General features: G+C 39.8%; 50 protein-coding genes (2 of these 50 only partly in view). 11 read left to right on the top strand and 39 right to left on the bottom strand.

Features of this window, described 5'->3' with window-relative positions; genetic code table 11:
- Both AB1Z56_RS21810 and AB1Z56_RS21805 read right to left on the bottom strand, forming a co-directional pair.
- On the bottom strand, positions 1-2,752 hold the 5' portion of the coding sequence (locus tag AB1Z56_RS21810) for a histidine kinase (protein ID WP_426790149.1). 179 nt of this gene lie to the left of the window's left edge; the window shows 2,752 of its 2,931 coding nt (coding positions 1-2,752); the start codon lies at positions 2,750-2,752; its stop codon lies off the left edge, out of view.
- Positions 2,753-2,978: 226 nt separating this feature from the next.
- Positions 2,979-3,767, bottom strand: a complete 789-nt coding sequence (locus tag AB1Z56_RS21805) for an HAEPLYID family protein (RefSeq protein WP_426790148.1) — start codon at positions 3,765-3,767, stop codon at positions 2,979-2,981.
- On the opposite strand from AB1Z56_RS21805, the gene AB1Z56_RS21800 reads away from it, so the two are divergent.
- Positions 3,750-4,595 (top strand): helix-turn-helix domain-containing protein, encoded by an 846-nt coding sequence (locus AB1Z56_RS21800; RefSeq protein ID WP_426790147.1) that lies wholly within the window; start codon positions 3,750-3,752, stop codon positions 4,593-4,595. The genes AB1Z56_RS21805 and AB1Z56_RS21800 overlap by 18 nt on opposite strands.
- Before the next feature lie 14 nt (positions 4,596-4,609).
- On the opposite strand, the gene AB1Z56_RS21795 is transcribed toward AB1Z56_RS21800, so the two are convergent.
- Positions 4,610-5,446 carry a helix-turn-helix domain-containing protein gene (locus tag AB1Z56_RS21795; protein ID WP_426790146.1) on the bottom strand — a complete coding sequence of 279 codons (837 nt, stop codon included), beginning with the start codon at positions 5,444-5,446 and terminating at the stop codon, positions 4,610-4,612.
- Positions 5,422-5,868 carry a response regulator gene (locus AB1Z56_RS21790; protein WP_309367426.1) on the bottom strand — a complete coding sequence of 149 codons (447 nt, stop codon included), beginning with the start codon at positions 5,866-5,868 and terminating at the stop codon, positions 5,422-5,424. Before AB1Z56_RS21790 ends, AB1Z56_RS21795 begins: the two co-directional genes overlap by 25 nt.
- 474 nt (positions 5,869-6,342) lie before the next feature.
- Between AB1Z56_RS21790 and AB1Z56_RS21785 the strand changes: the two genes are divergently transcribed.
- Positions 6,343-7,599 carry a tyrosine-type recombinase/integrase gene (locus AB1Z56_RS21785; RefSeq protein ID WP_309367425.1) on the top strand — a complete coding sequence of 419 codons (1,257 nt, stop codon included), beginning with the start codon at positions 6,343-6,345 and terminating at the stop codon, positions 7,597-7,599.
- A gap of 2 nt (positions 7,600-7,601) precedes the next feature.
- Here AB1Z56_RS21785 and AB1Z56_RS21780 read toward each other — a convergent pair whose 3' ends face one another.
- The 4 genes from AB1Z56_RS21780 to AB1Z56_RS21765 form a co-directional block, all read right to left on the bottom strand.
- Positions 7,602-8,768 carry a C1 family peptidase gene (locus AB1Z56_RS21780; protein WP_426790145.1) on the bottom strand — a complete coding sequence of 389 codons (1,167 nt, stop codon included), beginning with the start codon at positions 8,766-8,768 and terminating at the stop codon, positions 7,602-7,604.
- A complete protein-coding gene (locus AB1Z56_RS21775) occupies positions 8,765-9,895 on the bottom strand; it encodes an acyltransferase family protein (protein ID WP_426790144.1) in 1,131 nt (376 codons plus the stop codon). The genes AB1Z56_RS21780 and AB1Z56_RS21775 overlap by 4 nt, the downstream gene beginning before the upstream one ends.
- 105 nt (positions 9,896-10,000) lie before the next feature.
- On the bottom strand, positions 10,001-11,083 hold the full coding sequence (locus AB1Z56_RS21770) for an endonuclease/exonuclease/phosphatase family protein (protein ID WP_426790143.1): 1,083 nt from the start codon (positions 11,081-11,083) through the stop codon (positions 10,001-10,003).
- A gap of 85 nt (positions 11,084-11,168) precedes the next feature.
- Positions 11,169-12,254 carry a mechanosensitive ion channel family protein gene (locus tag AB1Z56_RS21765; RefSeq protein WP_426790142.1) on the bottom strand — a complete coding sequence of 362 codons (1,086 nt, stop codon included), beginning with the start codon at positions 12,252-12,254 and terminating at the stop codon, positions 11,169-11,171.
- 801 nt (positions 12,255-13,055) lie between these two features.
- Here AB1Z56_RS21765 and gldL point away from each other — a divergent pair.
- Together gldL and gldM are read left to right on the top strand one after the other, a co-directional pair.
- A complete protein-coding gene (gldL, locus tag AB1Z56_RS21760; protein ID WP_426790141.1) occupies positions 13,056-13,868 on the top strand; it encodes a gliding motility protein GldL in 813 nt (270 codons plus the stop codon).
- A 30-nt stretch (positions 13,869-13,898) separates the two neighbouring features.
- Positions 13,899-15,434, top strand: coding sequence for a gliding motility protein GldM (gene gldM / locus AB1Z56_RS21755; RefSeq protein WP_309367419.1), 1,536 nt, complete (start codon positions 13,899-13,901; stop codon positions 15,432-15,434).
- A 65-nt stretch (positions 15,435-15,499) separates the two neighbouring features.
- On the opposite strand, the gene AB1Z56_RS21750 is transcribed toward gldM, so the two are convergent.
- The 10 genes from AB1Z56_RS21750 to AB1Z56_RS21705 form a co-directional block, all read right to left on the bottom strand.
- Complete coding sequence (locus AB1Z56_RS21750; RefSeq protein WP_426790140.1) at positions 15,500-15,997, bottom strand: hypothetical protein; 498 nt, start codon at positions 15,995-15,997, stop codon at positions 15,500-15,502.
- On the bottom strand, positions 15,972-16,526 hold the full coding sequence (locus tag AB1Z56_RS21745) for a CHAP domain-containing protein (RefSeq protein ID WP_426790139.1): 555 nt from the start codon (positions 16,524-16,526) through the stop codon (positions 15,972-15,974). Before AB1Z56_RS21745 ends, AB1Z56_RS21750 begins: the two co-directional genes overlap by 26 nt.
- On the bottom strand, positions 16,445-16,831 hold the full coding sequence (locus tag AB1Z56_RS21740; RefSeq protein ID WP_313264604.1) for a hypothetical protein: 387 nt from the start codon (positions 16,829-16,831) through the stop codon (positions 16,445-16,447). The genes AB1Z56_RS21745 and AB1Z56_RS21740 overlap by 82 nt, the downstream gene beginning before the upstream one ends.
- Before the next feature lie 28 nt (positions 16,832-16,859).
- The gene (locus AB1Z56_RS21735; protein ID WP_426790138.1) at positions 16,860-17,477 is read right to left on the bottom strand and encodes a DUF6266 family protein; all 618 of its coding nucleotides are present in this window, start codon (positions 17,475-17,477) and stop codon (positions 16,860-16,862) included.
- A 10-nt stretch (positions 17,478-17,487) separates the two neighbouring features.
- A complete protein-coding gene (locus AB1Z56_RS21730; RefSeq protein ID WP_309367414.1) occupies positions 17,488-18,132 on the bottom strand; it encodes a DUF6266 family protein in 645 nt (214 codons plus the stop codon).
- A 420-nt stretch (positions 18,133-18,552) separates the two neighbouring features.
- Complete coding sequence (locus tag AB1Z56_RS21725; RefSeq protein ID WP_313264608.1) at positions 18,553-18,858, bottom strand: MerR family transcriptional regulator; 306 nt, start codon at positions 18,856-18,858, stop codon at positions 18,553-18,555.
- 30 nt (positions 18,859-18,888) lie between these two features.
- On the bottom strand, positions 18,889-19,641 hold the full coding sequence (locus AB1Z56_RS21720; protein WP_426790137.1) for a LytR/AlgR family response regulator transcription factor: 753 nt from the start codon (positions 19,639-19,641) through the stop codon (positions 18,889-18,891).
- 27 nt (positions 19,642-19,668) lie between these two features.
- Entirely contained in the window at positions 19,669-20,727 is a 1,059-nt protein-coding gene (locus AB1Z56_RS21715; RefSeq protein WP_426790136.1) for a histidine kinase, read from the bottom strand.
- 75 nt (positions 20,728-20,802) lie between these two features.
- Complete coding sequence (locus AB1Z56_RS21710) at positions 20,803-21,720, bottom strand: hypothetical protein (protein WP_426790135.1); 918 nt, start codon at positions 21,718-21,720, stop codon at positions 20,803-20,805.
- Between the two features lie 80 nt (positions 21,721-21,800).
- Positions 21,801-21,926: a hypothetical protein gene (locus AB1Z56_RS21705; RefSeq protein ID WP_426790134.1), complete on the bottom strand. Its 126-nt coding sequence runs from the start codon at positions 21,924-21,926 to the stop codon at positions 21,801-21,803.
- Between the two features lie 305 nt (positions 21,927-22,231).
- Between AB1Z56_RS21705 and AB1Z56_RS21700 the strand changes: the two genes are divergently transcribed.
- A complete protein-coding gene (locus AB1Z56_RS21700; RefSeq protein ID WP_426790133.1) occupies positions 22,232-22,858 on the top strand; it encodes a hypothetical protein in 627 nt (208 codons plus the stop codon).
- A gap of 109 nt (positions 22,859-22,967) precedes the next feature.
- Positions 22,968-23,357 carry a hypothetical protein gene (locus tag AB1Z56_RS21695; RefSeq protein WP_426790132.1) on the top strand — a complete coding sequence of 130 codons (390 nt, stop codon included), beginning with the start codon at positions 22,968-22,970 and terminating at the stop codon, positions 23,355-23,357.
- A 55-nt stretch (positions 23,358-23,412) separates the two neighbouring features.
- Here the strand turns inward: AB1Z56_RS21695 and AB1Z56_RS21690 are convergent, their stop codons facing one another.
- The 4 genes from AB1Z56_RS21690 to AB1Z56_RS21675 are packed head-to-tail and all read right to left on the bottom strand — an operon-like array spanning position 23,413 to position 28,928.
- The gene (locus AB1Z56_RS21690) at positions 23,413-24,765 is read right to left on the bottom strand and encodes a RagB/SusD family nutrient uptake outer membrane protein (RefSeq protein ID WP_426790131.1); all 1,353 of its coding nucleotides are present in this window, start codon (positions 24,763-24,765) and stop codon (positions 23,413-23,415) included.
- Positions 24,766-24,768: 3 nt separating this feature from the next.
- Positions 24,769-27,960, bottom strand: a complete 3,192-nt coding sequence (locus tag AB1Z56_RS21685) for a SusC/RagA family TonB-linked outer membrane protein (RefSeq protein WP_426790130.1) — start codon at positions 27,958-27,960, stop codon at positions 24,769-24,771.
- Positions 27,944-28,549 carry a TlpA family protein disulfide reductase gene (locus tag AB1Z56_RS21680; protein WP_426790129.1) on the bottom strand — a complete coding sequence of 202 codons (606 nt, stop codon included), beginning with the start codon at positions 28,547-28,549 and terminating at the stop codon, positions 27,944-27,946. Before AB1Z56_RS21680 ends, AB1Z56_RS21685 begins: the two co-directional genes overlap by 17 nt.
- A 1-nt stretch (position 28,550) precedes the next feature.
- Positions 28,551-28,928, bottom strand: a complete 378-nt coding sequence (locus AB1Z56_RS21675) for a hypothetical protein (RefSeq protein WP_426790128.1) — start codon at positions 28,926-28,928, stop codon at positions 28,551-28,553.
- A gap of 617 nt (positions 28,929-29,545) precedes the next feature.
- Here AB1Z56_RS21675 and AB1Z56_RS21670 point away from each other — a divergent pair.
- Complete coding sequence (locus tag AB1Z56_RS21670) at positions 29,546-29,818, top strand: hypothetical protein (RefSeq protein WP_426790127.1); 273 nt, start codon at positions 29,546-29,548, stop codon at positions 29,816-29,818.
- A gap of 147 nt (positions 29,819-29,965) precedes the next feature.
- On the opposite strand, the gene AB1Z56_RS21665 is transcribed toward AB1Z56_RS21670, so the two are convergent.
- Positions 29,966-30,874: an Rpn family recombination-promoting nuclease/putative transposase gene (locus AB1Z56_RS21665; RefSeq protein ID WP_426790126.1), complete on the bottom strand. Its 909-nt coding sequence runs from the start codon at positions 30,872-30,874 to the stop codon at positions 29,966-29,968.
- A gap of 267 nt (positions 30,875-31,141) precedes the next feature.
- Between AB1Z56_RS21665 and AB1Z56_RS21660 the strand changes: the two genes are divergently transcribed.
- Positions 31,142-31,897, top strand: a complete 756-nt coding sequence (locus AB1Z56_RS21660) for a hypothetical protein (protein WP_426790125.1) — start codon at positions 31,142-31,144, stop codon at positions 31,895-31,897.
- 11 nt (positions 31,898-31,908) lie between these two features.
- Here the strand turns inward: AB1Z56_RS21660 and AB1Z56_RS21655 are convergent, their stop codons facing one another.
- On the bottom strand, positions 31,909-32,997 hold the full coding sequence (locus AB1Z56_RS21655; protein WP_426790124.1) for an ATP-binding protein: 1,089 nt from the start codon (positions 32,995-32,997) through the stop codon (positions 31,909-31,911).
- A 430-nt stretch (positions 32,998-33,427) separates the two neighbouring features.
- Complete coding sequence (locus AB1Z56_RS21650) at positions 33,428-34,336, bottom strand: DUF4625 domain-containing protein (RefSeq protein ID WP_426790123.1); 909 nt, start codon at positions 34,334-34,336, stop codon at positions 33,428-33,430.
- A gap of 362 nt (positions 34,337-34,698) precedes the next feature.
- Here AB1Z56_RS21650 and AB1Z56_RS21645 point away from each other — a divergent pair, with 362 nt between their 5' ends.
- Positions 34,699-37,677, top strand: coding sequence for a SusC/RagA family TonB-linked outer membrane protein (locus tag AB1Z56_RS21645; protein WP_426790122.1), 2,979 nt, complete (start codon positions 34,699-34,701; stop codon positions 37,675-37,677).
- An 11-nt stretch (positions 37,678-37,688) separates the two neighbouring features.
- Positions 37,689-39,371 (top strand): RagB/SusD family nutrient uptake outer membrane protein, encoded by a 1,683-nt coding sequence (locus AB1Z56_RS21640; RefSeq protein ID WP_426790121.1) that lies wholly within the window; start codon positions 37,689-37,691, stop codon positions 39,369-39,371.
- A gap of 65 nt (positions 39,372-39,436) precedes the next feature.
- Here the strand turns inward: AB1Z56_RS21640 and AB1Z56_RS21635 are convergent, their stop codons facing one another.
- The gene (locus tag AB1Z56_RS21635) at positions 39,437-41,350 is read right to left on the bottom strand and encodes a polysaccharide biosynthesis protein (RefSeq protein WP_426790120.1); all 1,914 of its coding nucleotides are present in this window, start codon (positions 41,348-41,350) and stop codon (positions 39,437-39,439) included.
- 203 nt (positions 41,351-41,553) lie between these two features.
- On the opposite strand from AB1Z56_RS21635, the gene AB1Z56_RS21630 reads away from it, so the two are divergent.
- On the top strand, positions 41,554-42,654 hold the full coding sequence (locus tag AB1Z56_RS21630; RefSeq protein WP_426790119.1) for a nucleotidyltransferase family protein: 1,101 nt from the start codon (positions 41,554-41,556) through the stop codon (positions 42,652-42,654).
- Positions 42,655-42,704: 50 nt separating this feature from the next.
- Here the strand turns inward: AB1Z56_RS21630 and AB1Z56_RS21625 are convergent, their stop codons facing one another.
- From AB1Z56_RS21625 to AB1Z56_RS21565, 13 genes are all read right to left on the bottom strand, one after another.
- On the bottom strand, positions 42,705-43,658 hold the full coding sequence (locus tag AB1Z56_RS21625) for a nucleotidyltransferase family protein (RefSeq protein ID WP_426790118.1): 954 nt from the start codon (positions 43,656-43,658) through the stop codon (positions 42,705-42,707).
- Between the two features lie 162 nt (positions 43,659-43,820).
- Positions 43,821-44,840, bottom strand: a complete 1,020-nt coding sequence (gene gldN / locus AB1Z56_RS21620; RefSeq protein WP_426790117.1) for a gliding motility protein GldN — start codon at positions 44,838-44,840, stop codon at positions 43,821-43,823.
- A gap of 32 nt (positions 44,841-44,872) precedes the next feature.
- Positions 44,873-46,171: an SUMF1/EgtB/PvdO family nonheme iron enzyme gene (locus AB1Z56_RS21615; protein WP_426790116.1), complete on the bottom strand. Its 1,299-nt coding sequence runs from the start codon at positions 46,169-46,171 to the stop codon at positions 44,873-44,875.
- 32 nt (positions 46,172-46,203) lie between these two features.
- Positions 46,204-46,896 carry a hypothetical protein gene (locus tag AB1Z56_RS21610; protein ID WP_426790115.1) on the bottom strand — a complete coding sequence of 231 codons (693 nt, stop codon included), beginning with the start codon at positions 46,894-46,896 and terminating at the stop codon, positions 46,204-46,206.
- A gap of 208 nt (positions 46,897-47,104) precedes the next feature.
- Positions 47,105-49,513: a GumC family protein gene (locus tag AB1Z56_RS21605; protein WP_426790114.1), complete on the bottom strand. Its 2,409-nt coding sequence runs from the start codon at positions 49,511-49,513 to the stop codon at positions 47,105-47,107.
- On the bottom strand, positions 49,513-50,295 hold the full coding sequence (locus tag AB1Z56_RS21600) for a polysaccharide biosynthesis/export family protein (protein WP_426790113.1): 783 nt from the start codon (positions 50,293-50,295) through the stop codon (positions 49,513-49,515). The genes AB1Z56_RS21605 and AB1Z56_RS21600 overlap by 1 nt, the downstream gene beginning before the upstream one ends.
- Before the next feature lie 135 nt (positions 50,296-50,430).
- Entirely contained in the window at positions 50,431-50,865 is a 435-nt protein-coding gene (locus tag AB1Z56_RS21595) for a WxcM-like domain-containing protein (RefSeq protein WP_426790112.1), read from the bottom strand.
- Between the two features lie 2 nt (positions 50,866-50,867).
- Positions 50,868-51,827, bottom strand: coding sequence for an MraY family glycosyltransferase (locus tag AB1Z56_RS21590; protein ID WP_426790111.1), 960 nt, complete (start codon positions 51,825-51,827; stop codon positions 50,868-50,870).
- A 36-nt stretch (positions 51,828-51,863) separates the two neighbouring features.
- Positions 51,864-52,760, bottom strand: coding sequence for an NAD-dependent epimerase/dehydratase family protein (locus AB1Z56_RS21585; protein ID WP_426790110.1), 897 nt, complete (start codon positions 52,758-52,760; stop codon positions 51,864-51,866).
- The gene (locus AB1Z56_RS21580; protein WP_426790109.1) at positions 52,757-53,926 is read right to left on the bottom strand and encodes a glycosyltransferase family 4 protein; all 1,170 of its coding nucleotides are present in this window, start codon (positions 53,924-53,926) and stop codon (positions 52,757-52,759) included. Before AB1Z56_RS21580 ends, AB1Z56_RS21585 begins: the two co-directional genes overlap by 4 nt.
- Positions 53,923-55,512: a heparinase II/III domain-containing protein gene (locus AB1Z56_RS21575; RefSeq protein ID WP_426790108.1), complete on the bottom strand. Its 1,590-nt coding sequence runs from the start codon at positions 55,510-55,512 to the stop codon at positions 53,923-53,925. The genes AB1Z56_RS21580 and AB1Z56_RS21575 overlap by 4 nt, the downstream gene beginning before the upstream one ends.
- Before the next feature lie 21 nt (positions 55,513-55,533).
- Positions 55,534-56,604, bottom strand: a complete 1,071-nt coding sequence (locus AB1Z56_RS21570; protein ID WP_426790107.1) for a glycosyltransferase — start codon at positions 56,602-56,604, stop codon at positions 55,534-55,536.
- Positions 56,589-57,671, bottom strand: partial view of a chondroitinase-B domain-containing protein gene (locus AB1Z56_RS21565; RefSeq protein WP_426790106.1) — the 3' portion only. 105 nt of this gene lie beyond the right edge of the window; only the last 1,083 of its 1,188 coding nucleotides appear in the window; its start codon lies off the right edge, out of view; it ends in the stop codon at positions 56,589-56,591. The genes AB1Z56_RS21570 and AB1Z56_RS21565 overlap by 16 nt, the downstream gene beginning before the upstream one ends.

Raw genomic sequence — 57,671 nt, 5'->3', positions numbered from 1 at the left:
CAATTTGCTTTAAGGAATTTGACAGCTTTAAAATAAGCTGATGATGATCTATTTTTAAAAATATATCAACTTTCGCATTGGGGCTGTGTTTACAGACATTATGCAATGCTTCTTTAAAGATAAGGTATACATTCTGACGTACATATTGAGGCAGCTGGCCAGCGCTCTGCAGATTTATATCAAATTTGACATCGACATCCTGCATCGGCAGAATCTGTGAAACCAAAAACCTCATCCGGTCTTCTAAACTTCCCTGGCTATTATTGCGCGAGTCTATTGCCCAGATGACATCATCCATCGTTTGTACCGCTTCCCGGCTATAGGCTGCAATTTTTTCTAGCGACCGATGCCGCCCCGCAGACTGCTGACCTATAGCCATAAGATCAGACTGCATGGCAATTCCCGTAAGCAGGCCACCAACTTCGTCATGCAGATCGCGTGCGAGTTCAAGCCGGAGCTTTTTATCCCGCTTGAGCTGTGAAGATCGCATAATAGCGATGATATAAAGAACAATACCCAGCCCCAGCGTAACCAGCACATAAAAAAGCTGTGTCTCATAAAATTTCGGCTTTTTATAAAACAGCCATCGCTTGGTTTTCACACTTAGACCATTGTCGCTTACCGTCTTCACTTCAAGTTCGTACTCTCCTGTTTTCAGATCGGAAAGGCTAATTTCTCCCGATGCAGGCACTTCCTGAAATGATTTTATCAGGGGCCGGAGGCGAAAGTAGATTTTGTAATTTTGCTTATAGGCATCTATTTTTGCTATTCTAAGATTTGCAAATTCGATTTTTTTGTCGAAAATCAGCGTATCTTGGCCATCTTTTGGTGTGAAGGAAGTTATGATATTCCCGGAGCCGGTACCCATAGAAATTGTTGCCAATACCGGCGGCGGCACTGTTTCCTGCTTCAGATTATACAAAAACTGCTCCGGCTGAATAGCAATACAGCCGAGTACACCACCGATCAGCAATTGCCCTTGAAGCTTATCTTTGAGTATAGAAGCCTGATTAAATTCTTCAAATGGCAGCCCATGCATCGCATAAGCATTATAAAAATTTTTACCATCCCAAATCGACAGTCCCCGGAAGGTCCCCAAAAACAGCAGATTATCCACCCAAGCCATGTTAAAAACCACATTATGCGCTAGCCCGCAATTTGTGTTATAGGTATCAACATGTCCTGTGCTGGCGTCGATGGCTATCAGCCCCTTTCCTTTTGTTGCCAGGAAAACCTTATTATGCCGAAATGAATGGCTGTACACCTGGAGTTTTTCGCTTTGTTGCGGATAAATTTTCCGTAGCTGGCCCGCCAAGTATTCAAAATAACCATTTTCGGTGGTGTAGGAGATGACCTGTTGTCGTACTTGAATAGAATTGACTCGCTCGCCCATTCCAACAAGTTTTCCCATTCTATCCCTTAACGGACTAACTAATCCCGTATCGCGATTGTAGAGCCATAGTCCACAGGACGTGCCAACTAGATAGGTATTTTTCCAATAATGACAGAGGCTGTACACCATAGTGGACAAATCCTCGAGGGTGCCCTTAGCCTTTTTATAAGATAAAGATCTAAATTTTCCATTGACCAATAAACCCAAAAAATTACCCTCCAACCCGACAAGCGCAGTATCTTTGTCGATTGGCAGAAAAGCATAATAATTATTGAGTGGGGCCGATTCTTTTATGGCAAGGTTATTTGACGTAAAATATTTTAACGGAGCATAGCCCCCCACATAATACTTATCCTGCTGTTTTACGATTGCCCTGGCCGTACCCGTGTTCCAGTAATTCAGCTCAAAGGCTCTTCTGGCGAGACTATACAAGCCATTCTCTGTTGCACAGAGACCTTCGTGCCCATTAAAATCAAGCTGGTTGAGCCTTGATTTGAACAAACTTCTACGGATATCGTGTTTATTCTGACGTAAGAGCGTCATTTCAAGGTTATTTCTAAATTCAAAATAGCGGCCATCACCGAAAAGGAAAATGATCTTTCCCTTTTCCGCAAAGGACCAATGGGCCCAATCGCGCATATCACCTGTATTGAGCCCCTTCAGATGTAATTGGTGAAATTCCCTTCCGTCAAAGGTTATATAACCCAAGCCGTAATTTCGCAGCAGAAGACCATTTTCCACTAAAAATAGATCATCTAGCTCCTGATAAACCCTTTTTGGCATCTGCACTTGTTGCGTTTTCCCCGATTTTAAATCTATAAAAAAGAGTAAGCTGTTGTAAGCAAACCAAAGTCTGCTTTCATCCGCAATGAGACTTTTACCTACCGGCCGCCGCATTTCGGATAAAGCGGGCTGAAAATCCATCAGCCTTTTCTTCCGAAAACCAGTGATCTGCCAGAGAATACCCGATCGGGTTGCCACAAAAAGATTTTTCCCTTGATTAAATAGTGCAATGACATCCTCGCCCACGAGCCCCTTTGAAAACCTATCTTTTTCAATAAATCGCCATAGCTGTGTATCAAAAATGAACAGCCCATTTCTTGTCTCCAACCATAGCCGTCCCAAATCATCGGCGGTCAGTTTATTCACTTCCGTAAAACCCAAAGGTTCTGTATAAAGCTCATTAAATGCTTTTATTGCAATGCCATCATAACGGTAAAGAAGGCTTCCAGCAACAAACCAGATAAAACCTTGTTTATCGCGGGCCGCGGATTCTATATTACGGTGAAAGGGATCGATTCCCGAAAGAATTTCGATTTCATAATAGCCTGAAGCCACTACTCTGTTAAAAACAGGCATAGCAAAACAAGTGCTTAATAGCAATAGAATTTTTAGCGCTTTTTCAAACACAATCGACTAAGTTCAATAATATGGACAGATCAAATATAGTTATTTGAAAATAATTATATATTAATAATCGATATAAAATTTTCCTCCGAAGAGATTTTAAAACCTGGAGAAATAACTGCTTTAAGTTAAATAGGTGGCAGCTGGCAATATTTTACTGTCGGAAAATCCAGTTCCGCTAAAGCTGATAAATAATGCGCAAAAAGGAACTTAGCCTACTTTCCGCCCCTCCTATTGGTAGTCCGAGGGCCATACCGATGGCCAATTTTTTGCTAAGGCCGAGTTTGATTTGGGGATGCAAAACAGTTTGTATGCCTTCGGATGAAATCTCCTGATTGATCTCAACGCCGAAAAAATGATCGGTATTCGGCATAGTATAATGAAATGACGTGTTGATCTGCCAATTCATAGCCATTTTGGATGTGCCGTATTGATAAGCAATCTCCGGCCCGGTATAAATTAACGTATGCCAATGACGCTGCCAGTTTTTGGCGGCTATAAAAAAAGGATTAAAGGCGGTACCACCGTTGACAAAATTAAAAATCTGTGTATACCCGACAGCCAAGGTTGTCGCTTTCTTTTTTGAGACATAGAATGAATATTGCGACGACAATCGCAATCTTTCCAATTGATTTGTTGAAGGTACATTGGCAATACGGCTTTTAGCATAGGCAAAATCCGTTTCTACCTCGAGTCCTAAGCGATCAATTGGTGCAAATTCATACTCCATGAGATATCCAAAATCATCCTTCAGACTTGTTCGTTTGATATCCGCCCCCAGATTAAATTCTTTTTCCCCTTTTCTTGCTCCAAGATCGCGTACAAGGTCATTATAAAGGGGCTCAGCATGGTGCACCTTGTCCGGTAAATTTCTATTCTCCTGAGCAAGGAGAGCACAGGAAAAGAACAGACCGCAGGACAAAAATATAGATTTCCACAGCTTGGTATTTTGAAAATTTCTTGTCATATCACAAACCTCTCGTTGAACTTTGGAAAGAAATGGGAATTTGCACATGATAATCCCTATTTCTTACACGGTACAGTTCATTTTATTCGTCTATATTTGACGATCAGTTTCTTAAAACAAGCAACGGTAGACCCTCATGTACCTAGTGGAACTTATGGATTAAAAAGTGTTGCAAGACGCTCGCATGATAAAATTGCAGAGAAGAAAAGATTAAGTATGGGAAAAATATCAGATCAGCAAATAGCAGAATTAATTTCAAGAAGAATACTGGAAATCATCGATTTAACAGGATTAACCTTAGAGAGCCTGGCCAGTTTTGTAGGAGTATCCACATCCACTATTCGGAGCGCTTACCGTAAAACCGGTTCATTATCTGTGGATAGCCTTTCAAAAATCTGTCGGCCATTTGCCATTCGACTAGCAGATTTCTTTGATTCGGCCTTAGCTTTAAAGATCGACGAGGAACATCTAACCGATTTAAAGGACTTTAAGAAGAGCTACTTTGCGGATCAAGAATTAACGAGTCAGGTATCTTCATTTGATGAAAGTAGCAGCCAAAGCGAGCACCATCGCCAACAACGCGAGCTCATCGCTTATATAATCTACCGATCCGACTATTTCAACAGTCCAAAGACACTCGAAGCGATGGTCGCCGACTTTAGGAAAGATTATCAGGCGGCATTCACGTCGGAAAGATTATATGCCTTGCTGTTAAAATACTTAGGCAGTGGAATCCTCGACAAAAAAGCCTTGCCGAGAACTGCCCGCCGGATGCCGGCCAATAAGCGTCCCTATCTATACTTCAAAAAAGAATCTAAAAAAGCATAAACGAGCTCTCAAAGTTAAATTTGACGATAGAAAAGCGGATTGCTACCTGTCTGCCTTTTAAAAAAATTGCGAAAATTAGATTCATCCGAGAAGCCCATCTCATAGGAAATCTGGGATATTGAAAGGTCAGTGTGCTTTATATAGCGCAAAGCCTGCTGGGCCACAACACTGGATATCACACATTTAGCCGATTTACCAGCAACGGCAGAACACAGTTCGGTCAATTTCCGTGGAGAGAGGTGCAGACGGTCCGCATAATACTGCACACTAGTATGTTCGCGATAGTGCTTATGCAATAAGACCGAAAATCTGTTAAATAACTGAACGGCAGCGATGTCTGAAGATCCATGTGTTGTTTCTAGCGATAGCATAGTTTGATACCCTTCGAGCAACAAAGACTCAAAGCAGTGGTGGGCAACCAACATATCAATGGTACGGTACTCAATGCAGCCTTTCAAACGTTCTACAAATAGCTTGTTGAACACCAGATCTGTTCTATAGTCCCGCATAGAAAGAAAGGGATAACTTCCAAAAAACAATTCTGAATTGAGTATTTCGATATCGAGTTTAGATCGTTGATAAAAATCTGCTGTAAACCAGCATAAATATCCTTCGGCAGCGATAGGTTGTGCTATCTCGATGTCATCACGTGGCCCAATAAAGATAAGTTCGTCAGTTGCAAAATCATAAAAGGTTGGGCCAATTTTTATACTGACAGGAGAACAGGTTCGAACGATGAAAAAAAAAGATGTATGGTTTAGCTTTTTACTTAGCTGGTTATCATAATCAGCTAGTTTTAGCGCTCCAAATTGCATCCTGTCATTTGCTACAGCTGGTTTACAAAATTCCATTTCCTTAATAAATTCTTTTCAAAATCAATAATGTCCAGATTTTCACAGAGCCTTGTATAATGATAAATAGATTTCAACATCTTTCGGGGAGATTGTTTTGAGAAAACGATCTTCACACCACTATCAAGAAAACTTTTTTTTTCATCTGCACTTTCGCTGGCCGAATAACCAAATAATCGAATCATGGGATAGCGGCGTCTCAGTACACGGGCAGTCTCCATCCCGTCCATTTCCGGCATATGCAGATCTAGAATGCACACGTCTGGCTGTTCAATATTGGTTTCAAGCAGATGCACAAGTTCCTTTCCGTTGTGGCAGGAGTATAGCATCTCATAGTTCCCCATTTCCCTGGCCAAATGCTCAATTACTTTCAGGTGCAATACGTTATCATCTGCAAATGCAAGTTTTAATTTCTTGTCCATTAAGGCAACTGTTAAATTATAAATTTGATCCCTTGGATTTTTCAAGCTGGCTATACCTGGCCTCATTGCACGCGCGCGTGTTGATCCAATTGTCAAAGCAATTCTCCAATACAATTAAAAGCATTTCAATTTTCGGCGCGACATATCTCTGTTTACTCTTCATATTTCGGTCTATTATATTTTTTCAACAAGCTTGTACTAGCTATTTTAATTGTAAATTATTAGTCTAATTCAGACTAGAAAAAAAACATTACAATCTGATTACAAATAAGTTAAGTAGAAAAGTTTTTGATTTCTAACTTGTCTTTTATACAATTAAAAACATTTACTAACCGAATGATTATTTTAAAGGCATATCTTGTAAGTAATTAAAAAAAAATAGTTATATTTGAATAGGTAGGATTGTAGTCTGAATTAGACTAATCTGTATAATCTAGTATCTTTATGCTCAGACAATAGCAAAAAGTTTACCTCATGATTTTTAATTTTACCTTATTGAATCCTACTTCAATATCCTTTATCTACCTTTCATTTGTTGACGATCAACAACAGCAGCTTCTTATTAAAACTCCTTTAAAAATTATTCCGGCTCAATGGGATGGAGAGAAACAGCGCCCCTGTAACATTTATCTGAAAAAGTTTAAAAAGCTAAATACCAAGCTGGATGCTTTGAAGATTTCAATAGCGACTTATCTTTCTGAATTAAAGTCGAATAAAAAGGAGTTTTCACTCCGCGCAGTCAACCGCTTAGTCAAAAAATGCTGCTCAGAAGCAACGCCTTCGCTTCCAGCAGGCGGACTGCTACAAAGCGTAGACAATTTTATCAAAAGCCGAATTCACCTCATTACTTCGACCACACACAAACGCTACCTCGTCTTCTTCCGCTTATTAAAACGCTATGAGGGCCATCAGCAAAAACACCTGATGCTGGATCAGGTGAATAGCCTTTTTGTACAACAATTTATTGCCTATGGTGAAGCCGAAAACTACAGTATAAGCACCATACACCGCACGATACATTTTGTGCGCACAGTACTTAATTTTTTGGAAAAAAGAGGGGTGCGAACTTTTGTTTATGAGTTAGAACTGCCCAAGGTCAAAAAAATAAATCGTGCTATAAGCCTCAGTGAAGATGAAATTAGCACAATAAAAAATATAGAGGTGCCAGTCCATCTGAAGGCCGCAAAAGATTGGCTCGTGATCAGCTGCTACACCGGGCAACGCGTGTCTGATTTCATGAATTTCAATCTGGACATGATGGAGATTCTGGACGGTAAGCCCTGTTTATCCTTCACTCAACAGAAAACACAGAAAAGCATTTTACTTCCACTTCATCCTACGGCATTAATTATTATGTCGAATAACGGGCATCGCTTCCCACATAAAATGACTGCTCAAAAATATAATGAGCAAATCAAGGAAGTGACACGTCTTGCAGGTATTACCTCGCTGGTAAAAGTCAGGAAGCGAAACGGATTCCGTTCCTCAGACCAGCTTATTCCAAAATGTGAAGCGATTACCAGCCATATCGGCCGTAGGAGTTTTGCCACAAATTTTTATGGTAAAATTCCTACAGCATTGTTGATGGATGCGACTGGACATAGTACAGAACAGATGTTTCAGCGGTATATCAGCAATGTGGATACCGAACGTACCCGATCACTAGGGACTTACCTGGAAAACATGTATCAAAATCGGAGAAGACCGCAACAGCAACCACTGAGCAGCTAGTTTTACAATTTGTTTCTCAAAGATGGTTCAAGAGCATCTTTGTGAAGCATCAAGGCTGTGCTTTTATAGCGTACATATTCTTTCGTGAGGTAGACAAAGCCCTGGAAGGCATTGCCCCTGCCCCAAGAATTCTTGGCTACATAGTATTCTTTTCCGTTTTGATCTTTTACTAAGCCAATAATATGTAACGCATGATCATCTGTTGTTTGCCATGCATCAAATGCGTTTTGGCGCTCCATAGCATTAACTTTACGTTCAGGTTGTGGCCTGACGAATTGCGTTTTCTTTTCTTCCGCTGTCATGTCTGATACCGACTTTTGGGGAACATACGCGATGCCATAAAGCCAGGAAAAACCAGGTTCCGAAATGTCAACTGTACACGCTACTGTAAAGCCTTTTATTAAAGCCCGATCAATAACAGCTGTTAGTTCTTCCATTGGTAAGTTATAAAACTGATTGAAAGACCAGTTGTCGGGAATCAAAAAAACAAATGGTTTGTAGTAGGGCGCAGTGGTTACAGAAGCGATATGAATATATTGATCTGGATCGATGCCTATCACCTGATCAGCAAAACTAAGTGCTGTATACGATTTACCCTGATAATCAAAATTAACGGGAACTTTGCCCAGATAGTCATCCATTAGCACCTCCACATCTTGTTCCCAGCTCTTTTTCAGCTCCCTACTTTTTAACATACTGGATAATGTACTGTTCAATACAGCGCGCAGCCCCTTGAAATTGCTCGAGCTTTTACCCGCTTTAATTCCCGTATAGGCAGCTCTAGGCATCGCCCCATGAAGACGCAGTATCTGCATGACATCGTGAAGCTGTCCGCCCTCATTTAATTTTAGGCCACCGTGCAGGCGCAGGTAGTTTCTGGCCCGTTCAAGATAAGCCTTCCTGACGGTATATAGCGGCGAAATCGCTACAGGATCTCTACCCATTCGGATCATTTCTGATTCGAGAAAGGAATTCCCAGTATAAGACCAACAGGTATTGGAAGCTCCCTGATTCTTAACTGTTGTACTTTTCAATCGGATCAACTCCGTAAAAACAAACTCCGACTCGAGCAACTTTATATTTTTCGGATAATAAAATCTATAAAGTATGGCTACGGCTGCAGATATAGCAACTATGATTGCTAAAATGATCCAATTCTTTTTTTTCATGATAATCTACCCCCGCAAATAACTGCCGTAAAGCTGGGCAACAGTTTCTTAATAGCCCAATAAAACAATAGTCCCAACAGTATAATAATAGCTGGGCAGAGAAAATACAAAAACAGCAGTGTAGCATCCGTTTGCGGTCTAATCTGGTTAAATAAGAATTTGATAATAAAAACCAATGGCAAACGGTGGTAAGCAAATATAAAAAAGCTGGCACTGGCCAAAAAGTAATTGGGCCCCCAGTGTCCCTTTTCGATAAAGTAGGCTGTCACTGCAACCACGCTTATCAACCCGACCAATACATTTGCACAATAGCTATAGCTCCACCAGCCTTCGCCCAAACTATAAAATGCCGATACGAGCAGCAGGATATAACATGGAATTGGCCAGGGCAATAAAGACTTCATGATGAGCACAAAATTCTTTTTATGCAAACTAAAGTAAGCCCCTGCCGAAAAGAAAAAGAAAGAAACCGTACTCCATCCGGGCAGGTAAAAATAAGGATTGCAGACCCAGATAACCCCTATTACCAACACCGCAAATAGATGTAACTTTTTAATTAAAATATAAACGATGGGCGACAGGACCACAAGCACCATGAGATCACGGATAAACCAAAAAGGTGAATTGATTGGTAAATTTTTTGTAGCCTGGACATGGATATGTGAAGTGTCCCAAAAAGACCAAAGCCAATCTGATATACTGTACTGAACAATTGGCTTATTGGCACCTGATAAAAGTCCACCGAAAAAAGTCTGTGCCAGAAAGAAAAAAAACAGTACCGCTAGGTTCCAAAAAATATAAGGAATAAACAGACTGTGCAGCCTGCTCTTTAATTTTTTGAGATAGACCTCAAACGTGAAGGACTCCGTACGATAAAAAAAAAGAAAGCCTGAAATAAAAAAGAAAAGCGGCACACAGACTTCGAAGACGATCTTCGAAAATAAGAAAAAGACGTGTGCGAAAACAGGAAAATGGAGCATATTAACCTGTTTTGAACCCTGAATGATGATATTCGAAAAATCAGTATGAATAAATACGACCCCTACGATCAGGGGGAAGCGGAGAAAATCGATAGTTTTCGACAAGAGCGTTGCCGAAGTTAACGAAGAAGAATGATCTCTTACCATGGATTGGATTCGGTTTATCTTGCTTAGTGTCGTTAAATTAAGCATTTCAAACAAATTTCTTCCCTTTTTTCATTAAAAAGAAAGACAATCCGGAATTTAACTTCCTTATTCCCCTTCCGGAATTCGATTTTCGCTTTCTTCCTCTTTACCCTCAGCAATCATCTCATTGACATCCGACATATCGCCAGCTTCCAAATGTTCGATATCTTCCGCCTGCTCTTCGGAATAACGATCGATAAAAAATGTACAGCCCATGGGAAAATGGTCAGACCCAACAGAAGGATAAATAAACAACTTGTCAATAAATACGGTCGGACTATGAAACAACAGATCCAAGGGTACTCTAAAAAACCAATAATTGGCATGAAAGGTTGATAAAATGCCTCTACCGATGCGTGCATCGATCAATTTGCTGGCTTTTTTGAACAAGAGGGAAGATTTGGCCCAGGCGACATTGTTAAAATCCCCTGTTACAACCACCGGCATTTTATAATCGCGAACCTGCTTGGCCACACTGAGCAGATCGCCATCCCTTTCTTTGGAAGTCTCCTCTTCGGTCGGACTCGGCGGTGGCGGATGAACGGCAAAAAAGATAAAACGATGTCCATCGGTGGTTTCCAGTTCCGCTTCAATACTCGGGATATCATCCGCTACAAAATAGTGTACCTGACATTTGTTGATCTTGAGGTTCGTATAAAAATGCATCCCGTAGGTGTTGTCCAAAGTTACCTTCTCAAAATTAGGATAATCGCTCTCCAACTCACGCAAGGCTTTTTCCCATGCCGCATCACTTTCCATGGTCAAAAAGATATGCGGCTTTTCTTTCTGAATCAGCTCAATAAATCGATCATAAGCCGTATTAAATTGCAGCACATTACAGGAGATTACTTTAATGCTATCGGATGCATCCTTGCCCTTTTCATATTTTTCGCGACGCCAAAATTTGGTATAACGTATCAATATATAGGTATGGTAAACAATCAAAGCCATCTGCAGCCCTTGCAACCACCATAACCAGGGGTCTTCAGTCACAAGATAAAAGCCTAAAGCCAATACTGGCACCTGAAATACCAGCAGCTGCAGCTTGACAAATTCGGCTACCCGAAATACCCAATGCTGGCTTTGAATAAAGGGTAATACACTCAGTAAAATCAATATACTGGAGAAGATAATATAGAAAATCAGCATATCGCTCGCGCTAAAATTTTAGACAAACTTAAACAAATTACGTTTATTTTCAACAGACCATCATTTATCAAGCGCTCCTTAGCTATTATATATCCTTTTGAAAGCCTTCTTGATAATCCACCCTTGTCCTGGCTAGTGCATTTGGGAAGTTTGTGTGGATATACGATATCATTTCCTCGCGTATAAAACAGCGCAGGTCAAAAGCCTGCCCCGAATTGCGGCAGCTCATCAGGCAGCGGATCTCCATGGTACGCTCTTTTAAATCTGTAACCTGAAGCACATTGACTTTCCCGTCCCAAAGCGGATGCCCAGTAAGTAGGGAAGTCAATTTTTCACGCAATAGCTGGACAGGTACCGTAAAATCTGTATAGATAAATACGGTTCCTAATATCTCAGAAGTTGTGCGCGTCCAATTTTGGAATGGCTTTTCAATAAAATAGGTAATGGGTAAAACCAAGCGGCGTTTGTCCCAGATATTGACCACTACGTAAGTTAAATTGATTTCCTCCACGCGCCCCCATTCCCCTTCTACTACTAATACGTCATCCATACGTATAGGTTGTGTAAAAGCAATCTGAAAGCCAGCGAGGAGATTTCCCAAGGACTTCTGTGCAGCAAAACCGATGATAATACCACCAACCCCCACACCTGTGAGCAAGCCGGCTCCGATCTTTTGCATACTATCAAAGCTTAATAGAATAATCGCCAAAGAGATTACGATGATAAGGGTAACCACCACTTTTCGGATAAAGACGATTTGCGTCCTAATCTTTCGTTCGCGCAGGTTATTCTCCTTGTTAATATCAAAACGATGATAGAGATAATCTTCAAAAACCTTGATCCCCTGTATCAGGACGATGGCAAAGAAACTAACCAATAAAAGTTCATTGGTTTTGCTCACCACACGGAGCGTCCTTTCGTTAAATTGGGTAAAGGGCAGTAAACTATTGAAAACAATTAAGGGGATAAATACACTCAACACACTGTTAAAACGTCTTACAAAGGAACGAAATAAACTATAAGATTCCTGCTGAATCGCTTGTCTGCGCAAAAGCGGTATAAAAATCAGTTTGATCAGAAAACCTATTAAAAATGAAAAGAGGATTAATGCAATATTCCAGAGCCAGGCGGGCAACTTCTGTGAAAGTTGAATTAATGTTTCGTTCATCATATTGTTCTTTCTTTGTGTTTACGATCTATAGCTTATTAAAGTATAACTGCTAAGAAGGCCTAACGTTTGTTTTATTTTGAGAAAAATCAGTTAAGAGGATAGCTAAGAATATTTTTGCGCATGATACTAATCACAGATAAGCATTTACAAACAAAAAAAAATATTTAAGACAAAAAAAACAACACATTAAGCGCAACAAAAACCACACACATACAACACAAATAAATAAATCACAGAAAAAGACCAAATAAAATGCTTAATTATAATAAAAAAACATAAAATCAAATAAAATAAACAAAAAAAAGACAAAAAAATGAATTAAAATACCAACAAAAACAGTTTTTAATTAAAAAATCAGGTAAAAAAACAGATTAAAATTGAAAACAAAACAAAAAAATCATATATTTACATCACCTTGATAGGTTTATAATTGGTTATTTGAAGGTTTTCATTCTCCCCGAGTGAAAACCTTTTTTTATTTTTATATTTAATCCTCAATAAATGACCTCTTTGAAATTCTCCACAGCGAAATTCAATCAAGCTATAGCAGATTAGCAGAAATATATCCAACAACTTCATGCTCTTAACTTAAATTCTCAGTATCTACATATCCTACTCCTGATGATAGCCTTTTGGTATGTTTTTTGAGCCTAAAGAGCCAATTACAAACAGATAACTGGCTTTATATAGCATGCTTCACTTAAACATACTATAAAAAAGGTATTTACCGTTTATAATAAAGTTTAAAGCGTAGGAATTTCAAACTTTCCAAGAAAATTAAACCAAACACTGATAAAAAAAATGAGCAAGAAAAAAGACAATTCTAGATGGCTGAATGTGGCCATATCCTGGGGAGCGAGTATCGTAATCATCGGGGTACTATTTAAGATTCTCCATATTGGCGGCACCACAGCCAACTATATGATCGGAATCGGTTTAGGTGTAGAAGCCTTCCTTTTCTTTTTAATGGGTTTCAACCCACCCGCACCAGAACCGGACTGGACACGTGTCTATCCCGAATTGGACGACAATTTTAATGGCGAGCTTCCACAAAGAGGAAAAACTGTGGTTGCCCAACCGGCAGGCCCATCGGCAACTGCCGCGTTAGATAAAATGTTCGCCGATGCCAACATTGAACCGGCAAGCATTGAAAATCTAGGTCGTGGCCTACGCGATTTCAGTGAGAAAGTATCTGCCATAAACAAGTTATCCGATGTTTCATTAGCAACAGAGGAGTTTACCAATAAGCTGCGAACAGCAACTTCAAAATTTGACAACCTGAGTCTCGCTTTTGAAAAAGCATCGGAAAACCTGGTCGCGATGTCAAACACTTCGGGCGATACGTCAAACTACCACGAACAGGTAAAAAGTTTGACAACCAATCTAAGTCAGTTAAATGCGATGTATGAACGGGAATTGCGCGATTCAGCATCACATTTACAATCGATGAACAAGTTTTATGAGAACCTAAGTTTTACCATGCAAAACTTCAACGAATCGCTGGATGATTCCAAAGCATTCAAAGATGAAGTGGGCAAGCTAGCGAAAAACCTCAATGCCTTGAATGCCATTTATGGCAATATGTTGAGCGCGATGAATCAACCGCGTGTGTAATTAATTCTTGTATTACTTAAATCAAAAACAATGGCATTAGGAAGAGAAACTCCAAGGCAAAGGATGATTGGCATCCTCTATCTGGTCTTGCTCGCCTTATTGGCGCTCAACGTACCGGATTCCATCTTGGATGCATTCAAAAATATCAATAACAGTCTCGAAACATCCAAATCGAATGTCAGCACAGCCGTTCAACAGCTGTTTACCGCATTCGAAAACACCAAATTAAAAGAAGAACCCGCACGTGCAAAGCCGATTTATGACAAGGCCAAAAAAGCGCAGGCTATCATTGGCGAGCTCAATCAATATATCGCTTCCTTAAAAGAGGAGTTCGTCAAACAAGGCGGTGGATACGATGAAGAAAAAGGCGATCTTGCACAACGTGAAAACGAGGACATTTCCCCAAATCTGATGATCAATGAGAAAAAGGGAACGCTCTTAAAAGACAAAATAAATTCGACACGTACGAAATTATTGGCTCTACTCACGCCGGAAGAACAAAAGATGGTATCATTCTCACTGGAAGCAAAAGATCCAGAGAAAGCTGTCAATGGCAAAAAATCCTGGGAAGAAATCAATTTTGGCAGTGGTACACCTTTGACAGCAGCAATGACTATTTTGACCAAAATACAGACCGACGCACAAAACGCAGAATCTGATGTGGTTAAGCTTATTTTAGGTAAAATGGATCAAGCCGTGGTGAACCTGGACAAATTTGCAGCGGTTGCTGTTGCACCGACCTCCTATTTAGTCCAAGGACAGCCTTACAAAGCAGAGGTATTTCTGACAGCGTCCGATTCCAAATCTGAACCGGCCATTTCGGTGAATGGATCATCGCTTCAGGTGGTGGATGGAAAAGGTGTTTATTCAGTCAACACAAGCCGTGAAGGTATCTATACCTGGAGTGGTGTGATCAAGGTGAAACAGACCGATGGATCCTATAAAGAATATCGTACCCCTGTACAGACCTATCAAGTAGCGCGTCCTTCAGCAGTCGTTTCACCAGACAAGATGAACGTGCTTTATATTGGTGTTAACAACCCGATATCGGTATCAGCTCCGGGTACATCTACCGATAAAATCCGTGTCAGCATGAGTGGCGGTAGTATTTCCAGTGCGGGAGGCGGTAAGTATAATGTGAAAGTGAGTTCTCCGGGAACAGCACATATTTCAGTATCCGCTGAGGTAGCACCGGGAAAAACGCAGACCTTGAGTTCGACAGAATTCCGTGTGAAACGCATTCCAGATCCTATTGCCAAGTTTGCTGGCAAAACAGGTGGATCAATGGCTACTGTAGCACTTAAGGCACAAAATGCATTGTTTGCGAAACTGGATAACTTTGACTTTGATGCAACTTTTAGGGTTACCAAATTTACGATGATCATTGCGAAGCCACGTGCGGATGCAATCGTATTGTCGACTTCGGGTGGCCAGTTAAGCTCAAGCATGTCTTCAGCCCTCAATGGCATTGTACCGGGCACACGCGTCATCTTCGACAATATCGTTGCCGTAGGTCCAGACGGAACCTCCAGACAGCTCAATGCAGTTGCTTTGACAGCAAATTAATATAACAGAACTACATCTGCTACATAACAAGCCCTGCTCCCAAAAAGAAGCAGGGCTTCTTTGAACTACTTTCTCCACCGCCACCAGATCCAACATCCTAGCACAGCTAGTAAAACGCCCCCTATCGCAAAGATCTCAGTTGATACGACTTTATTTTCCCGCTTCACACGCGAATCCGAAGTACTTGCCTCCTTTCTATTGGTCTGCTGAAGCCGCAAATTCTCTTCCCATCGCTTTATGTTCGACTGGTGAGCGAAAATTTTCCCGCCCTTGGCCCATAACCCACAATCCGGGTGAAACCACATTGGACTATCCGTACTAAAATACCAATAGGAAGACAAACTATCCTGCTGCTGCTGATGAAATTGCAAATTCTGCTGCTCATGTTGATTATAAGTCCTACTGGATTTCTCTTCCAACTGTTTTTTTCCCCGGAAGACGCTACAGCCGGTGACCACAGCAACGCTTATCACCAAGAGGCAAAACACTAGACTCTCAGAGTCTGAAATTGTGTATTTATTCATGACCGTGCTCTCCTCAATCGATCCAATTTGCAATAGCATAAATGGTTGTAAGGGGCCGCCGCCGTGATTCTACCCGGTCGTGGCTATTTCCTTCTACCGAGATCAACATTTGGCCATGAACTGCTTTGACTAGCCCTACATGATGGATCCGTTTCAATTGGCTGCTATAGATCGCGAACAAATCGGCTTGTCGTACATTTCCTTCCAATAACTGCGCTTTGATATAGCGACGCGCTTTCGGAAAGAGCGCAGGACTCCAGGCACTGCGCGGCTTTGAACGACCAGCCTGCCCATAACACCAGCTAGCAAATGCTGCACACCATTCATAGCCATCACCTAGGCCTACATAGGCAAGGTACTTCGAAATCTCTGCACCCTTATTATCGCCTCCGCGCTCCCTTACCCCAATTTCATTCGCTGCAATTTCATAGATTTGCCGTCTTAGCAGATCGGTATTTCGTACACTAGCGTTGCTATACGTTCCCTCTAAAACAGCATTTCCAGTAGCAGGAGAAATGCAAAGAGCAATAGAAAGAAAACAGAGAAATAAAGAATGGATTGTTGCCATGAGCTTAATTGATTAAAATGATAATAAATATCCTGTCTATAATATTTAAAAGGTCTCCATAGGTACTCCAGCAACCAAGTGCAGCAACAGATAAAAACCAGTCCGGCCATCAGCCCAAAATACAACAGGGATAGCACCCCCATATCAAGCGCAGCTGATGCTGGGTCGAAAAATTGCAAAATACTTCCAACAAATAGGAAAATAATGACCAATAATATACTTGCCATACCGAGCATGTATTTGGGCTCGATCGGCAGTTTTTGTGTTAGACCATACCATGGTCCTTTCATTTCTACACTATTCATAGTGATATAATTTAATGATATAAAATAGTTATATGTTGCCCGCATATTGACTCCGCGAATAGCGGTTTCGACTCCGATCGCGTACCAAGATAAAGACATCAAGCCGGACATTTTTCATATAATCAGGCAGTTCGAGTCTTAGGCCTGAACTCGAGCGCGTAACCAGGGTCTCGTTACGGATAGCAACTCCGGCTATCGGATCATAAACCACCAACAACAGCTCGTCATCGTGATTCATGGCCGTGATCTTACCACCATCAAAGTCCAGCCACAAAGCATTATTATTCAGCGTCATATTCTCTATGTTTATCCCCCTTACGGAACCATCAGAGAGCAGAATCAGAGCAGGATCAATGTATAGCTCCGGGTATTCACCTTTGACAGCATATTTGACCGCATGCGCCATTGCCAGATTGCGTGCGGACACATGCTTTGCTTTTTCCCGGCTCACATACTGCGCAAATCCCTCCTTAAGAACCGATGCCAATGGCAAAAGATATTGGCTAGCTAGATAAAACTTTTGCTGCGTCAGCAGCATACCTATTGTCTTATTTCTTTTTCTTTTTTTCATCTGAAATTGTATTAATTGAATGGTTTCCTTATTTGATATCAAAATGTACCAAGGGCAGGCATGCCCTTGGTACATTTTCTGCAGCTTAGGCGAGCATTATTTCACCGAGATAACTGCTTCTGCTGATTTTGGTCTTTGTCCGGTCTGACATGAAATACCAGATATGTACGGCATCACCCAACAGATGCTCAGGCACTCCAAATGTGATCACCCCATCTTGCCTTTTCGGCACAGTTGGCGTAGTCATGAATTCATCCTTTGCAGGATGGTAACAGATCACATAAAAGAGATCGTCTCCTTTTGTTTCGTAGACATCGTTATTGCCCGTCGACCAGGCCACTGTGATCTCATCCGCATCAAAACCAGCTTCTACTGTTCCGCCACCACCATAGATCCCGTCCGCAATTCTGATCTTGCTATAGTCCAAACTCAGATCAGGATAGACACCCTGAATGGCCAGATCCTGATTTAGCTGAAAAGCATAGTTGAGCGGTGTAAGACGATCTGCCTTTTTCTGGCCAAAACCGATTTTTAGAAAATTATTTATCGGCAGCAGAAAACGCATTAACGTCTTAAATCGCGTCTGTACGATCAGTTGTGCTTCCGTATACGGCTTATTGCTCTTTTTAGCAAGTCCTCTGATGTAGTTGATGCTCTTCCAGCTGGCACCGATCACTGAGCCGGCCTTACCACTGAAGCCTCCATTTGCTCCATTTACAATTGTTCCCATTTTTAAAAATTTTAAGGATTAAAAAATAAATCGCCAAGATTTTCATACCGGTATTTTCGCTTGACAGAACAAACATAAAACATTCATTAACAGAAAAATACACCTAAAACAGATTGTCCGACGCTTGTCCGACAGGAATCTATCAATTGTCCGACGGCCGCCAATAGACAAGTAGAAACCCCTACAATGATCTGCTACCGGATTGCTTATGGCCTCCGGTGGGGATTGACTTATCAAATACCGATGAATCCCCTAGTTGAGACCTAGTTTGATAGGTAAACACTAGGTCTCAACTAGGAGTCAACTAGGCATACTGGCGAGCGAAGGGCATGACAGGGACGAACAAAGCCTATGGCATAAGGAAACAAAAGCAGCAGCGAAGCCCGGCCGATGGCCAAGAACTTCGCCGCAGTTTAAATATCAACCATTCAGGTAACGTTTGAGCCGTAAAACATCGTCAAGTTTAAAATACTTCTTCCCCCCTTTATCGCGCTGATGTACCCGAATGAGGCCTAAGTTTTGATACCGCAACAACGTGCGGTCCGATACCCCTACGGTGTCTTTGACATATGCTGTATCACGAAGTTCAATATTGGTATCATCAACCTGAATGCTATGCAGCACTGCTGTTTTCAGTTTTTGTATTTCTGTAAAAAGTATATGCAAGGCCTGCAAGAGATGAGCATCTGTCTTACGGCCGATATTGTTGAATGAATCTTTTCTCATATTTTTAATTGTATATAATGGCAAATGGAATTATCCTCCAAGCGTATTGGAATTAATAAAGCTAAAGAAGTCTGCATACAGTTTTTTATCACCCACAGGAAGCGTTTTTTTCGTCCCTTCGGTCATCAATACGCCACCAACCCCATAGCTGTAAAAAAAATTGATATTAATTACAATGCTCTGATGGCATTGCTTAAACCATCTGACCGGCAATCGCCCCAACACTTCCCGCATGGTACTGCTGCAGCTGAGTATTTTACCCCCGATCATGTGAAATTTAACCTGGCCATTGGCACTTTCCACATAAACAAGTTCTTTCATACGAACCTCCGTCCGCTGATAACGCACCGGCCCTTTGATCATAAAATAATAGGTATAATTTTCCAGTGAATCGTGATCAGATAGTGGAATCAATTTAGCTAGCGCGTCATCCACCCGGCGCAGTGCCGCATAGAAACGACTCATAGACACCTCTTTGAGCAGTACATCAACGACACCGAAATCATATCCCGGATCCTCGTATTGGCGGTGTGCGGTATAAAGTATCGTTTTTAGATTTGAGCTGGGTAAGGTTCTTAAAAAATCAAAAGCGTTCATTCTTCCAAGCTCCACATCGAGGATCATAAAATCCACTTTGTTGGCACGCAGAAAAATCCGGGCGTCTTGCGGATCATTAAAAGTTTTGGCAATCTGCACATAGCCGATCTCTTCGACCATCTCAAGCAGATGGTCGATATGCGGCTTTTGGTCATCGATGATGATTCCAATCCATATTCTATTCATATTTCCATCATTTTTTTGTTCCTTTAATTATCTGTAGTGCTGCACACATAGCGTAAGTTCATAATGATCAGCGTCCTGCTTTTCTTCCATCGAAAAGTCCGTTCCAAAGAGGTATTCCATGCGAGTTCGTACATTCCGAAGTCCTACATCGTGACTTGGTAGGATTTGAGGTCCGCTTCGCTTTCTATTTTCAACCGTGATCCGATAACCAGCATGGTCGACAAGAATGTCGATTTTGGCGGGGTGATCTTTATCCCACAAGTCCGCATGCTTAAATAAGTTACCAGCGAGCGTCTGCAATAGTGTAGGTGCAGTACTAAATCGCATCAGGTTACCCGAGCAGGAAAGATTTATGTAAAAAGGATTTGGTTCGACTTTCTCCTGTATAGACAGGTACTGCTCCAGTGCTGTCACTTCATCCGCTAATAAAATATGGGTTGCCCCCTCCACGTGATGGGCCTCCATATAGAATTTCATTAAGCGATAAATTTCCGTAAGCTGCAAGCCCAATTCAACATCAAATGGGTCCACCTTATTCTTTAAATGGCTAAAGATATTCGCCATCATATGCGGATGCACCTGTGCAGATAAGGTTGTATACTGAAAAGATTTCATGCTAGATTCTGCATCCAGACGTGCTTTCACTGCCACAAGTTTATCATTCGATTCACGAAGCTTACTCTTATAGTAATAATAGCCCACTGCCATGACCGTATAATTACTATGCATGACGAGAAAGGTCTGAGAATACTTTGCCCAACTAAAGGCATGATGAACGATAACGTACTTATTATTTATAATCTCTAGTCCAAACTTGCCATACAATTCATGGTACACCATTAGTGCGGAGAGTAAATAAAAGCCTATCATCAACACTATAGTTCCCAGTATATGCCCCCGATCGTAAACATACTTAAAGATCAGATACACCGTATAGAAGATGATCGCACAATAAAATACGGTGATGAAGGAAGCTCCCAGATTCAGTCTGGAATTGCCAAGTGCGTTTACGACAAAAAAATAAATGCTATATAAAATCCAGAAACAGCAGTGCAACAACCACTTTCTTTTAAAGAACCTATTCATATTATTGGTTTATAATTGATAATCTAAAGATAATTACAACATCATGTTTAAACAAGTATTCTGATCGATTTCTTATCAAATCGTTACAGGAAGGGGATAACTCAGGTAAGTAAACTTATCAAACAGCAATTGTTTCTCTTTCATGCTAAATGAAATTATACGATTAGTTACCGACCAGGTTGCTTCATCCGAGCTTGGCGACATGGTCTTGTGTAGGTAAAGCCACGGCTCCCAGGCCTCCGGATATTCCAACAGGACCTCTTCAAAATCCTCATAGATGATTCTGCTGTAGTATTCCGTAAAATGATTTCGATTCGGATACCAGTTCACATCACAATGGTCCAATGTACGAATAGTAATATTTTCATTTTCCAAGGGCATTTCGGCAATCAGTACTGTCAGTTTTTTTCCAAGCAGGTGCACCATATCCAGAAGACCATACTGTACCGAAATCTGTCCATTTAAAAATGGTATCTTCTTCAATTTGCTCCGCTGCGCTTCTTTGGCTGCGCTTACTCCACCATCAAGGTAGCAGAATATGTGATAGCCAAGATCCATCTGCTGCCGTAACTTAAAGAAAAGATAAGGATCCTCGGCTTCCAGAAATACAACTTGTTTTTGCCAGCGGTCACCGAGCAGAGCTGCGTAATGCTGTGACTGCTGCGACATAACCTCTTTAGCCACAGGAATACAAAGTTTATAGCCGCGCTGAACCAGAAAGGCAGGAACAGCCCGATAGTAGCCAAAATGAAAACTCAGGATAAATTGAGCGCGTTCCGGAGAAAGCCAATAGGTTTCGTCATTGAACTGAAATTTAATGGCGTCCGTTTCTGCCTGCCGCCTTGAAAAATTGATCGTCGCACGGTGTAGATTTTGCTGGATATCGAGCTGATGGATACCCAAAAGATGCTGCACATTGGCTGAGAAAAAAACGAAGTCCCGCCAATCCTTTTCGGTGTACCCCTGCATGGCGGCTTTCCAAATAAATTGCATATAAAAATATTTTAGGGTTAATATTGGGAATATGCTATGCCCAAGGATAAGGCACAGCATATTCAGTTATCATCATGTTCTTAAGGGAAAACGATATTGCATTTCCCTCCATCTTCCTCTTCATCAACACCTAACATCAGTTCAGTGATGGTCAGAGGTTGCGGATTGTAAAGACCAAATTGGGCCAATAGTGTTGTTATTTCCACGTTGTTTCTCGTAAAAAATAAAACCATAGGCTGTTCTCGCAACAGCTTGACGGCTTCAGGCACTGAAGACTGTGGATCGATCGGGAGTAAAAATTCAACTAATAATTGGAGAGCTAAAGGACATCGCCTTCATCTGCCACTTGATTCCTAAACTTTCCATTTTGCAAGTGATTTAGGTGGCAAATGAGGTTTTTCTAGAGGCAAAAGGCTTTATAGGGGTAGTTTCGTCATTGATTTTCAATCATCGTAGCTTTACTAAATAACCATATATCACTGAAAGTAAACCAAATAAACAAAAATTACAGATGACAGCAGATTCGCGCAGCCCCAAGGCTGGACTAAAACTATTGTTTGATTTTTGGGGAAAATATCATGCAATAGACAGCTTCCACTATCAGTGGGCAAAGGACAACCTCAAGATTAAGATTGTCAAACGAGGCGAGCAGCTCAGTCGAGCTGACCATCATTCGGAAATGACCTATTTTGTCGCTAAAGGCCTCCTGGCTCGGATTGAAGAAAACGCCGAAACCGGCAAGCGCAGGATTATGAGCCTGGCTATTCCGAACATGGCTTTAATGACGACCAATCACCTATATACACATCATCTAAACAGCGGGCATATTGTGGCACTTCGTTCGGGAATTATTATTGCGATTCCACACCATGTGCTACGACAGTTTCAGGAACAGGAAAAATCCATCGATACATTGATTGACGTATTGGGCAATAAAAAGAAAAGGCAACTGGTTCTGCTTAGGCAGGCCACCTTGGGCTACTCACCTTTTGACCGCTACCTCAACTTTGCCAGGTTGTTGCCCGAAATCAAAGCTGCGACCACTCAAATTGAGCAGGCAGATCTGCTCGGCATTTCCCGTCACACGGTGCAGCAGGCGCAGTATTTTCTGCTCACGGGCAAATATGCTCAAAAATAGCTCCTATGGTACAGGCCTATATCGGACTTGTTTTGCGTGCAACTTTGTATCAGGAGCCAGCGAAAGATGCTGGCTATGATAAACATTTTATAAACTAAACTTTAAGCTTATGCTTACAAAAAGAAACAGCTGGCTACGTGCCGGCGCATTAAGCGTATTAGGATTGGGGCTCGCTTATGGAGCCCAAAGTTTCACTGACAAGGAAGAAGTGAAAGTAGATCGGAAAGCGGATTTTGTTGAATGGAAGTACGAAGGTACGTCCAACAACCTATCACAGGCTCTTGATGCCGACAATTATTCTCCGGCCGGATCGACTTCTTGTGGGGGTACCCCACAGACAATCTGTCGTATTTCAGCGCCAGAAGACCTCTCAAATCCCGGGCACCCAGATATGAGTGCAGCCGTGGGATCGTCAACAGTAGGAGCAGATATTCAGAACTCCGTATCGAATCCTACACCTACTATTAACAGTACCGTAAAAAGCCTACGTTCATTTTAGGCTGCTTCCTACTACGATTAACAAGGGGATACTCCAATGGAGTTCCCCTTGTTGACTAACGTATATTTTGCTGCATACCAGTCTGCCTGACCACTTCATCAGGTATTAGGTAGTAATAACGGCTATCATTGGGTGGTATTTCTGCGATGACATTTCCAGCGTCGTCCCTTCTTTGCAAAACAATTTCCCGTCCTTGCTCACGATTTAAACGTTTTATATCGCTCCACCTCAGCCCACGAAAAATCAATTCCTTACGCCGTTCGTTTAAGATTTGGCCAATAGCCGCCTCCTTATCAGAAAATGTAATTGGACTATAGGTTCCTAACCTCCATTTATAGGTTAACAAGTTATTTAGTTGCTCCGCTGCTTTATTCAGATCCCCTTTTCGTGCGGCACATTCTGCTGAGATCAACAGCACTTCGTCCGTTGTCAATCCAAAGAATAAAGTTGAAAATGTACCCGGATAGTTCCCTTTCAAGCCAATGTGCCCATTTCCTTTGTCATAGAAATAAGCACTTTTACGAAGATCATTATCGGCATATTGTTCATACAGTTCGCGATTTACATTGGCACTGTTCTGTAAAAGCAGATTTCCTGTTACACCATAAACCGCATAGATAATCTCATTATGGTTGATCGGAAAGGGACTCATGCTTTCTAGATCAAGGGTACTCAGATCCGTTACTTTACGATAAAGTTTTAGGGATGCATCAGCGTATTTTTCAGCCAGCTCATATTGATTGAACGACAGATAAATACGGGACAAAAGTGCATAGGCTGCAGCCTTCGTCGGTTTTACTTTTGATACAGCGGTTTCAGGGAGAAGATCTAGCGCTTCGTTGAGATCCTTTAATATGGCGGAAACATTTTCAGCAACAGTACCACGTTGTGAGACGACGCTGTAATCTGAGGTGAGACGAATTGGTATTCCCGGTTTTGCATCTGCCCCCACCTGACCAATTTCCGTATACACCTGTGCTTCACAGTAATGAACGAGTGCTCTGGTAAATAGCGCTTCACCTCGCATTGTCTTTTTCTCTGGTTCATCACCCGTTTTTATACGATCGAGCGCCTCTAAGGCTACATTTACCGTCATCACAGCCCGATAGCCGTTGTACCAATCTCCTGATAGATCAATTGCAGGATAGTTCTTCTTCCATAGGTACATTCCCTGATCGGTTTCACTCATATTTCTAAGGGTATTATCCTCAAGGTAATAGTCGTCGGTGCCATTTTCCAATAACGAAGAGGCGAACACATTCAGATTACTGACATCATTTAGCAAGCCCCTGATATCCTCCATCGTTTCGGGGACTGCAATTGAAGCATCCGGTTTTAGATCAAGATACTTCTTACAGGACACTAACGTGAACGCGCAGCCTATAATTAATAAAATACAGTTTTTCATTATTTAATATTTTACGTTGATATTTAAACCATAAGTACGTATAGCGGGAATACCATAACTATCCGGATCAAGCCCATATTTGTTCTTCCTCCAGATAATCCCCACATTGTTTACATAGCCATTCACAGCTATTGCTATCGGTTTATTTGCTGTCTTGGCAGCAAACGAATAACCCAGGCGAATATCCGAGATCCGTATATGGTCACCTTTTAGCACATTCATCGACGAATTGGCATAAAAATCATCCCTACTGACGTTAGCTGGATAAATCATTGAAGGCACCGAAGTCCTGGCCTCGTCGCCAGGCTGCTGCCATCTATCCGCAAAGTCTGCATTTCCTTTCCATGATTTGAAGAGCGTAGCGTAATTGATCGTCTCCTTTTGGAAGAAGTAACCAAATTTATACACCAGATTGAGTGAAGCTTGGAATCCCTTCCATTGAACACTTGGCCTCAAGCTTCCCTGATACGTCGGCAGCCCTCTTCCATGATAGTTCAGGTTCTGGACGGAATCATACAGCATGCCCGAATAATTCTTGCTGACTTCACCACGATACCAGCCCAGCGGATCTCCCGTATTGGGATCAAGCCCTTTAAAAGGATACGAAAAGACAGGATAGAGACCTCTTCCCTCATAGGGCATTAAGGCTCTTCCGCCAGCAGAAGCATAGAACAAGGCGTTGGATACTGTACCCTTATATTTTGTCACTTTATCCGTGTTGTAGGCAAACAAGGCCTCTAGCCCTACCTTCAGCGATTTATTTAATGCCTGTCGATAGCCGATATTGAGATCGAAGCCCCTCCCCTTTAATTCTCCCACATTACGACGCATATTATAGAGCCCCAATGTCGGATCAATTGTTTCTGTCGCCAATAGATCGGTAGACTTTTTAAGGTAATAGTCAAAACTTCCCGACAGCCTATTATTCAGAAAAGCAAAATCTAGGGCAAAGTTATTCATCCGCACATCCTCCCATTTCAGGTTGGGATTTGGAAGTTCTCCCACACTGGCCTTTCGCTCCGTTTCCAGGTCATTTCTCGGATTGTCATAATAGATAATCGGCAGTGTAGTTGATACCCCGCCTAAGTTACCCGAATGCCCGACTGTGGTTCTAAATTTCAATAGATCTATCCAGTTCAACTTATCCATAAACTTCTCATTTGTGATGACCCAGGCTAGACCTGCAGACCAGAGCGGGTTCCATTTATCATTGGTTTTTACACCAAATAAGTTCGATGCATCACGGCGAGCAGAAAAATTGGCTATATACCGATTTTTATAGGTCACCGCAGCATTTCCAAATAAGGATACAAAGCGATTACTGGTCTGTCCAAATCCATTATAAAATGGAATGCGCAAATTGCCTGAAAGGTTACTATAGATGGGATAAGTGTTAATGGGATCAACGTTTATACTGGTCATTGTATTTTTATCGTAACCATAGGCAGTATTCAATCTGGTATCCGTACTTGCGTGACTAATTTCTGCACCGCCAAATAGGTTAAACTTCCAGTCCTCCTGTAAGCTGAAGTCCGAGCTCGCCTGAAAACGTGCCTTATGTGACAGCATCCGGCTGGTATTATTCTGCATAATATCCCCCAGTGGTACAATCCGTGTAATGGCGCCATTTTTAACCTGACTGAACCGATTAATTAGATCACGCGTGTAGAAGGAGTTCACACCATTGCGCTTTTCTGTATCGACAGACTGGTTCTCATAATTGTACAGACCACTCAGCGTCAAAAACGGAAACGGTTTGTAGGTCAAGGTTGCATTCAGTACAATATCCTTTGTATTGCTGTTTGTCTGACTTTCCTTATAGTCTTCCAGAGGCTTATACGTCCAGTCGAGCAACTGCGGCTCAGGGATATCCTGCACAAAAGAGAGGTTATAGTTGTACGGGATAGCCAGCGAACTTCCATCATCACTTTTCAATTGTGCATAAGGATACAGCGCAGCCTTACCTCCTAATGGATTGATCGGAAAAGAAGGAAAAGTAGGACTTGACGTCGACTTTTGGTTGGACCAAGCCATGCCTACCTGTAACTGCAGCTGATCCGAAAAATCGTATCGATTCGAAGTCTGCAATGTCAGATGCTGGCTATTGCTCGCCTGCTGCTGTTCGCTGTTGCGATCATACCCAAGGGCAATACGATTCGTAAATTTATCCCTTGCCAAATCATTAGATAGATGGTACTGCTGCCGCATCGGATTGCGGTATAGGTTGTCCATTACCTCCTTCCTGTAATCGTGGTTTCTGAACGAGTTGATCTGCTGATCTGCCTCTTCCATGGAAATCAACCCCTTAGATTGTTGATAGAGCAGCTGCACCACCGGCGAGAATACAAGAAGTCTGCTATTGACACTATTCAATGATGCCTTGTAAAAGCCTTTGTCAAATAACATACGCTCGACATCGATAAAATCCGTTGAAGAAATATTCCGCAGGTAAAAGAGATCCTGTTTTTCGCCGAAAGTCAGATTATGGGTAAACTCCATTTTATTATACCCTTTGCTATTCTTTTTCAGATTAATCACAATTACGCCATTTCCCGCACGCGCACCCCAGATAGACGCAGCGGAGGCATCTTTTAATAAGGTTACAGACTCCACATCATTGGGATTGATATTGGCAATATCTCCCGAATAAGGAAAATTATCAACAATAATCAGTGGCTGCATCAGGTTATCGGATAACGTATTAATACCACGAATATTAATGACCGATTTACCAGTGCGATTGTCAAACTGCAGCCCAGGAGCCAAATATTCCAGTTTCTGCAGAATATTGTTGGATATCCGTGTGGTCAATTTTGTACTGTCGATCTGTGAAAAACTTGCTGTAGACCGCTCCTTCGCGAATGACTGATACCCTGTGTTAACTTCCACAACATCCAATACCTGTTCTTTTTGGTTTAGGACTACTTCGAGCTTATCGGCATAATCATTCCAAGTTAAGCGCTTCGATTCAAAGCCCAGAATCGACACAGCAACTTCCAAGGGTTTAGGCACATCGACTATGACAAAGGCTCCATTTTGATCAGTCTTAAAACTCAACCTTGTTTTCTCTAATCGAATATTAACATTGGCGATGGGTTTACCATGTTGGTCCATCACCTTACCACTATATCTACCCTGGGCAGATACTGTTAGGCTATAGCAAAGTATAACCAGCAGACTAATTAGGCATCTCATATTTCAGACTATAATCGATAAAGGCCTTAACTTTTTGTTCGTCTACAAACTCCGCGCTTGTGATCGCTGATATCCGACCGATTGGTGTAATCCAGACATAGTAGGGCACGCCTCTGTGTGGAAACAAGGCATTCAAATACTGATCACCATACACTGTCGGAAGTATATTATCCCGGAGAAAATCATTTCGCATACGATGAATCTGATCATTCTCTTCGCTGTTGACCAGTAACACATTAAAATCTCGCTGAAACTTCAGTTGCAAAACATGGAGTTTTGGGAATTTGGTGATGCAGGAGGCGCAAGAGGTACTCCAAAAGTCAAGTATCAATGGCTTTCCCCTGAATTGTGCCATGGATACTACGGCGGTCTTACCGTTGCTATAAACATTCAACTGCTGATTCCAAAAATCTTCGGGGACATAATAGTCTACCCCAATTGGAGTGACAAGAGAAAGCCCATCCGCCCCGCTGTCCTTGCGGGGCGTCTGAGCAGATAAACTAAACATAGAAACCAAACACAGCAGTATCGCTCGTGCTCGTTTGCTCTTAAAGACCTTGTGTAAATTATATAGTATTGTTTTCATCATCTTAAGGTTTTGGTTGGTTAATGGATTGAAAAAAATCGTTGATTTTTTTGGTCAGTCTGATTTCCTCCATATTCAGGTCCAGTGTCGACAGTTTTACTTGGGTTGTATCTATCTGACGGCTATGCGTCAGGAAATACGCCATCAGAGCACGCAGGATATCGGCTAAGAAGAGCGTTTGCTGTACAGCTTCTAATTTGCTTTCGGTAGCTGTCCCAAGTGTTTTACATTTCAAATCAAATGCGTAGAGGTACTCTCGAATCGTTACGAGCGGATAGTGATCCCAAAAGTTTACAATCGCTTTTAGCGGATCGTAGCCTTCCTCATGGACTTCGTAAAATGGCTTGTCTAGCTGCAAGAGTTTTGCATAAATGGCTTTCATTTGTTTAGTTTTTAGCTGTAAACTAAGCACATAGATTTCCCAGCCCGACCGAAATCAGGTTTTTGTAGGAACCCTGAGCATGCTTAGGTCAGGTAAACAATAATTTAATTGGGGAGCTAGATCGCATTTGAATGGTTATTCACAATGGTTATATATTGGCGTGATGCAATCCATAGCAGTGTAGGGTCAAATTCTATTTGACGAAGCTATCCGAGCTACTCGGGAGCCGTAATCAGATTTTTTGTTGTCTGTTTTTTAAGGTTCATACTCACGTTTATAATTGTGAGTCTTCTTCGGGAGGAAAGGGCTATAGCAGGCCCTATCACCGCACAGCAAGGTTCCGACGCCTTTTAGAAACGGTTACGATAGGGCCCATGACGCTATAGCTGTACAAATGTACAATAAAGCTATCATAGGCATTATCCTATCGTCTCGTTCTAAATCAAATTGTCGGAATTTGCTGTCGAGACTCTTTAGTTTAATACCTTTTAATCTTGAATACTAGATCAAAGATAAATATCAAAATTTAAAAAAGCAAAATTATTATTTACGAATAATAAATAAAAAGATTCATTTAATGAATAAAAAGTAACATTTAATAAATAAACACTTTTAAAATGAATGCTTCAACTAAATCTAACAACACTGATCCTGATTTTCTTGCGATAAAATCCTTGTTTGAATCGGGCATCATCAAATCCATGAAATTATTAGAAAAACAAGGACCTACGAAGATGGCCAAGGCTTTAGGTCTTCAATATAATTCCTACCTTGATAAACTAGGAAATCCTCAAAAATTTACTTTTGCCCATATATTTAAGATGGCAGATCTATGTGATCTAGATCCTGATTTAATTTACAAAGTCATAAAGAATCAAGCTGATGTTTAAATTATGACGATTTGGAAAGCTAAATTTGAAATCAATATTAAACTAAACGGGGTTAAAAAATTATATTGGGTCATCCTTAAAATCAAAAAGCCGCTCCCTTCCGGAAATGGCTCAAAATAAATATCTATAAACTTTAAAAGTACTTGATTACAGTTTTTCGATTTCTTCGATAGAAAGTCCGGTTCCTTTAGCAATATCAGCAATAGGTAAACCCATTTTCTTAAACTCCAATGCAATGGCAACAGCTTCCTCGCGCTTACCTTTTTCAATGCCTTTCTGAATTCCCTTTTTTTCAGCTTTATCTAATAAATATTCTTGAGTGCCCATAGTATCGCTCCTTCCTATTTTTGTTTTAATTTCTTCCTCAAATATACTCAAAACTTCCTCATTATCAAAACTTACGTAATAAGTTAGAAAATCATAGAGCCCTTGACGTGTACCCTTATCCATTTCTCTTTTCATCATCTCATCATAGAGATCATGTTTTATTTCTTTCAGTCCCTCATCGGTCACTTTCTTGTTTACTATAGCCAAAAGTGCGGTAAGGACAATCACAGAAAATGGGTTTCTATTTGATCGTAATTCCGATTCTTCCTGATCCAGGATCTTGTAACTGTTAAAATCGTAGCGCAATGAAGTTCCCATAAACTCCTGGCTATATACCACTGGTCGATAACCTTTGCTTTCATCTGCCAAAATTGCAATAGCAGTAATTGGAACTTTGTAACGATCCCATATTCTATAAAAATAGCGAAACATACGCTCGGCCAAATCGCCCCTGCCTTTATTGCTCTGGATCTCTACATGGCAGAGTACAAACTGTTCGCGGCCATCCTTTAAAAATACCTTCACAAGCTTGTCGACGTAACGCACTCCCCTGCCGGTGCTTTCCGGAGGAAACAAAGTCTCAAACTCTTTATCGAGATAATCAAAGGGTTTGTTCAAATCAAAAACAGCATCTGCATCCTGAAAAATAAATCGTAGAAAATGCGAAAATGTTTGCTCCAAAATAGATTTCCACAAGGGATCATCTATACGCCTTCTTCTTGGACCCATAATTATTTATCAACTGGTTAACAGTACAAAGATACGAATTATCAATACAAAATACTAATATAATTAGTATCTATAGGGAAGGGTTAGCGCTCCCTTGATGGTCGCATCTTTAGTATCCTTTTTTCTCAAAGGGCACTTATATTGATTATAAGCAGTGGACAAAAAATAAATATCCGTGCACATAATAACTTTAAGTTATTATAACTACCTTTAAAATTACATTAAGCTTAATAATCACACAGCTTCTTTACTCAAATAGCAAAAAATATGCAATTTAAAACGACTCTACGATCACTGCTTTTTGTCTGCACCATAGGCCTGTTTTTTAGCTCTTGCCAAAAGGACGACCATTCTGAACCGAAGGATCGTATCGATATTGAAACGAAAGATGCTAACTGGACGAAATTGAGTATCCCGGGGCAGCTGAGAGGTACATCGGCTATTTACGGTAATATTGACGATACCTTGGTCGTAGCCACCATGTACAAGATTTACATTACCACAGATAAAGGAGCTTCATGGCAAATGGTCAACGATGCTGGATTTGGCATACCAAGCTTCAGTATGTATCAGGGAGAATTGATGGCTTTAAGCAATTTCCAGGACCATTCGACAAGTCCGACTTTATTCTCGTTGGACAAGGGCAAAAATTGGAGCAAAAAAGGTAAATATGGCTACGAAGTCTACGATAAAGTAAAGGTCAATCGAAAAGAAACAAAGATCAGTGAAACTGAATCCTACAAAATCGTCCCGCAGCCGAAAGAAATTATCGACAAAGAATATGGACGCCCGTTAATGCAGCCCGATAAATTAGTAAGGGTTACTGATAAAGACGAACAGCTACTTGATTTTCCTTTCCGTCGACAACTGAACTATATTTACCATGATAAGAAAAATCGACTTTATATTGGCGCCGAGGGAACTCGTTTTGAGTGGTCTGTTAAAGGGAATGAGCGTACTTATCCGACGTCCACAGATACAGCGATCATTTACATCAGCAAACAGCCTATTAACAAACAATAACGAAACAGCGCCTAATTATTCGGAAAGAACAAGCGAATGATCGTTCCCTTACCCAGCTTACTGGAGAGATTAACGTTACCGTCCAGACGTTCCATTAACTCTTTGACTAAGGAGAGTCCTATCCCCGAGCCCTGTGCTTCAAGCGCGTTACCTGCGCGCTCATGGGCTTTAAATACAACATCTAGGTCTTCATCTGGAATGCCGATCCCATTGTCTTCCAAATAATATACAATCCCTTTGCTCGTCTTTTCACTATTTATAGCAAGATAATCCTCATCTGTTTGTTTTGCATATTTCAATGCGTTGGATATCAGATTATAAAAAATCTGATAAGCTACCCCACAGTCTGCGTCGAGCTTGTAGAGATTTCCTAATCTAAACTCCAACTGTGATGCTGGATAAATAAGCTTTACCTCATCTATCCATTCCACGATCTTTTTATCCATATCCAAACATTCACTGACCGGATTGACAGCTCTAATTTTATTTAGCTGCAGGGTTTGGTTGATAATAGACTGAATATTCTCTATGGCGCCACGCATATTTTCAAGCCATTTTTGCTGAACATCTTCGGGTATACTTGTATTTCGACGCAGCATATCATTTCCCATCTTCAGAATGGATAATGGGTTTTTTAAATCATGTGAAAGGGTATTGGATAATTGATCCAGCTTTCTATTAAAAGATATTTGCTCTTTTTGGCTTTCAGCTTTATCATAGGCAAGTTTTCGTTCCGTCACATCCCATGAGGAATGTAAAATAGCATAAGTATTTCCCTTTTCGTCCAATAATGCTTTGTACTCGAAATCAAAGTACCGTTTGATAATATTTCTTCCGGATACGATATCTGCCGGAGTATCCTTAGCACGATAGGTAATCCCTGTCTTCCACACATTTTTCAAAATAGATGAAAACCCTTCCTTTTCAAAGCTGGGAAAACAGACACACAAAGTATGCCCTAAAATTGAGCTGCTTGCATGCCATGTATCCAGCATTGCTTGGTTGGCAAAAGCAATATTGAGGTCTGCACTGTCATAAATAGCCGTAGCTAAAGGAGACCGTTCCAGAACTGACAGCAAAAAGTGCTCATCAAAAGGCATACAGAAAGAAATTTAGCAATCGTGAATGTATAGATATAGGGAACTCTAAGAAATTAATGCAACAGAAATGATGCCATTCTTTGTAACCTGTTTTTATCTTAACCTTTAAGAAAGTTTTATATGAACAAAGTAGGAAAAAAAATCAGGTTAATTCTACAGCAAAAAAGCTGGAGCCAACAGGATGTAGCAAAAAAATTGGGGATTTCCATTCCCGCATTTTAAAAAATAGAAACAGGCATTACAGATCTTAATCTCTCTCGAATACACCAAATCGCAAAGTCATTTAATTTTACAGCGGTGCAGCTTTTATCTTTTTCTGAAACAGATCCCGTAAATGATTTTGTTGACGGTATAACTTTAATTCATCAAAAGCTGAAAGAACGGAAGAGGAAATAATCCAACGCTTGGGATTAAGAGGTATAGACGAATTTTAATAAGAAATAGTAATCGGAATAGACTTAAAAGTACTCATATTAAACGTGGTATTTTTATATAATATAACGAGATTGTACTGACCAGATTGCCATTGTCTCTCACCGGAAATCTCACTGCCCAAACCATCTTTCTCGGAACCGATTAGAATGTCATCGCCACTTATCACACCATTGACCAACTTGTAAGTATTCACTTTTGATGCTGGCCCCAGATCTTTATGCTCCACTTTAGAGATAATGATAGCCTTTGTCAAGTCAAGTTTATCAACCGTTTCAGGAAAATGATTCAGGGCTCGCCTGATCAATGCTGTATATAAAATGCCATCCCCCTGTATTTGCTTGATCTGCGCACGTGCCGTAAACTTATCCCCTTTTTTGAAAACCAATGGAGTCTCAACATAGGTATTCATATAGTATATCATATCATCGTTTCGGGAGAAGATGTCACGGTCCACGATGGGATCCACTGGCATATTAGCCGCATCGAAGATCTGAAAGTCCTCCTTTAATTCCAGCTTAGATCCATTGACATCATTTACGATAAAGAAAAAATCAAATTTACCCTCAGGCGCTTCCACTGGAATGGTAAAATGTTTATGCACATTGGCATTTTTTAATCCCTTAAACTCTTCCCAAGCAATTTCCATTTTCCACGGCGATGAATTCGTCAGTCCAGCCTTCGGTAAAATTTTGACTTGAACAGACTCTATTTTATCTCCGGCCAGAATATCCGCATTAAAATGGAAATCCCGCCCTCGGATTGCTTGCTTATTATTGGCATAGCCAATTTCAACGTTTTCTGCTTTTGGTAAGACGACCTCAGGTGCCTCCACGTCCTTTTTACAAGACTCAAAAAGCCAGGATACCAGCATAAATGCCAGGATAATTTTTATTGGTTTGATCATTTGGTATAGTATTTTTATTGCAATATTGTTGCAAATATAGCAAAATCAAAACAAAAGCAATACAGTTGCGTTAAATAAAATGTATAATATCTTTGCTGCTTTCTTTAGATTAAAAACCTCATACCATTTGCTGATATCAGCAGTCAAATTGTCTCAAAATATCCTCATATTGTCTCAAGTGATCCCGCCTATAAGGCTAATGCCGTACATTTAGTGTTCATATCACACCAATTATATGCAGTATCTTGAATTTGAACATATCCATTTTTTCTGGGGCCGAAAGCTGACATCGACCATTCCACAAAGGGCCTGTCAAGACCTTTTATCGTAAACAACCAATATTTTTTAATAAACATTAGCACATGAATTTTAAAATCAACAGTTTTAAAGTGGCTACTAAATTATTGCTATTCAGCAGCAGTTTTTTTGCTGGAGCCGCTCAGGCCCTACCGCATGCACCCTATGTGCAGCAGGCACAAACTACAGTCAAGGGCAGTGTAAAAGACGAGCAAGGCAATCCCCTAGCCGGAGCCACGGTGTCTGTAAAGGGAAGCAATAGCAGCACCTCCACCGACGCCACTGGTACATTCACACTGACCAACCTGGAGAGAAATGCTGTCCTAGTCGTTCGAATGATCGGCTTTAGCGCTAGGGAAATCACGTATACAAGTGGCTCCAGTTTGAATATACAACTGGTCTCTGACACGCAGCAGCTCGAGGAGGCTGTTGTTGTCGGTTATGGTTCCCTTGACAAAAAGGAGTTGACCAGTGCCGTTTCGAGCATCAAGCAGAAAGACATGGTCGCGGGTGCTGTCTCTCCCCTTTTGGCCATCCAAGGAAAGGTTCCGGGCCTCAGTGTCATCTCCACCAATGGAACCGACCCTAATGCCGGTATCTCCTTGCAATTGCGCGGTGTCAATTCGGTCAACGCCTCACAAGGCCCCCTCGTGGTTATTGACGGCGTTCCCGGCGGCGATATCAACTCCGTTGCGAAAGAAGATATCGAATCTATTAACGTACTACGGGATGCCTCCGCTGCCGCGATTTACGGAACACGGGCCTCCGGCGGCGTGATTCTAATCACGACAAAAAGACCACAGGTTGGAAAGGCACAAGTAAATTTTACTTCGGAATATTTTGTCGAATCCATCCGCAAACGTCCCAAAGTCCTATCGGCAGAGAAATTTGTCGAATATGGTTTGGGTGAAGACTTGGGCCATCGCACCGACTGGTATGATGAGGTTACCAACAATAATCCATTCAGCCATCGGCAAGTCGCAAACATCAGTGGCGGTTCCGAAAATGCCAATGTCTATACCACCTTTACCAAACGCGACGCCAAAGGAATGGCGATCACCTCCAAGCGGGATGAAATCGGTGGACGTATCAATAGTGCCTTTAAATTTTTCGACGGCTTTGCGGAGTTGAATACCAATGTAAGCTACAACCAGGTAAAGGCGTTTGGCTCCAATGGTGACATCTTTAACAACAATGACATTTTTAATATGGCCCTGGTGATGAATCCTACGGAAACGCCTTATGATGCCAATGATGTCAGTGGGTATAACGTTTTGGAAGGTGGATATGATACCTGGAACCCTGTGGCCGAAGCACGCCTCCGCAGCGATGAAAAGCAATTCAAATACTTGTTGGCCAATGCAACATTAAAGTTAAACCTTACAGAACATCTGACCACAAGTGCAACCATCGGGATAAAGAACAACAGCGAACATGGTAATTATTACCGATCGGCACAACATCGCATTTCGCGAGAGAACAATGTAGACGGATTTGCCAAGCAGTATTATAGCCGGTTCAATGACCGCGTGTTTGAATGGACCGCCAACTATACAAACCGCTGGTCTGAACATTCTTTGAATGCTGTAGCGGGCTATAGCTACCAGGATTTTAACGGCCAGGGTTTTTCGGCTGAAAACTCTAATTTCCCCGTCGATGGTATTGGCGAAAACGATATGGGCACAGGGACCTATTTACCTGACGGACGAGCGGGAATAGGATCCTGGAAAAATCCCTGGGTCAAACTTGCCGCCTTTTTCGGACGTGTCAACTACTCGTATTTGGATCGCTATATCCTGACCGCAACGGCACGTTACGAAGGATCCAGCAAATTTGCGCCTAAAAACAGATGGGGATTCTTTCCGGGGCTTTCCGCAGGCTGGCGGGTTTCCCAAGAACCTTTCCTACGGGATGTAAAATTTATCAATGACCTCAAACTACGTGCGGGCTACGGAGAAACCGGCAATGAAGGCTTTGATGCCAAAGTTGCCTCGCGGATGTACAGCGCCGACACCTGGTTTTTGCAGGATGGAAAATGGTTCAGAACCTACGGTGTAATGCACAACCAAAATCCAAATATCAAGTGGGAGGTCAAAAAAGAATACAACCTTGGGTTGGATTTCACTGTACTGAACAACCGTTTAAGCGGCCGTTTTGATATCTACAAACGCAAGATCGATGATCTGATTTATGACATCAGCGTTTCCCAGCCGCCAGCAATCCATGATAAAACCACCATGAATGTGGGCAGCATGCAAAATACGGGGTATGAGTTTGAACTGAATTTCAAAGCAGTAGACAATGACAATTTTAGTTATACCACCAGCATTGTCGCCTCGCATAACAAAAGTAGGCTCAATACCTTATGGGGAAGTCAGACCTTTACTGACCGGAAAGACTTCCCGGCTCCCGGCTCGCCAGGTTCAGCTGTCAGGTTATATCCCGGCGAGGATATTGGCCAGTTCTTCCTTTGGAAATTTGCCGGCTTTACAGATGATGGCTATTGGAAGCTTTATGACAAGGACGGAAATGCCTTTGATGTGCGGGACCGCAACAAGACCGTAGGCGACAAATCCTTTGTCGGCAATGCGATCCCGACCTTACAACTTTCCTGGAACAACCAATTTACCTATAAAAACTGGGATGCAAGTATCTATATGCGTAGCTGGATCGGCCACGATGTGTTCAATATGATCAATATGTACTACAGCCTACCCAATGTAAAAGGACAGAATGTACTGGAAGATGCTTACGACAAACATAAAAATATCAAAGGAGAAAAAGAGCTAAGCGATTACTGGTTAGAGAAAGGTACTTTTCTCAAGGTTGACGCCCTGAATATCGGTTATCGTTTTAATCAAAACTGGATCAAACCATTGAAGTCAATGCGTGTTTATGCCACTGCACGCGATCTTTTTGTATTTACAAACTACAGTGGCCTAGATCCGGAAGTCAATATCAATGGTCTTGAACCGGGCTTTGAAGAGCGCAATGTCTATCCGAAGACAAGGACTTTTATGATGGGGTTACAAGTAAATTTTTAAACTGAACAAACATGAAAAAATACATTTCCATAGCAACATTATCCGTAGCATTATTGCTATCAGGATGCACCAAATTGGATCAGGAATTTTATAGTTCGGTCACGCCGGACACCTTTTTCAAAAGCGAGAAAGACATCAAGGCGGCCTTGTTCAGGCCATTTACCCATGCTAAATGGTATATGGGCGAAGACCGTTGGCGCCTGCAGGAATATACGGCAGACAATTTTGCCATCACCACCAAGGGACGCCACTGGTATAATGGTGGCGAGAATGAACGCTATCATTACCACCGTTGGACGGCGGATGACAATTGGATTTGGGGAAGCTGGCGCGGTACCCTGATGGGGGTTGCCCTCGCACTGGATACAAAGAGCGACCTCAGCAAATTGGACTACGGCAAATTTGCCCTGAGCGACGAGCGGAAAGCAGCAGATCTCGCTCAATTGGATGCCTTGATCGCCTACTTTTATTTACGTGGATTAGATTATTTTGGCGGTATGCCAATTTTCGAATCCCTAGACCAAGAGTCCCTACCGCGCAATAGCGATCAGGAACTTTTTGCGCATATCGAAAAGCTGCTTAAAGCTGCTATTGAAAATCTACCGGCAAAGAAGGCCGGCGACAAAGAAGAAGGCGCGATCCGAAAAGCTGCCGCTGCAGCCATGCTGGCACAGCTCTACTTCAATGCAGAGGCCTATATCGGTAAAGCGATGTATGCTGAGAGCCAAAAATTGGGACAGGACATTGTCAATAAGGTTTATGGAGACTATGCCCTAGACACCAAATGGAACGGTGTACATGGATTTAAAAACAATGAATCGCCTGAGATTATCTGGTCTATGCCTTCGGAATTCAAGATGCTGGAGTATAATTGGTTTTACGCAGACTTCTACCATTACAACACAAAGCAGTTCTTTGCGCAGGACATGGGCGGGAATAATGGAGCTCACCTGACACCATCGAAGAAACCCAACGGCTCACTTTATACTGCAGACTTCAAATTAGGTTCACCTTTTGAAACCTTTGACCAAGGCGATCTACGCAAAGCACCCTATGTTTATCACAGCACGGATCAATACGAGGGCATGTTTATCGTAGGACCCCACAAGACACCTAGTGGTGAGACGATTCTTGGCGGTGAGGAATATAAGGACAAGCCCCTGAACTTTGTCGATCAGGTCGGTCGCTTTTCAGAAGTTGGGCCAGGAAAAAAATATAGCTCCATCGACCAACTACCCTCTAAAATGTCTGAAGGAGAGGAAAACACAGGTATACGCCTTGTAAAGGTACCGATCCCAAATCTCGCCAACAATACCTTACGCTGGGGAGCCGATATGCCGATTATCCGACTAGCGGAAGTTTACTATATGCTTGCCGAATGTGATTTCAGATTAGGGAACAAAGAAAAGGCAACAGAACTGTTCAATGCTGTCCGAAAGCGAAACTTTGCCAATGCTGCTGATCCTAATCCCGTGACCAGCGCCAATATTGACAAGTACCGTATTTTGGATGAATGGAGTATTGAGTTTTTAGGAGAAGGTCGAAGACGTACCGATCTGATCCGATGGAAAGCTTTCACGACAGAAAAGTGGTGGGATCATAATCCAAGTACTTCCACGCATCTGAATCGTTTCCCCGTACCCAATCAGGCTATTGCTGGTAACAGCAGCCTGGCACAGAATCCGGGGTATTAAAATTGACGTTATAAAAACAGCCAGCCTACGATTGCTTATGCAGGTTGGCTGTTTTTGTGATAGACTTACTTGTCCAGTGATGTAAAAACAGAGTTTTGGGACCGGAATTCCGGTACGATATCTTTAACCAGTTGTACTAGTTTCATTTTATCCTCATTCGGATCGGCCGTTTTCGCCAGGCCACATAATTCTTCAATTCTTGTCTTTTGCAACGCTAAATCTGGGGTATTGACCTTTGCAATCATAATCTTTTCATGATAGGTCTTTTCAGTATTCTCCCCATTCGCCAGAAGCTCTTCAAAAATCTTTTCACCCGGTCGGAGACCTACGACCTTAATATCAATATCTTCGGGGTAATTGTAGCCTTTTAAGCGGATCATCTGTTTGGCGAGATCCATAATCTTAACGGGTTCGCCCATGTCAAAGACAAATATTTCACCGCCTTTACCCATTACTGCAGCTTCCTGTACAAGTTGGCAGGCTTCGGGTATGGTCATAAAATAACGGGTGATATTCGGATCGGTAATTGTCAGCGGTCCACCTTTGAGCATCTGCTTTTCAAACAATGGGATCACTGAACCATTGGATCCTAATACATTGCCAAAACGCGTGACGATAAAATTGGTTTTGGAGTTTATATTCACTGTCGATATAGCAATTTCCGCTACACGTTTGGTAGCCCCCATGACATTGGTCGGATTCACCGCCTTATCGGTGGAGACCATGACAAATTTAGATACACCGTACTTATCTGCCAGCTTCGCTACATTATAGGAGCCCCACACGTTTGTTAAAATAGATTCGTAGGGGTTTGCCTCCATCAAAGGTACATGTTTATAAGCAGCCGCATGAAAGACGTATGTCGGTCTGTAGAACTGAAACAATGTATCCATAAATAGGGCATCCCGAACATTGCCGACCATAAATACACAACGTCCAAAACTTGCGGAGGAGCTCAGCTCCTGTTGAATATCATACAAGGAAGATTCTGCTTGATCTACCACAATAAGCTGTTTTAAATCGGTATGAGCGAGCTGACGAACCAGTTCTCCACCAATAGAGCCTGCTCCTCCCGTTACCAATACGATCTGTCCCTTCATCTCTGCTGCAATAGCAGGATTGTCCAAGTCGATTGCTTTACGTCCCAGCAAATCCTCTATCCGCAAACTGCGTATTTGTCTTGTTGCAACCTCTCCGGCCATTAAACGCGCCGTATCAGGGATAATTTTGACGATTAATGGAATCGGTTCCGCCAACTTAAAGACCTTGCTTAGTCGTTCGGGAGCTCTATTGTCGACTGCTACTATTAGCTCTGCGGCATTTCCGTGCCTATCGACAAACTCTTTATTCAATTTATTAATATCATGGATTCTAAAGCCTTGAATTCGATTACCAATACGATGCGGATTATCGTCCATGATCGCTACAATCCGGTATTTGTTACGCGAAGTCGTATGGATAAAGTGGAAGGTTGTATTGCCCATATTTCCTGCACCAAACAAAATCACAGGAATACGGTTGTCTTTGTTGCCCCACATAATTTCATGATACATGGCCCTGTACAGGACACGGCTAAAAGTCATTCCAAAACCCACAATTAATGCATGAAAAAGAAGCTGTGTGTCAGAGAAAGGAAAAGCGGGATACAAGAACGAAGGTTGTGTCCACTCTAATATTTTACATACAATGACCGACAAAAAATAGGCCATTACAATTGCAAAAGCCATACGTTGCAATTCACGAATTCCGGTTTTATGAATAACACCTTTAAATGTTCCCAGCGATATAAAACAGATAAGATAAACAGCAGACACCAATATAAGCTGTATGCCCAAGGCATCAAGCTCAACCCCGCCCCTGTGCTTAAAAATGAGTATATAACTTATCAAAAAAGCTAAAATAACTATGATCATATCCAATAACAGAATGATCCACCGAGGTTTGTTGATGGACAAACCTTCCCTCCATAAATTACTCATTTAAAATTTATTAAAATTCCCTTCCAACGTTTAAGTCAATGCAAATGTACCAATTAAAAACTATGTTTCAGGAAAAGAATTTGTCAATCTAGGCGATTATAAATAGGTGTGAATATTCTTAATTATCTTTATTTATTATAGCTAACTCGTAAAGCAAAGTTTATAAATTATTATATTTGATGAACGTGTATTTCTAAAATCAAATGAACAATCAATTAAGGAATATTTTTTTTCAGTTATTGCGTGTCGGCCTTTGGGGAGAAGGTAAACCTGCTCTCATCAAACCTTTATCCATTGACGATTGGAATAGTATCCTAAAATATGCTAGCAATCACACGGTAGAAGGTGTGATTTATGACAGTTTCCCCTTTTTAACCGAAGATCAATTGCCTCCAGCTTCTTTACGTTTAAAATGGGCTGTTCGGATGGATAAGATCGAACGACATAATGCAAAAATGGATGCTATAATTGCCGAGCAGTTTTTAACCTTTGAAAAAGAGGGTATCCGTCCCATTCTCCAAAAGGGACGAGGTGTCGCATCCTATTACAGGATTCCAGATCATCGTATAAGTGGTGACATTGATTGGTGTTTTGAAGAAGATGATTATAGCAAGGCAAGGAATTTTCTAAAAAAACGAGATGTAAACTTTAAAGACACACCAGACTTCAGCTTAGACTACAATTGGAATGGAATACATGTCGAGCATCATAAACGTAAATTTGATTTTCGTAATCCTTTTAAGAAAAAATATTTAAACAAACTTTTGGAGGATTATAGAGGTGTACAAGGGCGGCTAGTAATCAATGATGTGTCCATTCGCTTGTTGGCCCAAGAGCTACAACTTCTACAAGTCAATATACACATATTGAAACATTTAATTACTTACGGTATCAGCTTGCGCCAGTTTTGCGATTCGGCGAGATTGTATTATAGTGTACTACCTAATATTGATGGTCAGGTATTACATGAGATTTATAAAAAAACGGGTATTCTCAAATGGAGTCACCTACTTCATAAATTGCTTGTTGATTATATAGGACTGCCAGAATCTGCGATTCCGTTTCCCTATCCAAAAGAGATCCACATAGACTGGATGCTTGATGAAGTTTGGCATTCTGGAAACTTTGGCTTCAATGACGAAAGATTTGGACAGAATAAAGAAGCAGAGTTCTTCCATCGGCCAGACTCTGCTAAACGTCTGTGGGGAAATTTTAAAAGGTATCTTAAGTATGCTCCACAGGAAGCGATAGCATTCCCCTTCGTTCAAGCTTATTCCAAGTTCTTAGGAAAAGATAGTGATTGAAAATGTGTCTCTCTTTCAAAATAGAAAAAGAGACACCACAAACTTTTGTGTTAAAAATCTAAATAAATACTTTCATCGAAGACCTTTTTCTCAGGCCATAATCGTCTAGGATAGTCACCTCGCTCAATTAATTGATGGATACTTTGTTGTACCTGATCCTTATCTTCTTTATAAGTCACACCAAACCATTTCGCATCGGTAGGTAATACCGAAAAGTTCGCAATACCTTGCTTCACCATGTAATCTGGCAAATCAGGAATAAAGAATTCCGCTTTGGGGTTCTCATGATTTTGCTCCACGAAATCAGGAAATAACCCACGTGCAATTTCAAATAGTTTAGGCGTAAATCCCCAAAAATTCATTGAAACCCTTGTATTGTCTGGTAATACCGTCGTTATCTCCTGCTGTTCAAAGACAATATCGCCTTCTTTTCGGTAGATATTGGTTCTTTCCGTAACACTCTGCAAGTGATTAGCCTCATTCACTTCACATATACCACGGGACACATAACCAAAATCAGAAAGCGTATTACCTACTTCAAACCCCACTAATGCCATCTGTTGATCAGTAGCCTGTCCCCTAAGAAAAGAGGCCATTTTTTGGAATGCATCGTAACCATAAAAATCATCAGCATTAATCACACAAAATGGACCATCTACTGCTGACTCTGCACTCATCACAGCATGACCTGTACCCCATGGCTTCTGACGTTCGACAATACGATTTACGCCAAACTTACTGAGATCAAAATCCTGATAAACATAGGTTACCTCAATAGTGTCCGGTAATTTATCGCCCACATTACTTCGCATTATGTCCAGAAATTCCTCCCGGATCACAAAAACTACCTTCCCAAACCCCGCCCGAATCGCATCGTAGATAGAGTAATCTATTATCTTTTCACCAAACGGCCCAAAACTCTCGACTTGTTTTGCTGAACCATAACGGCTTGCCATCCCTGCAGCCAAAATAACTAGAATTGGCTTTTGCGTGTTATCTTTCATTTTGCTTAATTGTAAGTGATATCTCTGATTGGTATTAAATCAATTGTCATCAATATTAATACCAGCCTCTGCATTTTTCATATTAATAAATCATGAATTTTAAAAACAAAAGCGAGTGTTTCTATTGAAATAGAGACACTCGCTTTACAAACGCAGGGTACACTATAATTTCTCTTCTGTCGTTTTTTTATTTTCCGATTGAACTTTTTGCAAAGTATCTATGTTGGATTGATTACCCTCCAATTCTTCAGCCTTAACCCCTTTTGGATTACTCCATAGTTTTTTCTTATAGGCATCCAATTTCTCCTCTACTTTCTTTCCGTCTAATTGTTGTCCGCCATTTTCAGTTTCTTTGAGATTTTGCAACATTCCTGGAGATGACTCACGTACGATGGTACTAGCAAACTTATTCTGAACAAAGAAGTCATCCATTGTCATGTCGTAAAGTCCTTTGTCGGGGTCAGAAATATCTACTTGTATCAAACTATAGCGCAACTGAGGAAAATAAAGCCAAAATGCAGGAGTAGCACCTACCGATTCTGCTAGTTCCGCTGAAGTCGTTATATTCATCAAAGGAGCTACACCAATAATGCGTGTCTCCAAACGGCTTCGTTGTTTATCAAAAAAGATATCCTCTTTAATTCTAAATTTAGTCACACGTGCAGGATCGAACTCATTCAATGCCATTTTGGAATCAATTTGATTTCCCTCCCCATCAAAAATTGGCACAAGCACGCTATCGGCAAAACGGGCCATTCCCTCTTGGGCGCTCAATCTACCTTTAAAAGAATCATCATCCGGACTGTAGAGCGACAGCTTTCCCTTTTCAATCGCTTTCATGACAACCTCTATCAAGGAATTCCCGGGAATCGCGAGAATATTATTTTTTTCGTCTTTGAGATCGATATCACGCCAAACGCGTTTATAAAAACGGATATTCTTTTTATTTACTTCAGGATAAGCAAAAGGAACAGCGTCTTCCATATTATTCGCCTGATAGAATCCATCGGTCAGTGGAATTGTGTCCTGGATGACTTCTCCTGACGTTACAGGAGTAGTTGAATTGACATTATTTAAAATGTTCTGATTTTTGGGCACCGTATCTATCGTTGTCTCTTGTTGAGCAAACAATGACCCAACTCCAAAAGTCATCGCTGCTATCAATACTATTTTTGTTTTCATTGTTATCGATTTTTGGGTTCTAAAACAGCGGGTTAATACTTACGTGTTTTGCTCTGTACTGTAGGCATTTCAAAAGCCGACATGACACAACGGAAACCGATATAAGAATGCGGTTCGTAGTCTACAGAATAATTACGTGTTTCACTATTTAACTGCTCTCCATTATCTTTCCAAGATCCACCGCGTACCACTTTCCGCTTCAATGCATCCCCATCTCTAGCATCCGCATCATATAAAAGAGCTGGATTTAAGTCGTTGACAAATACAACGGCGGAGGGACTATAAGCATCCAAGGTCCATTCCGACACATTACCGGCCATATTATATACACCAAAAGCGTTCGGCATATAGGATTTCACAGGAAGAGTAAAGGTAGCTCCATCACGCGAGTATGTTCCCTCACCTTGTTTAAAATTGACGGCTAGCTTCTTTTTACCTTCTATTCCATCAATAGTCATTCTTGACCCTGCGATGGTATCCTGCGGATCCAACTTGCCAGAAGCCGCATATTGCCATTGCGCTTCTGTTGGCAAACTCAAGCTGAGCTGATAACCGTTGAGATAAGAATTTTTTAATACTGTTGCCGCCATCTCGTTGGCCCGCCAGTCAGTAAATGCGCGCGCTTGTCTCCAAGTGACGCCTACGACGGGATAGTAATCGAAAGAAGGATGTGTAAAATAATTAGCATCTAGGGATGCTAACTGCGCATTCGGAAAATCTTTTGTCCAGATATCTTCCACAGGCATGACAGCCACGGTATCCGTTACATATTTCTTTTTCACATTACCTTTGGACTGTAAGTAGGAGAAGCGATATCTAATCACCTCGGGATTGAGTGCACGTCTATTTCCATGCATTTCAAGCATAGGGGCAATTCGCTCTTGAATGCTTGGATCATTGCTTTTCCATATCGGAGATATTTTTTTGACCTTTGCCCAATTGATACGCTTTTGGCCAACCTGTTCACCTGCAATCTCCAAGAAATACTGATCATCATTGAGGTAATCCGTTACAGCCACAGAATCTGCTACCCAATTTACGAACTCACGGTATTGTTTATTAGTTACTTCCGCCTCATCGATAAAAAATGCACTCACACTCACATTTTTCCCCACATTGCCGCTATCTAACGATCCTTTGAAAAGAATTGTACCGGAGGGTACATAAACCATACCTGGAGGCGCTGGGAGTTTCCCACTTTTAAAAGCATTTACTTTGGGAGCCTTATATATTGCGGAATTAGATTTACAAGCTACAAAACCAATCAGGATAGCTAAAGAAATTAATCCTAGCAGCCGATTGCTATAGGCCCATTTAGATAGGTTTTTCATTTGTTTATTTTTGATTAGCATATTTGATTGACTTATTTGCGGTTAAACAGAGCATATTTCACACCTAGGGATACGAAACCGTATTGATCGTTATTTTTATTTTTAATACCATCCAGATTATCGTTAAATGTCAAGGTATGTTGATAGTTTACATTGATAGCCCATTGAGGTCCATATAATGTACGGCCAAAAGGAATATCAACACCGACATTGAGTGGCACTACGAAATGAATTTCTCCCAACTTGTCAGCAAGCTCTCCACCATTGGAAGCTAAGTAATTTGCATAGAATTCTGATATGTGCCTATTAATACGGTTTTTTACAAGCCCTGCTCCTGCACCAACGTAAATGTTAGAAAGAATACGTGACAGTGTATTTGCTTCTAGGGTATAGTAACTATAGTTATCAGTATTATCTAGAAATTGTCCCAAACGTAATTTACCATTAATATTCCCAGCGAAATAACGGTTTTTAAAATCACTATCGTAACCATTTCCAGCTAATGTTCCCTTCTCACCATGTAAGCCCACCGAGATATATGGTGTAATCAAATAATCCAGTTCTCCGTAAAAAGCAAATTTAGATTCTACATTTCCCAAATCAGTTAAGTTGATCGTCGCCCCCGCGCCAGCCCCAACACTGATCGGACGTGAAAATTGGGCTGAAACGGATCCTATTGATAATAGAAATAGACCCACAAATGTGTATAAAAGTTGTTTTTTCATTGATATAGTTTATTTATAAGAGCGTATGTTCAATGTAAGTGTATTCGTTTTTAATGTATTAAAACTCACGGTAGTTCTATTTTTTTGATTAGAATCTCTATTATAATTCAGAAACGTCTTATCAAAATAATTATTATAAAAAACCCCAAGTCGACTCTCCGACTTGGGGTTCTACAACAATAAGGCCAAAATTTAGATTAAAGTGGCATTATTTTATATTTAAACGATCTTTGATGTCTTGCCATACTTTTGCCATTCCGGTTTTCTTTTTACCCTTATCACCATAGCCATAGCCATAGCCATAACCATAACCGTAGCCCCGTGCAAAATCCACGTCATTAACCACCGCTGCAAGGTTCTTCAATTTACCATCGACATAAAGTTCGCGCGGTACCTGAAGCAAGCGTTTGTCTAAATAATTAACACGTGATACATATAAAGTCAAGTCAGCATTATGTGCAATTAACAAGGTATCTGTTACTAAACTTACTGGAGCTGTATCGACTAAGATATAATCATAATGTTCCCGTGCATATTTGATCACATCATCGAAATGTCCGTTCATCAATAGCTCAGCAGGATTTGGCGCAATATAACCTGAGTAAACCACATCAAAATCATAATTCCCTGGCTTTTTGATAATAATATTATCAACATCCATCTCTGGGTTAATCAAGAACTGTGTAATTCCCACATTGGTATGTTGCAAATGGGATAATCCCAGATAATCCAATACTTTAGGACTCCGAATATCTGCACCAATCAAAAGCACTTTTTTTCCAGACATCGATAAAATCTGAGCAAGATTTGTCGTTACGAAAGACTTTCCTTCCCCAGATATTGTTGATGTTACAAACACAACTTTTGAAGCATCCTTGTTATCTGCGCCGAACATAAAATTCATATTGGTGCGAAGAATACGAAATGCTTCTGCTAGTGAGGAACGATCGTTTAAATGGACAATTGTATCTTCAGCAGTCGGGATTTCACCAAGTACCGGTATTTTGACAATATCTTCAATATCTTTACGCGAATGGATTTTATTATCCAATAAAAATCTCAAATATAGAAATCCAAATGGTATTAGAAATCCAGCAATTAATGCTCCAAATAATACCACTGCTTTCCTTGGTGTGATAGGTAACCCACTCCCATATGCCGCATCAATTATTTTTAAGTTGTCTGGTGTAGCCGCTGCTTTAACTTCGCTTTCTTCTCTCTTCTGTAAAAGAAGAAGATATAATGACTCTACGATTTGTTGTTGACGCGAAATTTTCTTAAAACCTTGTTCTTGATTAGGAATGGAATTAATTCTACCTCTAATTTCACTAGATTTATTTTCGATGCTTGATAAAGCCAATCGGGTCACCTTTTGATAATTCTGAAGCGACTGTTTGATATTATTAATACTCTCAGAAATATTTTCATTAAGTGCAACTACTGTTGGATTTTTATCCGACGCCGACTTTAGTAAGTCATCCCTCTCTAATACCAATTTATTGTACGCGACAATTGATTCTGTGATCGATTCATCTTGTAAACCAATATTTGAAGGTAAAAGCTTTCCTACATCCTGATTTTTTAGATAATCATTCATATGCTCTACCAACTTTAATTGAGTTCTATACTCCAAAACCTTCTTATCATTTTCTGAAGCATTATTAAGAAATACTCCAGCTTCTGCTGTCATATCAACCATAGAGTTAGCTGACTTAAAATCTGCCACCTGCTCATCTGCACCTGAAAGATCCTTTGAGATCAATACCAATCTCTTGTTAATAAAATCAGATGTAGCCCGAGTCGTACGCAGTTTATCATTGGTTAAATCAGCGTTATAAATATCTATTAATGAGTTCAAAATCAGTTCCGATTTTTTGCCCAATGTGGATACCATTCCAAAATTGACAATATAAGACTGCAACTCTTTACTAGGGCTAATACTAATTGAAGCTAGGTTCTGATCTATTGCCCAATCTTTTGGAACTATAGATAAAAGATAATCAGCATCGTTGTCTAATAGAGACATTTTGTTTCTTCTAAAAATCAAATTTGCATTTCCAATTTTTATATTTTTATCAAAAGTTGTCTCTATTTTATCATTAGAAACCAAGTCAGTAATACGCAACTTTTTCCCTTCAGCTACTCGAATTTGAAGGTTCATCAATACAGTATCTTGATTACCTTGTAATTCGATAATAAACGGCATATTAGATTCCAAAACCTCTGAAGAGCGAATCTTTCCTTTAATAGCATATGTAATGTGCAGGTGATTCAGATCTACAACCTTTCTCATCAGGCGACGGGAATACAGGACTTCTATTTGATCAGTCACGTAAGCAGAACGGCTTCCACCGAATCCCATACTATTAGTCAACTCTGCTATCCCTGCTAATTCTCCAGCTGAGGCGCTTCGTTCATCCTTTAGTAAAATTTTGGCCGTCGTATTATAAGTCCTTTGGGCATATCTTAGATAAACTACCGCTACTGCTAGCGAAATTATTATCCCTAAAGCAAACCATTTCCAATAAAATGCATATTGTTCGAAAAGTTGGCGTAAATTGATGTCCTCTTCTTGGTTGTCTTTGAAGTGAATTGGCTGTTGTTCCATATCTTGCATTAGCGAGTCAGTACTGAAATTACTGTTATTAATAAACTGGCAATTGAAATAATTATATTTGTATTCGCCCCCAATTTAGAACTATTAATCTGTGCCTTATTAGGCTCGACATAAATTACATCGTTCTGCGCTAAATAATAATAGGGGGAATTCAAAGTATTTTGTTGAGTTAAATCTAAACGATGCATTGTCTTCTGTCCATTTACTTCACGAATTAATAATACATTTTGTCTAACTCCACGAATTGTTAGATCTCCTGCCATCCCTAAAGCTTCAAGAACTGTGGCACGTTCAGTAGGGAGAATAAATGAACCCGGACGAGCTACTTCGCCTAATACAGATACACGAAAATTGTTGAAGTTCATATTTACACCCGGATCCTTTATATATTGACTTAGTTCTAATCTAATTTTCTCAATAGCCTCGACTCTTGTTAAGCCAGCAACATGAACCTTACCAAGCAAAGGTAAAGTGATATATCCTTGCCCATCTACTGTATAAGTTGGCCTTAAAGCTAGATCAACTTGTTGAGATAAATTACTGCTCGTCATAGTACTCACTGGATTAAATGGAGCTGTTACTTTTGGATCAGCCGCAGTTACCACAATAGTTAAGATGTCATTAATCTGTATTTTAGGAACATACTGCTCATAGAGAGAAGAGATTTGAGTGGAGTCTTGTTGTAGATACACCATATTTCTTCGTGAACCGCATGAACTGAATATAATTAAAACTGCAACAAACAATGTTAATGTAACACTATATTTTGAAATTGATCGCATTTGCTATTTGATTTTATGATTGATACTTCGCAAAAATATATTTTTTATTTGAATTCTACTTTTAAAAATGCTAATCAGATTATTCATTCTTAAAACAGCCTCTCGCAAGCAAAATGTGTGCCTAAATAATAAAAATTAATTAAAATTTCCGTTTTTAAAGTATGACAATGGCCATGTATAGTCATCCAAAGTGGCATGCGCAATTGGGTAATCCGCATAAACCAATAATTCACTATTAATATCCAAGGCGCGAAAGGCTGTACAAAAACCTGAAGGAACATGGAGAATCTGCATTTCCGATGATTTGAGGACTATTCTTTCAATATTCGACTCAGAATCTGGAGATTCCCAATTATCTATCTTGATAAGATTGACACTAAACGATCCTGAAAGGACATAAAACCATCTTTGCTCAATCTTATGTCCCCTCCAGCCTCTTATCAACTCCGTGTCAATATTTTTAATAAGATAAAAGCGCTTTACCAGCCCCATATCAAAATCATTGACAAATCGGATCTGACCACGTTCGTCATTAGCAGATCCCCCACGAATAATTGAAATTTTATTCATAATTAAGCTTTAACATATTTTTTAATAATGTAAGTCTTTAAAACCAGATATACAGCGCTCAACACCACTAATAATAAAACAGAAAAAATAAGTTGTGTCGAAAAATCGGAGGAATCAAAATTTAATACAACACAACCTATCACAAATTGTATTGTACCATAGAAAAATGATATAAGGAGTTTATTAACCCCAGCCTCATTTCCCAAGAATTGATATAAATGAGAACGATGCGCTTCGAAAATATTTTCTCTGCGAGCCAAGCGCCGTATAATTGTCCATACAGCGTCAATACCATAGACTGCTAGGAATAAAATATAAATTAGATTCCCTGTCTTTAAAATTAGTTGCCCTAATGAGAATAGAAGAATATATGCTATCGCAACAGATCCGACATCCCCAGCAAAACACTTTGCTTTAGTTCGGAAATTGAAAAAGGTAAATACCAAGACTCCTAACAACGAAAAGTTTAATAAATCATGCGCTACAAAGTCTAATTTCTGATTAACGATAATTAATAATCCACCAACAGCCAAGCTGTAACACGCTGTAATGCCATTTATTCCGTCCATGAAGTTATATGCATTAATAACACCTACAACTACAATAAAACTGATTAATAGATAATACCATGGCATATCAAATAAATCAAGTTGATAGGCCATTAATAGTACAGATGTAAAATGTACTATTAACCTAATTTTATTTGACAGCGTAAATACATCATCCAAAAAGGAAATTAATGTCATCAGCGTCAAGCCTAAGAAAAACCAAGGATACTCGAAACCTGATAAAATAAAAAAGATAAATGCCCCAAAATAGAACACAACACCTCCTCCTCTCAGAGTCACGGAAGAGTGTGAAGATCGTTCGTTAGGTTTGTCTATAATATTAAAACGATCAGCTACTTTGAAATAAAGAATTTCAACAATTAATAAAGAGAAAAAAACAACCAAATAGATCATAGTTTATACTAAAAAATAAAACGAAAATTTTGCGACTTAAAAAGAACGAATAGTATTTTTAAGTCCTTCCTTAGATGTTATAGGTAGATTAGACAAGCCCAGTGCCTTCTTGATTTTCTTATTGGAAACAACATACGATTCGGTAAGTTTTTTTAGGCGTTCCGAATTTAATGGTAATGGCAACACATCCCCTATCTTTACAATAAAGGTAATTAATGGACATGGGATATACCATAATCGCTCTTTTCTACCCAGAGCATTTGCAATCAACGAAACCAGCTCATTGGTTGATAAGGGATCATCGTCAGAAAAATTATATACGCCAGATTCCAAACCCTCATTTTGAATCATAGTATTAATTAAGAAGGAAAGGTTATCTATACTCAAAAAAGAACGATTATTATGAAAAGATGCTAATGGCCAGGGTATATTTTTTTTCACAACTTTATATAAAAGATTTAAGTTGCCTTTATTTCCAGGGCCATGGATCATACATGGTCTTATAATAAATAAGCGCTTATTAGCAGGTAATTTTTGTTGGAGTAGATATTGCTCAGCTTCAAGTTTTGACTTTCCATAAGGTGTGAGAGGTGCGCCTACTACATCTTCGGTCAATATATCATCGACTGTATCAGCAACAGCTTTTACGGAACTAAAATAGAAAAAGTCTCTAATATTTGAGCTGATAAACTGTTTAAACAATGAAACCGTCAAATCACGATTTATTTGAAAATACTCGTCGGGGACCGAGGTATTGGATGTATCATGTGCTTTACCCGCTAAATGGATTATAGCAGTAGCATCCACATCTATTTTTTCTTCCCAAGTTTTATCCCTTAAAGATAAGCCTAGTATGTCTATTCCTCGCTCAAACAAATAAAGGGAAAGATTCTTTCCTACAAAACCTGTAGATCCGGTGATTATAATTTTCATATATATTTTAGCATTGAAGAAGCCATTTTTTTATTAATAACCGTTCGCTTAAATGTATCAATAAAAAGTTCTCTTCTACTTCTGGTATAACTATAGTTCTGCAGCTGTTTCACAAATCCTTCTACATCACAGGGATTAAATAAAATTTTATTTTCTATGTTTTCTGCTATAAATCTGTTTGCATAACCACCTACACCAGCAATCATCGGTTGCGGGAAACACGCAAGTTCGAAAACTTTAGAAGGCAACACTTTTTTAAAAGCCTCATAGTCATTAAGATGAACAAACGTAAAATCGCATTCTTCATACATCTTTATGAGCTCATCCCTTTTTACAGGAGACATAAATTTTACGTTAAAAAGGTTATAAGTTTGAACTTTTTCTATCAATTTATTCTTTATTCCTCCATCTCCAACTATAATAAATTCATATTCGTTCCCTAATAATTTAGCCGCATCAGGAACAATTTTATCCAAACCCTGACCTTCTCCAAGATTTCCTGCATACAGAATTTTTTTAGGCATAGCAATCGCAGTCTCTACTTTTGCATTATTTGTTATAAAAATATCATCAATCCCATTTGTGAAATAACTATATTCTGCGCACCTATACGTTTCAAAATAGGGTTTAAAACCCTCTGAAATTAGATTGATATGTGCTGCGTAGGCGAACACTTTCCTTTCAATCTGCTTTATAACAGGTAGTACAAAAGTTTTTACTAGTTTATTTTTCAATATGTCCTGCAATGTATCGTAGAAAATATCACGAATATCCAAATACAAAGGGACCTTCAATTTTTTAGCAATAGTATACCCTAAATAGGCGGTAAACAATCGTGATGAAGAAGCTATTACCAGATCATATTTTTTTCCATATACAAGTTTCTTTACTTGTTGATAATACGCCTTGAAAGATAGCACTTGATCTTTCATACCACTTTGATGCTTAGGAATGGCAACACGTGTAACTGTATAATTATCTTTTTGTTCAAACTGTGGAGCTTCCGCCGCAAACGAGCTATATCGATTTGGAAGTGTAGTAATTACATCTACTGTAGCTCCGCCCTTAGCCTGTTCCGCTAGTTCTCTTACCAAAGGACTATTCCGAAAAGAACCTGCACATAGATCAGGTTCAAAGTAGAAACTAAGATATAGTATTTTTTTCATCTTGAATGTTTGAAGAATATTGTAGTTGATAGTTCCCTTTCAAAAGAAATAACAAATCTTATTGCCGGGCGATATTGATTATATGAATCCGCATATTCGTAATTATCAGAAACGATTGTCTCTGCCCCATCAAAATCAATTGTAACCATATCATCGATAATAAACCGCTTATCATTTATCTTCGATAATCGTCTATCAGGATGCAAATGTACATATGCTTTTGCATTACCGTTCTGACTCAGAGTATCTGTAATTTGAATTTTAGCCTCCTCAAAAATAAAACTTCGTGTGTGTATAATCCCTAAATTCTTATAACCATTGTGGCTTCCAGTATATCCATTTTGTCCCTCATAATGGATTGTAGTTTTAGCTCTTTTTCCTACTCGGAATCCTCCCCAAACCTCTGACTGATCTCTGCCATTTAAAACAATCGTGTTATGTGCTTCTGTCGACCTTTCTAAATTCCTTCTTTTACCAATTTGATAGGTAGATGTTCCCTGCTCTACAATTAAAGGCAACTCTTGACTATAAAGAATAAAACTCAAAGCATCTGCGTGAGCATGTCCTGGTTGATAAGAAGCACCTATTTGGGCTAAATCAATTTTAATCTCATAGTTACTATTAAGAAAGCTTCTATATCCCGATTGCCCCAAAGGAAGATTTTTAGATTCTATACCTAGAATATTCGCATAATCATTTAATGTGACAATATCGTAGGCTATTCCTTTTGCTGAATCATTAAATAATGGTATATCCCCATTAGCAAATTGAATATTACCTGCCCAAGATCTCATTTTTGAAGCAATGTCTCTAAAAAAAGAAAGAAAATTAGCATCTTTATCACCATAATTTTGATACCAATCGATCAATTCTAAAACTCTAAAAAGGATGATCTGATGATACATGGGACTAAGCTCAAAATGAGCACCATCTTCTAAAATTTGCTCTTTTAACTCTTTATACAAAATCCTTATACCCTTATTTAACCAATCCTCTCTCTTGAAAAATGCACCTCCTAAAGATAAAGCAAATGCGTTCTCCAACAAATGATTACCGAGAATTTGAAATTCATAATTTTTATCAAGAAATGAAAGCTCCTGATAAACAAAATTTAAAATTCGCTTATCCAATATACCATCACGAATAGAAAATTTTATAATATTTATTGATCTAAGAGAAACTGGATATGGCTCTAGCGTCCTTTTATTAAGCAATGAATAATTATAGAAGTCATTTATTAGTTTGATTCTCTCCTCAATGGAAATATCTTGTTGATGGAGATAGTCAAAATATTCTAAATTATAATTCCAAAGTTTACCATATTCAGAAAAATTCCAATTTATTTTTTCAACAAATTTTTTCTCTAGATTGAGGAATTTAAAAATCAGTGGTTCTATTAAGAGATTCTTTTTATAAAGAATCTCTGTATTTACGAAACTTAAAGACTCAAATTCATCATATAAATTATTGAAATATTTATTTTTTAAGAATTGCTTCGCTCTAATCTTGTATCTAAGCTGCCAAAAAAGCTGAGATAATTTTAAATGACGAATTGTATCAAAGTAAATTTTCAAGGTAAATATCATTATTCAGACAAGTTTGAACTATTAGTTTTTTCCCAAAGCATATAGAAGGGCATTATCGAAGGTTTCTACCATGGAATCAAAGCTTCTTTCCTTTGAATAGTAATCAAAAGCGTTGTCTCCTAATTGTTTCATAACACCGGGTTCGTTGTTACACTTTATCATTAATCGGATGATTTCTTCATCTTCCGTGAAAGTAAAGCCATTATAATCATTGACTACATTTAAATGTTCACCGCCAGAAATAGCATTCTCTCTAGTCATATAAGGCAATCCAAAACTAAATGATTCCAGTACAGATAATCCTGCTTGATTTGGTGAAATATTAATAATCGATTTTGCAAAGTATTTCTTTTTCATTTCGAAATCGTTTATCTCCCCCAATAGAATGACATTATTTCTTAAAAAATTTGAATCAATATAATCGTTAATATCTTTTACAACCTCCCCTTTTCCAATAATATATAGATATTTTATACGAGCGTTAACAGTTTGAGTTAGGTAAGATTTAAAAGCTTTAAGCAACACATCTATTCCTTTTCTTTTATTTAAAGAACCGATGAATAGAAATCCATCTTTAAATGATCCAGATAGATTCTCCGGACATGGATTATACACGGTATTATTTGCAATAAATATCTTCTGTTGATTTGTTATTGAATACTTATTTATTGCAAAATCGGTATATAAGATTATTGCAGATGAATAATTACTCAAAAAATTTCTACATTTATCTAAGAAACTGATACTTTTATTAAGCCCTTTGCTGGTAGAGGTACCTATTGTCCAATCAATTAATTTATAACTTCGCGTAAAATTAAAGACTAAAAACCAAGTATTAATATACCTGATATTCTGCATCTGAACAATTACATCAAATTGCCGTAGTCTTGGAAGACTTTTAAAATAGAATGGGCCAATTTTCTTTTCGCTGACAATTATTTGTTTGAAGCTTGTGCCCATAATTTCCTTCCCAGCATGAATAACTGTTACATCATATCCCCTAGACATTAAAAATTGAAATAATGGAACTCTGTAATGCATCAGATTATGATCTAGGATAAAAGCAATTCGTTTTGCTACTGAATTTTCCATGATACTCCTGTTTTATCCATACTCATTTTCATCACCTTACTATCTAAGCTGCTCGCTCTATTTCCATTGGCTTTCATTCCATTTATTCTATTATTGTCAGTAACTAACCAAGTTTGTTTGTCAAAAGTGTTGTTATCTACTGTAATATTAGTCGGCATAAGATTCCTATTTTTTCCTCCAGTTCTACCCATAACAACAGATTCCTTAAAGTTCGATACGAAATTTCCTTCAATAGAAATATTATCGGATCGAAAGTATGATGCTAATCTTTGATTACTGCCTTGTTCAGAATCCCCTCCTGGTAATTGAATTCCAATTACTCCCCCATTCATAGTGTTACCAATTATTTTATGCCCAGCTCCATATACCCTCACAGGATATGCTGTATTAAAAAAAGTATTTTTTGAAATAATAGAATTGTTACCTAGTCGCAAGCTTATGCCACCTTTACTATTCTCAAAATAATTACCTAAAACACTATTTTTATTCGATTTCAAACTAATGATTTCTGTTGCATCCCCTATAACATTTTTAAAATAATTATTTCTAATTATAGTATTACTATTCCATTTCCACTGTTTTCCCGATCCAACCATAATACATTCTAGTCCGTTTCCGCCCGAAGAACGATAAATATCTGTCGCTCGTGGTATATCCAAAAACGAATTAAATGAAATTTCATTATTAAAATTGTTGAAATCATTAATTCTCACCCCCATCGTTCGATTTTTGTTGAAGGTATTTCTAGTAATAATATTATTTGATGAGCCATCTTTAATCATTATTATTGAATTATATTCGCCATTCCCACATTGGTCAAAATAATTATCAGAGACTGTAACCCTATTCGAATTCTGTAATGTAATGCTAATTAAAGCATTGGTTTTATCAAAAAGGAAGCCAGATATCAAAACATCGTTAGAGTTTCTTATTGTAATAAATGAATTACCTGAAAATCTCACTTTGCCATTTTGTTGAGCTTTTATCGAAATTCTATTCTTACTGGTAATTTGTATTTGAAGATCTTTATACTCTCCATTTGGGAGATAAAAAGTTTCACCAGAAGG

Source organism: Sphingobacterium sp. WOUb80 (assembly GCF_050058145.1).
Taxonomy (GTDB): Bacteria; Bacteroidota; Bacteroidia; order Sphingobacteriales; family Sphingobacteriaceae; genus Sphingobacterium.
Note: the sequence above shows the minus strand (reverse complement) of the source record. Positions and strands in the feature narration are given on the sequence as shown.

Coding starts and splice junctions, on each gene's coding strand:
- AB1Z56_RS21805 (WP_426790148.1), bottom strand. CDS start 3,767: ATGACAAGAAATTTTCAAAATACCAAGCTGTGGAAATCTATATTTTTG.
- AB1Z56_RS21795 (WP_426790146.1), bottom strand. CDS start 5,446: ATGGAATTTTGTAAACCAGCTGTAGCAAATGACAGGATGCAATTTGGA.
- AB1Z56_RS21790 (WP_309367426.1), bottom strand. CDS start 5,868: ATGGACAAGAAATTAAAACTTGCATTTGCAGATGATAACGTATTGCAC.
- AB1Z56_RS21785 (WP_309367425.1), top strand. CDS start 6,343: ATGATTTTTAATTTTACCTTATTGAATCCTACTTCAATATCCTTTATC.
- AB1Z56_RS21780 (WP_426790145.1), bottom strand. CDS start 8,768: ATGAAAAAAAAGAATTGGATCATTTTAGCAATCATAGTTGCTATATCT.
- AB1Z56_RS21775 (WP_426790144.1), bottom strand. CDS start 9,895: ATGGTAAGAGATCATTCTTCTTCGTTAACTTCGGCAACGCTCTTGTCG.
- AB1Z56_RS21770 (WP_426790143.1), bottom strand. CDS start 11,083: ATGCTGATTTTCTATATTATCTTCTCCAGTATATTGATTTTACTGAGT.
- AB1Z56_RS21765 (WP_426790142.1), bottom strand. CDS start 12,254: ATGATGAACGAAACATTAATTCAACTTTCACAGAAGTTGCCCGCCTGG.
- gldL (WP_426790141.1), top strand. CDS start 13,056: ATGAGCAAGAAAAAAGACAATTCTAGATGGCTGAATGTGGCCATATCC.
- gldM (WP_309367419.1), top strand. CDS start 13,899: ATGGCATTAGGAAGAGAAACTCCAAGGCAAAGGATGATTGGCATCCTC.
- AB1Z56_RS21750 (WP_426790140.1), bottom strand. CDS start 15,997: ATGCTATTGCAAATTGGATCGATTGAGGAGAGCACGGTCATGAATAAA.
- AB1Z56_RS21745 (WP_426790139.1), bottom strand. CDS start 16,526: ATGGCAACAATCCATTCTTTATTTCTCTGTTTTCTTTCTATTGCTCTT.
- AB1Z56_RS21740 (WP_313264604.1), bottom strand. CDS start 16,831: ATGAATAGTGTAGAAATGAAAGGACCATGGTATGGTCTAACACAAAAA.
- AB1Z56_RS21735 (WP_426790138.1), bottom strand. CDS start 17,477: ATGTACCAAGGGCATGCCTGCCCTTGGTACATTTTGATATCAAATAAG.
- AB1Z56_RS21730 (WP_309367414.1), bottom strand. CDS start 18,132: ATGGGAACAATTGTAAATGGAGCAAATGGAGGCTTCAGTGGTAAGGCC.
- AB1Z56_RS21725 (WP_313264608.1), bottom strand. CDS start 18,858: ATGAGAAAAGATTCATTCAACAATATCGGCCGTAAGACAGATGCTCAT.
- AB1Z56_RS21720 (WP_426790137.1), bottom strand. CDS start 19,641: ATGAATAGAATATGGATTGGAATCATCATCGATGACCAAAAGCCGCAT.
- AB1Z56_RS21715 (WP_426790136.1), bottom strand. CDS start 20,727: ATGAATAGGTTCTTTAAAAGAAAGTGGTTGTTGCACTGCTGTTTCTGG.
- AB1Z56_RS21710 (WP_426790135.1), bottom strand. CDS start 21,720: ATGCAATTTATTTGGAAAGCCGCCATGCAGGGGTACACCGAAAAGGAT.
- AB1Z56_RS21700 (WP_426790133.1), top strand. CDS start 22,232: ATGACAGCAGATTCGCGCAGCCCCAAGGCTGGACTAAAACTATTGTTT.
- AB1Z56_RS21695 (WP_426790132.1), top strand. CDS start 22,968: ATGCTTACAAAAAGAAACAGCTGGCTACGTGCCGGCGCATTAAGCGTA.
- AB1Z56_RS21690 (WP_426790131.1), bottom strand. CDS start 24,765: ATGAAAAACTGTATTTTATTAATTATAGGCTGCGCGTTCACGTTAGTG.
- AB1Z56_RS21685 (WP_426790130.1), bottom strand. CDS start 27,960: ATGAGATGCCTAATTAGTCTGCTGGTTATACTTTGCTATAGCCTAACA.
- AB1Z56_RS21680 (WP_426790129.1), bottom strand. CDS start 28,549: ATGATGAAAACAATACTATATAATTTACACAAGGTCTTTAAGAGCAAA.
- AB1Z56_RS21675 (WP_426790128.1), bottom strand. CDS start 28,928: ATGAAAGCCATTTATGCAAAACTCTTGCAGCTAGACAAGCCATTTTAC.
- AB1Z56_RS21670 (WP_426790127.1), top strand. CDS start 29,546: ATGAATGCTTCAACTAAATCTAACAACACTGATCCTGATTTTCTTGCG.
- AB1Z56_RS21665 (WP_426790126.1), bottom strand. CDS start 30,874: ATGGGTCCAAGAAGAAGGCGTATAGATGATCCCTTGTGGAAATCTATT.
- AB1Z56_RS21660 (WP_426790125.1), top strand. CDS start 31,142: ATGCAATTTAAAACGACTCTACGATCACTGCTTTTTGTCTGCACCATA.
- AB1Z56_RS21655 (WP_426790124.1), bottom strand. CDS start 32,997: ATGCCTTTTGATGAGCACTTTTTGCTGTCAGTTCTGGAACGGTCTCCT.
- AB1Z56_RS21650 (WP_426790123.1), bottom strand. CDS start 34,336: ATGATCAAACCAATAAAAATTATCCTGGCATTTATGCTGGTATCCTGG.
- AB1Z56_RS21645 (WP_426790122.1), top strand. CDS start 34,699: ATGAATTTTAAAATCAACAGTTTTAAAGTGGCTACTAAATTATTGCTA.
- AB1Z56_RS21640 (WP_426790121.1), top strand. CDS start 37,689: ATGAAAAAATACATTTCCATAGCAACATTATCCGTAGCATTATTGCTA.
- AB1Z56_RS21635 (WP_426790120.1), bottom strand. CDS start 41,350: ATGAGTAATTTATGGAGGGAAGGTTTGTCCATCAACAAACCTCGGTGG.
- AB1Z56_RS21630 (WP_426790119.1), top strand. CDS start 41,554: ATGAACAATCAATTAAGGAATATTTTTTTTCAGTTATTGCGTGTCGGC.
- AB1Z56_RS21625 (WP_426790118.1), bottom strand. CDS start 43,658: ATGAAAGATAACACGCAAAAGCCAATTCTAGTTATTTTGGCTGCAGGG.
- gldN (WP_426790117.1), bottom strand. CDS start 44,840: ATGAAAACAAAAATAGTATTGATAGCAGCGATGACTTTTGGAGTTGGG.
- AB1Z56_RS21615 (WP_426790116.1), bottom strand. CDS start 46,171: ATGAAAAACCTATCTAAATGGGCCTATAGCAATCGGCTGCTAGGATTA.
- AB1Z56_RS21610 (WP_426790115.1), bottom strand. CDS start 46,896: ATGAAAAAACAACTTTTATACACATTTGTGGGTCTATTTCTATTATCA.
- AB1Z56_RS21605 (WP_426790114.1), bottom strand. CDS start 49,513: ATGCAAGATATGGAACAACAGCCAATTCACTTCAAAGACAACCAAGAA.
- AB1Z56_RS21600 (WP_426790113.1), bottom strand. CDS start 50,295: ATGCGATCAATTTCAAAATATAGTGTTACATTAACATTGTTTGTTGCA.
- AB1Z56_RS21595 (WP_426790112.1), bottom strand. CDS start 50,865: ATGAATAAAATTTCAATTATTCGTGGGGGATCTGCTAATGACGAACGT.
- AB1Z56_RS21590 (WP_426790111.1), bottom strand. CDS start 51,827: ATGATCTATTTGGTTGTTTTTTTCTCTTTATTAATTGTTGAAATTCTT.
- AB1Z56_RS21585 (WP_426790110.1), bottom strand. CDS start 52,760: ATGAAAATTATAATCACCGGATCTACAGGTTTTGTAGGAAAGAATCTT.
- AB1Z56_RS21580 (WP_426790109.1), bottom strand. CDS start 53,926: ATGAAAAAAATACTATATCTTAGTTTCTACTTTGAACCTGATCTATGT.
- AB1Z56_RS21575 (WP_426790108.1), bottom strand. CDS start 55,512: ATGATATTTACCTTGAAAATTTACTTTGATACAATTCGTCATTTAAAA.
- AB1Z56_RS21570 (WP_426790107.1), bottom strand. CDS start 56,604: ATGGAAAATTCAGTAGCAAAACGAATTGCTTTTATCCTAGATCATAAT.